Source organism: Pseudomonas sp. GW821-FHT09H03, from assembly GCF_059415945.1.
Genome location: NZ_JBWKOF010000009.1, coordinates 1 through 56371, shown reverse-complemented (window position 1 = coordinate 56371; position 56371 = coordinate 1). Strand labels below are relative to the sequence as shown.

At 57.7% G+C, this 56371-nt stretch carries 60 protein-coding genes and 4 tRNA genes (1 of these 64 cut by a window edge); 7 read left to right on the top strand and 57 right to left on the bottom strand.

Translation table 11 applies throughout. The annotated features are described in order from the left end of the window. Window positions 1-230 carry the 5' portion of an NAD-dependent epimerase/dehydratase family protein gene (locus AC07OG_RS14575; protein WP_495067343.1) on the bottom strand. The gene continues 700 nt to the left of window position 1, outside the view, so the window shows 230 of its 930 coding nt (coding positions 1-230); it begins with the start codon at window positions 228-230; the stop codon falls past the left edge of the window. After that, window positions 223-1107, bottom strand: a complete 885-nt coding sequence (locus tag AC07OG_RS14570; protein WP_218425445.1) for a sugar nucleotide-binding protein — start codon at window positions 1105-1107, stop codon at window positions 223-225. The genes AC07OG_RS14575 and AC07OG_RS14570 overlap by 8 nt, the downstream gene beginning before the upstream one ends. Window positions 1108-1324: 217 nt before the next feature. Here AC07OG_RS14570 and AC07OG_RS14565 point away from each other — a divergent pair, with 217 nt between their 5' ends. Beyond that, window positions 1325-5641, top strand: coding sequence for an Lhr family helicase (locus tag AC07OG_RS14565; protein WP_495067342.1), 4317 nt, complete (start codon window positions 1325-1327; stop codon window positions 5639-5641). A 19-nt stretch (window positions 5642-5660) separates the two neighbouring features. Here the strand turns inward: AC07OG_RS14565 and AC07OG_RS14560 are convergent, their stop codons facing one another. Beyond that, window positions 5661-7787 carry a mechanosensitive ion channel family protein gene (locus AC07OG_RS14560; protein ID WP_495067341.1) on the bottom strand — a complete coding sequence of 709 codons (2127 nt, stop codon included), beginning with the start codon at window positions 7785-7787 and terminating at the stop codon, window positions 5661-5663. A 432-nt stretch (window positions 7788-8219) separates the two neighbouring features. Between AC07OG_RS14560 and AC07OG_RS14555 the strand changes: the two genes are divergently transcribed. The 4 genes from AC07OG_RS14555 to AC07OG_RS14540 are packed head-to-tail and all read left to right on the top strand — an operon-like array spanning window position 8220 to window position 11603. Next, on the top strand, window positions 8220-8546 hold the full coding sequence (locus AC07OG_RS14555; protein WP_495067340.1) for a hypothetical protein: 327 nt from the start codon (window positions 8220-8222) through the stop codon (window positions 8544-8546). Beyond that, a complete protein-coding gene (locus AC07OG_RS14550; RefSeq protein ID WP_495067339.1) occupies window positions 8543-9340 on the top strand; it encodes an endonuclease/exonuclease/phosphatase family protein in 798 nt (265 codons plus the stop codon). The genes AC07OG_RS14555 and AC07OG_RS14550 overlap by 4 nt, the downstream gene beginning before the upstream one ends. Next, window positions 9337-10620 (top strand): cardiolipin synthase ClsB, encoded by a 1284-nt coding sequence (clsB, locus tag AC07OG_RS14545; protein ID WP_495067338.1) that lies wholly within the window; start codon window positions 9337-9339, stop codon window positions 10618-10620. The genes AC07OG_RS14550 and clsB overlap by 4 nt, the downstream gene beginning before the upstream one ends. Beyond that, the gene (locus tag AC07OG_RS14540) at window positions 10617-11603 is read left to right on the top strand and encodes a lysylphosphatidylglycerol synthase domain-containing protein (RefSeq protein ID WP_060543202.1); all 987 of its coding nucleotides are present in this window, start codon (window positions 10617-10619) and stop codon (window positions 11601-11603) included. The genes clsB and AC07OG_RS14540 overlap by 4 nt, the downstream gene beginning before the upstream one ends. 147 nt (window positions 11604-11750) lie before the next feature. Here the strand turns inward: AC07OG_RS14540 and AC07OG_RS14535 are convergent, their stop codons facing one another. From AC07OG_RS14535 to AC07OG_RS14525, 3 genes are all read right to left on the bottom strand, one after another. Continuing rightward, window positions 11751-12509, bottom strand: coding sequence for an alpha/beta hydrolase family protein (locus AC07OG_RS14535; protein ID WP_060543201.1), 759 nt, complete (start codon window positions 12507-12509; stop codon window positions 11751-11753). Beyond that, the gene (locus AC07OG_RS14530) at window positions 12499-13608 is read right to left on the bottom strand and encodes a DUF3182 family protein (RefSeq protein WP_495067337.1); all 1110 of its coding nucleotides are present in this window, start codon (window positions 13606-13608) and stop codon (window positions 12499-12501) included. The genes AC07OG_RS14535 and AC07OG_RS14530 overlap by 11 nt, the downstream gene beginning before the upstream one ends. A gap of 287 nt (window positions 13609-13895) precedes the next feature. Continuing rightward, entirely contained in the window at window positions 13896-14888 is a 993-nt protein-coding gene (locus AC07OG_RS14525) for a GlxA family transcriptional regulator (protein WP_495067336.1), read from the bottom strand. 102 nt (window positions 14889-14990) lie between these two features. Between AC07OG_RS14525 and AC07OG_RS14520 the strand changes: the two genes are divergently transcribed. Continuing rightward, window positions 14991-15539, top strand: coding sequence for a cysteine hydrolase family protein (locus AC07OG_RS14520; protein ID WP_495067335.1), 549 nt, complete (start codon window positions 14991-14993; stop codon window positions 15537-15539). Between the two features lie 106 nt (window positions 15540-15645). Here AC07OG_RS14520 and AC07OG_RS14515 read toward each other — a convergent pair whose 3' ends face one another. Together AC07OG_RS14515 and AC07OG_RS14510 are read right to left on the bottom strand one after the other, a co-directional pair. Then, a complete protein-coding gene (locus tag AC07OG_RS14515; RefSeq protein ID WP_007970128.1) occupies window positions 15646-16161 on the bottom strand; it encodes a single-stranded DNA-binding protein in 516 nt (171 codons plus the stop codon). Window positions 16162-16170: 9 nt separating this feature from the next. After that, window positions 16171-17568: an MFS transporter gene (locus tag AC07OG_RS14510; RefSeq protein ID WP_060543197.1), complete on the bottom strand. Its 1398-nt coding sequence runs from the start codon at window positions 17566-17568 to the stop codon at window positions 16171-16173. A 191-nt stretch (window positions 17569-17759) separates the two neighbouring features. Here AC07OG_RS14510 and uvrA point away from each other — a divergent pair, with 191 nt between their 5' ends. Beyond that, window positions 17760-20594: an excinuclease ABC subunit UvrA gene (gene uvrA, locus AC07OG_RS14505; protein ID WP_495067334.1), complete on the top strand. Its 2835-nt coding sequence runs from the start codon at window positions 17760-17762 to the stop codon at window positions 20592-20594. 185 nt (window positions 20595-20779) lie between these two features. On the opposite strand, the gene bfr is transcribed toward uvrA, so the two are convergent. The 49 genes from bfr to birA form a co-directional block, all read right to left on the bottom strand. After that, on the bottom strand, window positions 20780-21244 hold the full coding sequence (bfr, locus tag AC07OG_RS14500; protein WP_007970123.1) for a bacterioferritin: 465 nt from the start codon (window positions 21242-21244) through the stop codon (window positions 20780-20782). 148 nt (window positions 21245-21392) lie between these two features. Next, the gene (locus tag AC07OG_RS14495) at window positions 21393-22847 is read right to left on the bottom strand and encodes a catalase (RefSeq protein WP_495067333.1); all 1455 of its coding nucleotides are present in this window, start codon (window positions 22845-22847) and stop codon (window positions 21393-21395) included. 237 nt (window positions 22848-23084) lie between these two features. Beyond that, window positions 23085-23471 carry a 50S ribosomal protein L17 gene (gene rplQ / locus AC07OG_RS14490; RefSeq protein ID WP_003176402.1) on the bottom strand — a complete coding sequence of 129 codons (387 nt, stop codon included), beginning with the start codon at window positions 23469-23471 and terminating at the stop codon, window positions 23085-23087. A 42-nt stretch (window positions 23472-23513) separates the two neighbouring features. Then, window positions 23514-24515 carry a DNA-directed RNA polymerase subunit alpha gene (locus AC07OG_RS14485; RefSeq protein ID WP_007970428.1) on the bottom strand — a complete coding sequence of 334 codons (1002 nt, stop codon included), beginning with the start codon at window positions 24513-24515 and terminating at the stop codon, window positions 23514-23516. A 22-nt stretch (window positions 24516-24537) separates the two neighbouring features. Continuing rightward, the gene (gene rpsD, locus AC07OG_RS14480; RefSeq protein WP_003176404.1) at window positions 24538-25158 is read right to left on the bottom strand and encodes a 30S ribosomal protein S4; all 621 of its coding nucleotides are present in this window, start codon (window positions 25156-25158) and stop codon (window positions 24538-24540) included. A gap of 18 nt (window positions 25159-25176) precedes the next feature. Next, window positions 25177-25566, bottom strand: a complete 390-nt coding sequence (gene rpsK, locus AC07OG_RS14475; RefSeq protein WP_002555466.1) for a 30S ribosomal protein S11 — start codon at window positions 25564-25566, stop codon at window positions 25177-25179. Window positions 25567-25596: 30 nt separating this feature from the next. Further along, entirely contained in the window at window positions 25597-25953 is a 357-nt protein-coding gene (gene rpsM, locus AC07OG_RS14470; protein ID WP_009045849.1) for a 30S ribosomal protein S13, read from the bottom strand. 129 nt (window positions 25954-26082) lie between these two features. Further along, window positions 26083-26199, bottom strand: coding sequence for a 50S ribosomal protein L36 (rpmJ, locus tag AC07OG_RS14465; protein WP_002555468.1), 117 nt, complete (start codon window positions 26197-26199; stop codon window positions 26083-26085). A 24-nt stretch (window positions 26200-26223) separates the two neighbouring features. Beyond that, on the bottom strand, window positions 26224-27552 hold the full coding sequence (gene secY, locus AC07OG_RS14460; protein ID WP_007943780.1) for a preprotein translocase subunit SecY: 1329 nt from the start codon (window positions 27550-27552) through the stop codon (window positions 26224-26226). After that, window positions 27553-27990, bottom strand: a complete 438-nt coding sequence (gene rplO, locus AC07OG_RS14455; protein WP_003228720.1) for a 50S ribosomal protein L15 — start codon at window positions 27988-27990, stop codon at window positions 27553-27555. A gap of 3 nt (window positions 27991-27993) precedes the next feature. After that, a complete protein-coding gene (gene rpmD / locus AC07OG_RS14450) occupies window positions 27994-28170 on the bottom strand; it encodes a 50S ribosomal protein L30 (RefSeq protein ID WP_003176408.1) in 177 nt (58 codons plus the stop codon). Window positions 28171-28172: 2 nt separating this feature from the next. Continuing rightward, the gene (rpsE, locus tag AC07OG_RS14445; protein WP_003186035.1) at window positions 28173-28673 is read right to left on the bottom strand and encodes a 30S ribosomal protein S5; all 501 of its coding nucleotides are present in this window, start codon (window positions 28671-28673) and stop codon (window positions 28173-28175) included. 3 nt (window positions 28674-28676) lie between these two features. Beyond that, window positions 28677-29027 (bottom strand): 50S ribosomal protein L18, encoded by a 351-nt coding sequence (rplR, locus tag AC07OG_RS14440; RefSeq protein WP_053162831.1) that lies wholly within the window; start codon window positions 29025-29027, stop codon window positions 28677-28679. 10 nt (window positions 29028-29037) lie between these two features. Next, the gene (gene rplF / locus AC07OG_RS14435; RefSeq protein WP_003176412.1) at window positions 29038-29571 is read right to left on the bottom strand and encodes a 50S ribosomal protein L6; all 534 of its coding nucleotides are present in this window, start codon (window positions 29569-29571) and stop codon (window positions 29038-29040) included. A 12-nt stretch (window positions 29572-29583) separates the two neighbouring features. Then, window positions 29584-29976 carry a 30S ribosomal protein S8 gene (gene rpsH / locus AC07OG_RS14430; protein WP_008065722.1) on the bottom strand — a complete coding sequence of 131 codons (393 nt, stop codon included), beginning with the start codon at window positions 29974-29976 and terminating at the stop codon, window positions 29584-29586. Window positions 29977-30185: 209 nt separating this feature from the next. Beyond that, the gene (rpsN, locus tag AC07OG_RS14425; protein ID WP_003176414.1) at window positions 30186-30491 is read right to left on the bottom strand and encodes a 30S ribosomal protein S14; all 306 of its coding nucleotides are present in this window, start codon (window positions 30489-30491) and stop codon (window positions 30186-30188) included. Window positions 30492-30504: 13 nt separating this feature from the next. After that, window positions 30505-31044, bottom strand: coding sequence for a 50S ribosomal protein L5 (gene rplE, locus AC07OG_RS14420; protein ID WP_003210069.1), 540 nt, complete (start codon window positions 31042-31044; stop codon window positions 30505-30507). 22 nt (window positions 31045-31066) lie between these two features. Then, complete coding sequence (rplX, locus tag AC07OG_RS14415) at window positions 31067-31381, bottom strand: 50S ribosomal protein L24 (protein WP_003176416.1); 315 nt, start codon at window positions 31379-31381, stop codon at window positions 31067-31069. A gap of 11 nt (window positions 31382-31392) precedes the next feature. Next, the gene (rplN, locus tag AC07OG_RS14410) at window positions 31393-31761 is read right to left on the bottom strand and encodes a 50S ribosomal protein L14 (RefSeq protein ID WP_002555479.1); all 369 of its coding nucleotides are present in this window, start codon (window positions 31759-31761) and stop codon (window positions 31393-31395) included. Between the two features lie 23 nt (window positions 31762-31784). After that, window positions 31785-32051, bottom strand: coding sequence for a 30S ribosomal protein S17 (gene rpsQ, locus AC07OG_RS14405; RefSeq protein WP_003176419.1), 267 nt, complete (start codon window positions 32049-32051; stop codon window positions 31785-31787). 2 nt (window positions 32052-32053) lie between these two features. Beyond that, window positions 32054-32245, bottom strand: a complete 192-nt coding sequence (gene rpmC, locus AC07OG_RS14400; protein ID WP_002555481.1) for a 50S ribosomal protein L29 — start codon at window positions 32243-32245, stop codon at window positions 32054-32056. Next, complete coding sequence (gene rplP / locus AC07OG_RS14395; RefSeq protein WP_019409905.1) at window positions 32245-32658, bottom strand: 50S ribosomal protein L16; 414 nt, start codon at window positions 32656-32658, stop codon at window positions 32245-32247. Before rplP ends, rpmC begins: the two co-directional genes overlap by 1 nt. Before the next feature lie 12 nt (window positions 32659-32670). Next, entirely contained in the window at window positions 32671-33357 is a 687-nt protein-coding gene (gene rpsC / locus AC07OG_RS14390; RefSeq protein ID WP_007970424.1) for a 30S ribosomal protein S3, read from the bottom strand. Between the two features lie 13 nt (window positions 33358-33370). Continuing rightward, window positions 33371-33703, bottom strand: a complete 333-nt coding sequence (gene rplV / locus AC07OG_RS14385) for a 50S ribosomal protein L22 (RefSeq protein ID WP_003103908.1) — start codon at window positions 33701-33703, stop codon at window positions 33371-33373. A gap of 11 nt (window positions 33704-33714) precedes the next feature. Continuing rightward, window positions 33715-33990: a 30S ribosomal protein S19 gene (rpsS, locus tag AC07OG_RS14380; RefSeq protein WP_002555486.1), complete on the bottom strand. Its 276-nt coding sequence runs from the start codon at window positions 33988-33990 to the stop codon at window positions 33715-33717. Between the two features lie 16 nt (window positions 33991-34006). Continuing rightward, entirely contained in the window at window positions 34007-34831 is an 825-nt protein-coding gene (gene rplB / locus AC07OG_RS14375) for a 50S ribosomal protein L2 (protein ID WP_060541893.1), read from the bottom strand. Window positions 34832-34845: 14 nt separating this feature from the next. Further along, entirely contained in the window at window positions 34846-35145 is a 300-nt protein-coding gene (gene rplW, locus AC07OG_RS14370; RefSeq protein WP_002555488.1) for a 50S ribosomal protein L23, read from the bottom strand. Further along, entirely contained in the window at window positions 35142-35744 is a 603-nt protein-coding gene (gene rplD / locus AC07OG_RS14365) for a 50S ribosomal protein L4 (RefSeq protein ID WP_003228735.1), read from the bottom strand. The genes rplW and rplD overlap by 4 nt, the downstream gene beginning before the upstream one ends. Window positions 35745-35756: 12 nt before the next feature. Further along, complete coding sequence (rplC, locus tag AC07OG_RS14360) at window positions 35757-36392, bottom strand: 50S ribosomal protein L3 (RefSeq protein ID WP_003186059.1); 636 nt, start codon at window positions 36390-36392, stop codon at window positions 35757-35759. Between the two features lie 80 nt (window positions 36393-36472). Continuing rightward, on the bottom strand, window positions 36473-36784 hold the full coding sequence (gene rpsJ, locus AC07OG_RS14355) for a 30S ribosomal protein S10 (protein ID WP_003186070.1): 312 nt from the start codon (window positions 36782-36784) through the stop codon (window positions 36473-36475). 158 nt (window positions 36785-36942) lie between these two features. Continuing rightward, the gene (tuf, locus tag AC07OG_RS14350; protein ID WP_060541894.1) at window positions 36943-38136 is read right to left on the bottom strand and encodes an elongation factor Tu; all 1194 of its coding nucleotides are present in this window, start codon (window positions 38134-38136) and stop codon (window positions 36943-36945) included. A 31-nt stretch (window positions 38137-38167) separates the two neighbouring features. Continuing rightward, window positions 38168-40273, bottom strand: a complete 2106-nt coding sequence (gene fusA / locus AC07OG_RS14345; RefSeq protein ID WP_060541895.1) for an elongation factor G — start codon at window positions 40271-40273, stop codon at window positions 38168-38170. Window positions 40274-40303: 30 nt separating this feature from the next. Then, the gene (gene rpsG / locus AC07OG_RS14340) at window positions 40304-40774 is read right to left on the bottom strand and encodes a 30S ribosomal protein S7 (protein ID WP_002555493.1); all 471 of its coding nucleotides are present in this window, start codon (window positions 40772-40774) and stop codon (window positions 40304-40306) included. Window positions 40775-40892: 118 nt separating this feature from the next. Further along, window positions 40893-41264, bottom strand: a complete 372-nt coding sequence (gene rpsL / locus AC07OG_RS14335) for a 30S ribosomal protein S12 (RefSeq protein ID WP_002555494.1) — start codon at window positions 41262-41264, stop codon at window positions 40893-40895. Window positions 41265-41480: 216 nt separating this feature from the next. Continuing rightward, window positions 41481-45680 (bottom strand): DNA-directed RNA polymerase subunit beta', encoded by a 4200-nt coding sequence (gene rpoC, locus AC07OG_RS14330; RefSeq protein WP_060541896.1) that lies wholly within the window; start codon window positions 45678-45680, stop codon window positions 41481-41483. A 64-nt stretch (window positions 45681-45744) separates the two neighbouring features. Then, complete coding sequence (gene rpoB, locus AC07OG_RS14325) at window positions 45745-49818, bottom strand: DNA-directed RNA polymerase subunit beta (RefSeq protein ID WP_007984407.1); 4074 nt, start codon at window positions 49816-49818, stop codon at window positions 45745-45747. A 220-nt stretch (window positions 49819-50038) separates the two neighbouring features. Further along, window positions 50039-50404 carry a 50S ribosomal protein L7/L12 gene (gene rplL, locus AC07OG_RS14320; RefSeq protein WP_060541897.1) on the bottom strand — a complete coding sequence of 122 codons (366 nt, stop codon included), beginning with the start codon at window positions 50402-50404 and terminating at the stop codon, window positions 50039-50041. 78 nt (window positions 50405-50482) lie between these two features. Beyond that, entirely contained in the window at window positions 50483-50983 is a 501-nt protein-coding gene (gene rplJ / locus AC07OG_RS14315) for a 50S ribosomal protein L10 (RefSeq protein WP_060541898.1), read from the bottom strand. 198 nt (window positions 50984-51181) lie between these two features. After that, window positions 51182-51877 carry a 50S ribosomal protein L1 gene (gene rplA / locus AC07OG_RS14310; RefSeq protein WP_042561348.1) on the bottom strand — a complete coding sequence of 232 codons (696 nt, stop codon included), beginning with the start codon at window positions 51875-51877 and terminating at the stop codon, window positions 51182-51184. Then, complete coding sequence (gene rplK / locus AC07OG_RS14305; RefSeq protein WP_003176435.1) at window positions 51877-52308, bottom strand: 50S ribosomal protein L11; 432 nt, start codon at window positions 52306-52308, stop codon at window positions 51877-51879. The genes rplA and rplK overlap by 1 nt, the downstream gene beginning before the upstream one ends. Before the next feature lie 117 nt (window positions 52309-52425). After that, complete coding sequence (nusG, locus tag AC07OG_RS14300; protein ID WP_007984405.1) at window positions 52426-52959, bottom strand: transcription termination/antitermination protein NusG; 534 nt, start codon at window positions 52957-52959, stop codon at window positions 52426-52428. Window positions 52960-52968: 9 nt separating this feature from the next. Further along, the gene (gene secE, locus AC07OG_RS14295) at window positions 52969-53337 is read right to left on the bottom strand and encodes a preprotein translocase subunit SecE (protein ID WP_060541899.1); all 369 of its coding nucleotides are present in this window, start codon (window positions 53335-53337) and stop codon (window positions 52969-52971) included. 45 nt (window positions 53338-53382) lie between these two features. After that, window positions 53383-53458, bottom strand: a tRNA-Trp gene (locus tag AC07OG_RS14290). A 171-nt stretch (window positions 53459-53629) separates the two neighbouring features. After that, window positions 53630-53705, bottom strand: a tRNA-Thr gene (locus AC07OG_RS14285). Between the two features lie 26 nt (window positions 53706-53731). Next, window positions 53732-53805, bottom strand: a tRNA-Gly gene (locus AC07OG_RS14280). 23 nt (window positions 53806-53828) lie between these two features. Further along, a tRNA-Tyr gene (locus AC07OG_RS14275) sits at window positions 53829-53913 on the bottom strand. A 142-nt stretch (window positions 53914-54055) separates the two neighbouring features. Continuing rightward, window positions 54056-54496: a hypothetical protein gene (locus AC07OG_RS14270; RefSeq protein ID WP_060541900.1), complete on the bottom strand. Its 441-nt coding sequence runs from the start codon at window positions 54494-54496 to the stop codon at window positions 54056-54058. Window positions 54497-54503: 7 nt separating this feature from the next. Then, window positions 54504-55253 (bottom strand): pantothenate kinase, encoded by a 750-nt coding sequence (locus AC07OG_RS14265; protein ID WP_060541901.1) that lies wholly within the window; start codon window positions 55251-55253, stop codon window positions 54504-54506. Next, window positions 55243-56202 carry a bifunctional biotin--[acetyl-CoA-carboxylase] ligase/biotin operon repressor BirA gene (birA, locus tag AC07OG_RS14260; RefSeq protein WP_495067332.1) on the bottom strand — a complete coding sequence of 320 codons (960 nt, stop codon included), beginning with the start codon at window positions 56200-56202 and terminating at the stop codon, window positions 55243-55245. Before birA ends, AC07OG_RS14265 begins: the two co-directional genes overlap by 11 nt. Between the last annotated feature and the right edge of the window lie 169 nt (window positions 56203-56371).

The following is a 56371-nucleotide window of genomic DNA, read 5'->3' as shown; positions in this document are numbered from 1 at the left end:
AGATGCGCCACGGCGCTGCAACCGGTCATCGCCCGGGCAACCAGGGCGGCATCGGCCACATCGCCGACGATCAATTCGACCCTGGGATTGTCCAGCGGCAGATTGCTGCGCTTGCCCGTGGACAGGTCGTCGAGAATCCGCACTGCATGGCCCTTGGCGAGCAACGCGTCGGTCAAGTGCGAACCAATGAAACCGGCACCACCGGTGATTAAAACGGGACCGTCAGCCATGCCGATAAAACCTGTCCAATAGACCGGGAAGCGCCGCGCGCCATGCGCGTGGCTTGATGCCGAACGTGTGCAGAATCTTCTTGCAGGCCAGTACCGCGTGCTGCGGCTCTTCGGCGGCATCCGGACGCGCGGCGTGGGCCTGGGCGGTGGGTGCCTCAATGGCCAGCGTATGCAGGTTGCGGGCTTCGGTCAGGATTGCCTGCCCCAGCGCCAGCGGCGTGGTCGCCTCGTGCCCGGCGTAATGATAGGTACCCCACAGCGGCGCGGCGCAATCGAGTTGCTTGAGCACGGAAATGATCACCCGGGCGGCGTCATCCACGGGCGTCGGGTTGCCGCGACGATCGTCGGCCAGCAACAGCTCTGCGGGAGTTTCGGCGCGGGCGAGGAATCGGCCCAGGGCGCCGTCGGGGCTGTCGTCGAGCAGCCAGCCGAAACGCAGCAACACATGCTGTGGGCAGGTCGCGCGCACGCTTTGCTCGATCCGCCACAGGGCCTGACCGCGCAGGCCCAGGGGCACCGGTTCGTCTTTTTCGCTGTAGGCAGTGGCGCGGGAGCCGTCGAACACCCGATAGCTCGAAGGCTGGAGCAACACGATATTGTGATGCTTGCACAACTCGGCCAGACGCTCGATCGCCCGCTCCTGCCCGGCCAGACGCTGCTCGCTGACCGCTTCGGCCTGGAACCAGTCGAAGTAGTAGGCGAGGTTGATCAACGCATCCGGTCGGGTGTCGTCGAGCAGTTGCGTCAGGCTCGCGGCATCCCAGCCGTCTTGCGGCGGGCGGGGGGCGAGGAAACCGATATCTTCCTCTGCACCGAGGCGAATCAGCGCCTGCCCAAGGGCATTTCCGCCGCCCAGTAACATAAGGCGCATTCGCATAGAGTCAGCAGGCCCAGTCTGATTGGAACGATGGCTATATCGACACCGCGTACAGGCGATGTCGTTGTCAATTGCCGGAATCGTTGCATTTTGCGGGTTTAGTGCGCAACCGTCATCCGTAAAGTGTAGTTATCCTGCTTTTGCGGTGCCCGTGCCTGCCACTGGAGATCCCAAGCGGTACTTGCATCTTGCGCCCCCCACCCGCATAACTGGCTCCATGAACCTGCCCATCCCTGCAGACAGTGCCCTGAACGGCTTCCACCCCGCCGTCAGCGCCTGGTTCAGTCACACCTTCGCGACGGTCACCGCCGCCCAGGCCCGCGCGTGGCCGTTGATTCGCCAGCGCCGTTCGACGTTGATTGCCGCGCCCACCGGTTCCGGCAAGACCCTCACCGCCTTCCTCGCGGTGATCGACGACCTGGTGCACCGAGGCCTGGAAAGCCCCGACGGCCTGCCCGTCGAAACCCTGGTGGTCTACGTCTCGCCGCTCAAGGCGCTGTCCAACGACATCCAGATCAACCTGCAAGACCCGCTGGCCGGGATTACCGGACAACTGCACGCGATGGGCTTGCCGCCCCTGCAGATCAACACCGCCGTGCGCACCGGCGATACGCCGCAAAAAGAACGCTCGGCGATGCGCAAGAATGCGCCGCATATCCTGGTGACCACCCCCGAATCCCTTTACGTGCTGCTCGGGTCCGACTCGGGCCGGCAGATGCTGAGTTCCACGCGCACGGTGATTGTCGACGAAATCCACGCCATGGCCGCCAGCAAACGCGGCAGTCACCTGGCCCTGAGCCTGGAGCGCCTGCAAGCCCTGTGTGCCGAACCGCTGCTGCGCATCGGCCTGTCGGCCACGCAAAAACCCATCGAGGCCGTCTCGCGGTTTCTTGTGGGGCAGGACCGCCCCTGTGAGATCGTCGACATCGGCCACGCCCGCCCGCGGGATCTGGATATCGAAGTACCGCCCGTGCCGTTGTCGGCGGTGATGTCCAACGATGTCTGGGATCTGGTCTACGATCGCCTCGCCGCTCTCGCCCGGGAACACCGGACCACACTGATTTTCGTCAACACCCGGCGCCTGGCCGAACGCCTGAGTCGGCACCTGAGCGAACGCCTCGGCAAGCACGCCGTGGCCGCCCACCACGGCAGCCTGGCCAAGGAGTTTCGCCTCGACGCCGAACAGCGGCTCAAGCGCGGCGATCTGCAAGTGCTGATTGCCACCGCTTCGCTGGAGTTGGGGATCGACATTGGCGACGTCGACCTGGTTTGCCAGATATCCTCGCCGCGTTCTATCGCCGGTTTCCTGCAACGGGTCGGCCGCTCCGGCCACCAGGTCGGCGGAACGCCCAAGGGCCGCTTGTTCGCCACGACCCGCGACGACCTTATCGAATGCGCGGCACTGCTGGACTGCGTGCGCCGGGGCGAACTCGACACCTTGTTGATCCCTGTGGCACCGCTGGACGTGCTGGCGCAACAAATCATCGCCGAGGTCAGTTGCCAGCAATGGCAGGAACAGGCTCTGCTGCAAATGCTGCGCCGTGCCTCGCCCTACGCCGGGCTCGACGACCAACATTATCAGGCGCTGCTGCAGATGCTCGCCGAGGGCTACAACGGTCGCCAGGGCATCCGCAGCGCTTATCTGCATCGCGACGCCGTGAGCCGCACCCTGCGCGGTCGCCGGGGCGCTAAGCTGACGGCGGTGACCAGTGGCGGCACCATCCCGGACAACGCCGACTACAGCGTGCTGCTGGAGCCCCAAGGGCTGAACATCGGCAGCGTCAACGAAGACTTCGCCGTGGAAAGCATCGCCGGGGATGTCTTCCAGCTGGGCAATACCTCCTATCGAATCCTGCGCGTGGAGACCGGCAAGGTCCGGGTCGAAGATGCCCAAGGGCAGCCGCCGACCATTCCGTTCTGGCTCGGTGAAGCCCCGGGGCGCAGTGCCGAACTGTCGATGGCGGTAGCGCGCTTGCAAGCGCACCTCGACGACCTGCTCGGTGCCACGCCGGGCAACCTGCAACCGGCCCTCGACTGGCTGACCGACACCCTCGGCCTGAACTTCGCCAGTGCCGAACAAATGGTGGAATACCTGGCCCCGGCGCGGCAGACCATGGGGGCCCTGCCTTCCCAGGACACACTGCTGATGGAGCGGTTTTTCGACGAGTCGGGCGGCACGCAACTGATCATCCACACGCCGTTCGGCAGCCGTATCAACCGCGCCTGGGGCCTGGCCCTGCGCAAGCGTTTCTGTCGCACCTTCAACTTCGAATTGCAGGCCGCCGCCAGCGAAGACGCCATCGTGCTGTCACTGTCCACCAGTCACAGTTTTGAACTCGATGATGTCTGGCGCTACCTGCACAGCAACAGCGCCGAACACACCCTGATTCAGGCCGTGCTCGATGCGCCGCTGTTCGGTGTGCGCTGGCGCTGGAATGCCGGCGTGGCCCTGGCCCTGCCGCGTTACAGTGGCGGACGCAAAGTGCCGCCGCAGATCCAGCGGATGAAAAGCGAAGACCTGATCGCCAGCGTGTTTCCCGACCAGATCGCCTGCGTGGAAAACCTCGCGGGGGAACGGGAGATTCCTGACCATCCGCTGGTGGAACAAACCCTCGACGATTGCCTGCACGAGGCCATGGACACTGAAGGCTGGCTCGCGTTGTTGCGGCGTATCGAGGGCGGCGATATCCGCCTGATCAGCCGCGACTTGCCGGCACCTTCACCGCTGGCAGCGGAAATTCTCAGCGCCCGCCCCTACACCTTTCTTGACGATGCACCGCTGGAGGAACGCCGCACACAGGCCGTGCTCAACCGGCGCTGGAGCGACCCGCAATCGACCGATGACCTTGGCAAGCTGGATGCCGACGCCATCACCGCCGTGCGCGAAGAAGCCTGGCCCGCACCCACTGGCGTCGATGAAATGCACGAGGCATTGATGAGCCTGGCGTGCATCACCGATGCCGAGGTCCAGGCCAATGCGCAGTGGCTCGATTGGCTCAACGCCCTGGCCGGAGGTGGACGCGCCAGTCGCCTGCAAATCAACGCCAGCCATTGCGTGTGGCTGGCCGTGGAACGCCTGACTTGCCTGCAGGCGATTTATCCACAGGCGGTTTTATCGCCGCCGCTGCAGGCACTGCCGGGGTTCCACGAAAGCTGGGGCACGGATGAGGCTGTACTCGAAGTAATTCGGGCACGGCTCAGTGCATTCGGCCCGCTACCGCTGAACAGCATCGCCGAGCCACTTGCAATGGCACCATCGCAAGTCACTCAGGCCCTGGCGCAACTGGAACGCGAGGGGTACGTTTTGCGTGGCCGCTTCACCCCTGGCGCCAGTGAGGAGCAATGGTGCGAGCGGCATTTGCTGGCACGGATTCATCGCTATACGGTCAAGCGTCTGCGTCGGGAAATCGAGCCCGTGGCATTGCAGGACTTCATGCGTTTTCTGTTCGACTGGCAGCATGTCTCGACCGCAACCCAAGGCCAGGGCGCAAAGATGCTGCCGGCTATCGCCGCGCAATTCGAAGGCTACCCCGCCGCTGCCTCGGCCTGGGACAGCGACGTCCTGGCAGCGCGCATCAAGGATTACTCGGCGAGCTGGCTGGATGAACTGTGCCGCAGCGGCAAGCTGGTGTGGCTGCGCCTGACCGCAAGCAACAAGGGCGCCAGCACGGCGCTGCGCAGTACGCCGATTGTATTATTGCCACGCAATCAGGTCGGGCTTTGGAGCGGGTTGACCGAACAGACGCCAGCCAGCGAACTGTCACCCAAGGCACAGAAGGTTCACACCGCCCTCAGCCAGCATGGCGCGCTGTTTTTCGATGAGCTGATTCATGAAGCGCACCTGCTGCGTGCCGAGCTGGAAATCGCCCTGCAGGAACTGGTGGGCGCCGGCCTGGTGAACGCCGACAGCTTCGCCGGTCTGCGGGCGCTGATCACCCCGGCCAGCAAACGCCAGAACCGCAGCACTCGTCGCGGGCGCGGAGCGTTTTCCGGGGGCATGGACGATGCCGGGCGTTGGGCCCTGTTGCGACGCGCCACTGCCGCGTCGGTTGTGGATAACCAGCGTCCGGCGGCTACGCCTTCCGACACGCTTGAACACATTGCCATGACCTTGTTGCGCCGCTACGGCGTGGTGTTCTGGCGTCTACTGGAGCGTGAGGCGGACTGGTTGCCAAGCTGGCGTGAGCTGCTGCGTACTTTCCACCGGCTGGAGGCCCGCGGCGAGATTCGTGGCGGGCGGTTTGTCAGCGGCTTGGCGGGTGAGCAGTTCGCCCTGCCAGAGGCGATTGGATTATTGCGCGAAGTGCGCCGCCGGCCGAAGGACGGCAGTCTGATCGCGGTGTGCGGGGTTGATCCGCTGAACCTTGCCGGCACGCTTTTGCCCGGTGCGAAAGTGCCGGCGCTGGCCGGTAATCGGCTGGTGTATCGCGATGGATTGCCGGCGGCTGCCGAGATTGCCGGCCAGCAGCATTTCTGGCTGGAGCTGGATCAGCAGGCCAGTGCCGAGGTGCGCAGCAAGCTGATCCAGCATTGAGGCCAGTGCAGTCGCCACCCTATTGGGAATGCGACCGATCCGGAATCAACACCGCCGAATGCTCCGGCTCAACCGCATGTTCCTCCGGCGCCTCCACTGCATGCCTGGGCACCAGCACCTGCTGTGGATAAGTCTGCGCGAAATGTACCCAGGGGCTGTTATCCACAAGCTTTTTCAACCGCTGGTTGAACGCCCGGCTCACCGCATACTGGCCGCCCGACACCGTGCGAAACTGCGCCGTCAGCACCACTCCGTTCAGGTCCATCTTGTCGACGCCGAACACATCCAGCGGTCCTTGCAGGTTGTACTTGAGAAAGGGGTCGTCGCTGATGGAGTGCCCGGCTTCGCGAATCAGGGCAATGGCCTTGTCGACATCGGTGTCGTAGGTGAATTGCACCGAGAAGAACGCGTAGGCGAACTGCCGCGATTGGTTGGTCACGGCCTTGATCTGGCCGAACGGAACCGAATGCACGAAGCCCTTGCCGTCGCGCAGGCGCAAGGTGCGGATGGTCAGGCCTTCGACGGTGCCGGCGTGGCCGGAGTCGAGCACCACCCAGTCGCCGATGGACAGGGTGTCTTCAATGATGATGAACAGGCCGGTAATCACATCTTGCACCAGTTGCTGGGAACCGAAACCGATCGCCAAGCCGATGACCCCCGCACCGGCGAGGAACGGCGCGACGTTGATGCCCAGGTTGGCCATGGTGGTGATGGCGCAGATCACCACCAGGATGATTTTGATCGCGTTGCGCAACAACGGCAGGATGGTTTTCACCCGCGTACTCGGCTGGCGCGCCGAGCGTTTGTTGGCCGATGGCTTCAGGGCTTCCTGAATCGCCGTGTCGAGCACCACCCAGACCATCCAGGTCACCAGGAAGATCAAACCGATGTGGCTCAGGGAATCACTGATCGCCCGACCCACCGCATTGCTCACCGCAAACTCGAACAGCGAAACGCCCCAGATCCGCCCCAGAATATCGATGAACACGATGGCCATGGCGATCCGCAGCAAGGCATGGGAAAGGTTGAGAAAACGTTCTTTATAGGCGCTGCTGCGACGCGGATCTGACTCATTACGGGATCGGAACAGGTGATGCAGCGTGGTACTGAGAAACACCGTGGCAATCAGCAACACCGTGGTGAACAACGCGCTGCGCAGCACTTGCTGGTTGTCATCGCCAATACCGATCAGGTTGATGATCGAGACCAGCACCATCAACAGGATCGGCCAGTACCAGAGCCCGGAAAAGATCCGCAGGGTTTCGCGCAGCGCCGGTTGGCGGGTGCGCTGGGCCAACGGCAGAATGCGGATCACGTGGGCCACCGGCCGACGCATGCGGATGACCAGCAGGCCGAAGGAAATCGAAGCCGCAAGGCCGGTGAACACCGCAATACTGCTGGTCAGGTTGTTGCCCAGTTGATGGGCAATCTGCGGGCTGGTCAGGGCGTCGCTCAGGGCCACCAGAAAGCCGATGCCGAACAAGGGTCGGGGACTGTGCTGGCGGATGATTTGCACCGCCCGACGCTTGTGCCCGGTGTTGAACAGCACCACCAGGGACATCACCAGCGATGCGGCAAAGATCCCGGCGCTGGTCGCATAGGCAAGACACAGCGCCAGCGCCCGCCCGGCTGAAACCGGTAAAAACTGACTGGCATAAATCGTCAGCGGCAAACTGGCCAATGCTGGAAGGGTGTACGGCAATACATAACCGAGCAAGGCCTGGCCCCGCTCCCGGCTAAGCAGCAGGCGGTGCTCGCAGAGGCGGTGGGCGGCTTGCCGGCCGAGTAGCCAGAGCACGGCGAAAGTGCCGACCCAGACGCAGGTCAGCAGCATAAAGTCCCTGACGACACTCCAGCTCGAGCGGGCCGAGGGCTGATTGACCAGTTCATCCGCTTCGTCGACCGCGCGATCGGCGCGCAGGCGCCAGGCGTCGAGCAGATTTTCGTTGAGGTCGAGCTTGTGCTGCACCTCGTCGATGCTTGAACTGATGGCGCCGAGCAGCCCACCTTGCACCAGCGGTTGAGGGTGTGCCTGTGGTGCTGCGGTGCTAGCGCCCGGCAGCCCCGGTATGGCTGCCGCTTCCAGCTCCTCGCTGCCCAGGAACACTAACGCCCCCAGTAGTATCACGGTCTTGAGCTTGATCAAGGCAACCGCTCCTTTGGCTGTGACTATAAGCAACTGATCGGGAAACGGCGGGCAAGTTCGGACATTGCCCACAGCGGCCCTATCGTTCGGGGCAGACATTACCACGCATCGCCCGCAAGCGATCGTCACTGGCATCGATGGCCTCTGCAGCAGCGGGCCTTGTGGCGAGGGGCCTTTGTGGCGAGGGGGCTTGCCCCCGTTGGGGTGCGAAGCGCCCCTCCCATATCCAAAAAATCGGGTGCTAACTGACCACAGAGTATCCAGATATTGGGGACGGCTGCGCAGTCCAACGGGGCGATGCTGTGTTCCGCCAAGCCCCCTCGCCACAAACCTTGTTCCTACCGTTGGAGCAGTACCGTCCGTAGCACCATCGAAACTTTCGCCACCACCCGACAGTCCTTCAAAAACAGGGCCAGTCCCACCGGAGGCGGCATGACGGCAATTCATATGGGTATTTCAGGTTGGCGCTATATGCCTTGGCGGGGCGACTACTACCCGAAGGGTTTGACCCACAAGCGCGAATTGCTATTCGCCTCGCGGGCGGGCATCAGCCTTTGGCCGTTTGCGCGCGATCTCAAATTCAATACTGAACAAAGTGATCGTTGTTTCGAGCCACTCTCCCGGGGCGCCGATCAGGCCGCCGCCCTCGCCCGCCAGCACGAAGCAAAGGTAAACGACTACACCTCACTTCAAGCATGTACGCCCATGTTTCACGCCGTGGAAATCTGCCACGAAAACTTTGAGGGCGTGTTGTCATGAGTATTCCCGAACCTGTCGGCATGACTGACACTCAGCCTCCGAGCAACACCGAGGTCCGCCGATTCACGGTACTGACGGTCAATACCCACAAAGGCTTCACCGCGCTCAACCGCCGCTTCATCCTCCCGGAGTTGCGTGAAGCGGTGCGTGGTGTGGCTGCCGACGTGGTGTTTTTGCAGGAAGTCCACGGCACCCACGAACACCACCCCAAGCGCTATGACAATTGGCCGGCGATACCGCAGTATGAATTCCTCGCCGACACCCTCTGGCCGCAATTCGCCTATGGACGTAACGCGGTTTATCCGGCGGGCGATCACGGCAACGCGCTGTTGTCGAAATTCCAGATTATTCGCCACGACAACCTCGACGTTTCCATCAGTGGCCACGAGAACCGCGGACTGCTGCATTGCGTATTGCGCCTGCCCGGGGATGGCCGGGAAGTGCATGCCATTTGCGTGCATCTGGGGCTGCGCGAAACCCATCGTAACGCCCAGCTCAAGTTGCTGGCGCAACGCCTGGATGCTTTGCACGAGGAGACGCCAGTGATCGTCGCCGGTGACTTCAATGACTGGCGCCAGCGCGCCGATGCGCTGCTCAAACCCTGCGGATTGCGCGAAGTCTTTGCCGAACACCATGGCAAACCGGCGCGCAGCTTTCCCGCACGAATGCCGACATTACGTCTGGATCGCATCTACGTACGCAACCTCAAGGCCAGCCGCCCGCAAGTGCTGACCACCCGGCCATGGTCACATCTTTCCGATCACGTTCCGCTCTCGGTGGAGATTGAGCTATGAGCAGCCAGCCAATGGAAAAAACCACGATGCAGCACATCCCTGCTCCGCCGCTGCAAATGCCGACAGCAGTCGATGTCGAGTACGGCTGGCAAGGCAGTAACCGGGTTGAACTGCTGGAAAACGGCGAAGAGTATTTTCCCCGGGTGTTCGAAGCGCTGCGTCAGGCCCAGAGTGAAATCCTTCTGGAAACCTTCATTGTGTTCGAGGACAAGGTCGGCAACGAACTGCAGCAGATCCTGATCGAAGCCGCGCAACGGGGCGTACGCACCACGGTCAGCCTCGATGGCTTTGGCTGCGGCGAACTCAGTAGTGGCTATCTCTCGGCCTTGAGCGCGGCCGGCGTGCATTTGCAGATGTTCGACCCGGCTCCGAAACGCCTGGGCATCCGCACCAATTGGTTCCGCCGCCTGCACCGCAAGATCGTAGTGGTGGACGGCACCATCGCGTTCATTGGCGGAATCAACTTTTCCGCCGACCATCTGGCCGATTTCGGTCCCGAGGCCAAGCAGGATTATTCCGTTGAAGTGCAAGGCCCGGCGGTGGCCGACATTCATCACTTTGCCCTGCTGCAATGCGGTCGTCCGGTGCGGGCCAAATACTGGTGGCAACGGCGCAGGCAGCGGCGCTCGGAATTGGCCTTCACTGAGCATGATGGACAGGTACGGCTGGTGTTTCGCGACAACGGCGAACACCCCACCGATATCGAAGAGGTCTACCGCCAGGTACTGCGGCTGGCGCAACGGCGCGTGGTGATTGCCAACGCCTATTTTTTTCCGGGTTACCGGCTGTTGCGCGAGATCCGCAACGCCGCACGCCGTGGCGTCGATGTGCGGCTGATCCTGCAGGGCCAGCCGGACATGCTGGTGGCCAAACTCGCGGCGCGCATGACCTACGACTACTTGCTCAAGTCCGGGGTGAAAATCTACGAGTACTGCGACCGTCCGCTACACGGCAAGGTTGCGTTGGTAGACGAAGACTGGAGCACCGTCGGCTCGAGTAATCTCGACCCATTGAGCTTGTCGATGAACCTGGAAGCCAACGTGCTGATCCGGGACCGCAGCTTCAATCGGCTGTTGTTCGAGCGACTCGAAGACCTCAGCGATCACCACTGCAAAATAATGTCACCCGAGATCGCACCGCGTGGGCGGGTATGGCACATGACCGTAGGCTTTCTGGTGTTCCACTGCCTGCGCCACTTTCCGGCCTGGGCCGGCTGGCTGCCGGCGCATAAACCGCGCCTCAAACCTGTTCCACGCCCCGATGGGAGCGCACATCAATGAACCGCGCCGACACCCACTCGGCGAGCCAGACCAAGACACCGGGCAAGTCCCGCTGGAGTCGCTGGAAGCGGCCGCTGACGATGTTGTTTTTCCTGTTGCTGATCGTGCTGTTCACCATGCTCGCCCAGCGCATCGAATGGAACGAAGTGTTCGACACACTGGCCGATTTCAAGGTGCGCACCTTGATCATCGCGTCGGGACTGACGCTGGTGAGTTTCCTGGTGTACGCCTGCTTCGATCTGATCGGCCGCACCTACATCCGTCAGGACCTGACCTGGAAGCAGATCCTGCCTGTAGGTGTCATCAGCTATGCGTTCAATCTGAACTTGAGTGCCTGGGTCGGCGGCATTGCCATGCGCTATCGACTGTATTCACGGCTGGGGGTCAGCAAGAGCAACATCGCCAAGATCCTCGGTCTGAGCCTGGCGACCAACTGGTTCGGTTACATGACCATTGCCGGGGTGGTATTCAGTAGCGGCCTGGTACACATGCCTCCTGGCTGGAAACTCAGCACCGGTGCGCTGCAGGGCGTGGGTGCGCTGCTGCTGTTGGTGAGTGCCGGGTATCTGGCGGCCTGCCGCTTTGCCAAGCGCCGGGAGTGGGCAATCCGCGGGATCGAAATCGACCTGCCGTCCCTGCGCATGGCGGTGTTGCAACTGGGTCTGGGGGCCCTCAACTGGTCGCTGATGGCCGCGGTGATTTTCACCCTGCTGCCGAGCAAGCTGGATTATCCACTGGTACTGGGGGTGCTGTTGATCAGCGCCATCGCCGGCGTCATCACTCATATACCGGCCGGGCTCGGGGTGCTGGAGGCGGTGTTCGTTGCGCTGCTGCAGCACCAGGCTTCCCGGGGCAGCCTGGTGGCGGGGTTACTGGCGTACCGGGCGATTTATTTCATCTTGCCGTTGTTGATCACTTTGGTGATGTATCTGGTGGTGGAAGCCAAGGCCAAGGCGTTACGGATCGAGAAGAAACCTGGGTGATTCGGGGTGTTCTTGGGGTGTTCTTGATGGCCCCTTCGCGGGCAAGCCCGCTCCCACAGGGTTAATGGGTGTACATGAAATTGTGGCGACCCGGAATCACTGTGGGAGCGTACTTGCTCGCGAAGGCGTCCGAAGGTTCACCCCCATTCAATGGGACTGAATAATGCTCAACCGTTCCCCCACCACCATCTCGGTAATCCAGTCCACCAGGATCGAGGTGTAGGCCTGTTGCGAAACCGGGTCGCTCAGCGAGTGGTCGGCGCCATCAATGATGCGATGGGTCAGCGAGTGGGTCTGCTGGCACGCCGCGCGATAACTCATGATCGTCGCATGGGGCACATAGTCGTCAGTCTCGGACTCCACCAACAGCACATCCCCGGTAAATTCCGCGCAGGCATGCAACGCACGATTGCTGTCAGCGCGCACGAGGGTGCTGCGATAGTCGCGCAGATCCAGCTTGTCCAGATCACGCTTGGGCGTATGCCATTTATCGTCGCGGTACAACGCCGGCACCCGCAGCGCCAGCCAACGCACCGGTCTGAGCGATGTGAGGATCGCGGCCAGATAACCACCGTAACTGGTGCCGACGACGGCAATCGCCGAGGTGTCCAGCGCCGGATGCGCCAACAGGCGATCGTAGGCTGCCAGCAAGTCCCGCAGGTTGTCTTCACGGGTGACCCTGGATAGCGGAATACCGCTGCCGCCGGTATGCCCACGCAGGTCGAACGTCAGGCACACGCAGCCCAGCCCGGCAATGCCTTTGGCCCGCTCCAGGTCGCGCTCCTGACTGCCGCCCCAGCCATGCACAAAGAGCACGCCGGGGACTTTCGATTTGGGACTGAGAAACGTCCCGCTCATTTGTTCATTGTCGATGTCGATCTGTATGGGTTCGCTTCTAGCCGTCATAAGATTTAACCGTTACGTACTTGAGGAGAAAATCACTGCTCTCTGCCGGACCGCGATACACCTCGATAGCGTTTGCCAGCAACGGTTGATCGATATAGGTCTCGACTGAGGACACACGAATCGCGCGCATTCCCGGGTCGTTGACGAAGCTCTGCAAGGCCGCCACTTCGGCACTGCTCGCGCCGCCCAGCCGCCAGGACTGTTCGAGCACGCCACTGCGCTGCTTGCCGCTGCTGTCCAGGCCCTGGGCGATATCGTAGTTGCGCCGCGAAGCGTAGAAACCCGGATAAGCTTCATCCGCTGCACTGTCGAACACCTGAGCCTGGCGGATCGCCAGACGCACGTCTTCCGGTAATTCAAGCTTGAGCAGATCGTCGTAAGCCCCCTGCACCACCAGCAGGTCGGAACCGCCATACACCGGCTCGCCATTACCGTCTTCGGTCAAGTATTGCTCACCACAGTAACTGAGCACCTTTTCGCCGACGAAACTCTGGCCGACGCTGTGGGTGATGACCTCCTGAAGGTCCTGTTCCAGCACCACACCTTCACTGAACAGGGCTTTGGCCTCGGGCCGGCCGAGAACGGCATCGAACTCCTCCAGGCTCCTGATCACTTCCTGACCTCGCCCGGCGCAGGCATGTATCGGCTTGAGGCGAATCGGGCCGGTGTACAGCAGATGCTCTGCCGCCGGCCGTGCATCGTCGAAGGCAAACACGCTGAGACCATCGAGCACTACGCTGCGCACCCGCGCGGAAAACTGTGGCTCCCACCCCTGCGGTGCATGCGCGTGGCGATTGAGTAAACCGTGGCTGATGGCTTTGGTGCAGATGAAGTCGTGGTCGACATAGCCGCCCCACAGATCCTGCGGCCCCTTGACTCCCAGCTCCCGTGCCGCAGCGGCGCCGACCAGAGTCTGGGTCGGCAACAGGTAAAGATCCCGCCCGCTGTGCTGCTCCATGTCGTAACTACCGCCGTACTTGAGCCCTAGTACCTGCGCCAGCCAGCGGGCCAAAGCGCGATTGGTTTCGACTTCGTGTAGCGGCGCATCGGGCAGCACCGAATGGGCAACTACCAATTTTTTGCGGTTCGCTGGGGTCATGCATCCCCCTTCAATTGGCGCTTGATGGATGTAAATGGAGGGGTGCAGAGATCAGGCCAAGGCGGTGGGCAAAACAACAGTTGGCAAATCAGACAGTTGCGTCACTGGTGATGGCATGTTGCCTGTCTTATTCTGCACGACAGGACTTGAGGCTCTGGCATTTTGCACGATCCAAACAGGGCATAGCCCCCCTGTGGGAGCTGGCCTGCCGGCGATGGCGGCGTGTCAGTCGCCACTGATGTTGGGTGTGCCGGCCACGCTCGCTCACAGGTTTTGCGGTGTAATGATCAGCGCGTTGCAGCACTTGGCGTCACCCCGAACCGCGTCCGGTAATCACTCGGCGCCAGCCCGGTAATCTTCTTGAATGTCGAGCGAAACGCCCCGGGGTCCTGATAGCCAACGGTCCAGGCAATGTGGTCGATGGTGCCGTTGGTGAATTCAAGCATTTCCCGCGCTTTGCCAACGCGCAGGTGCTGGCAGTATTCGGTGGGCTTGAGCCCGGTGGCAGCACGGAACCGCCGCAGGAAAGTGCGCTCCTCCAGCCCCGCCCGGTCGGCCATCGCCGTCAGCGAAACATCGGTCGCCCCACTGCTTTGCAGCCAGTGTTGCACCTTGAGGATCGAGGCGTCGCCATGGCTGAGAATCGGCGCAAAGTTACTGCCGCACTCGCTGGCACTGTCGCTGTGCTCCACCACCAGGAAACGCGCGGTAGCGGTGGCAATACTCGGCCCAAGCAGGCGATCGACCAGCCGTAAACCCAATTCGGACCAGGCCATCAGTCCGGCAGTGGTGATCAGGTCGCCATCGTCGACAATCGGCGTATCGGCCTTGAGCTTGATCGCCGGGTAACGCTCGGCGAAGGCTTTTGCCGAGGTCCAGTGGGTGGTGGCGCTGCGACCATCGAGCAGTCCGCTTTCGGCCAACAGAATCGAGCCGACGCACACCCCGCCCAGGGTTGCACCGCTGGCATGTTGCTGGCGTAACCAGCGGATCAATCCCTGGGGCGCCTGGCCTTCGGAAAATCCGGCGATAGAGGGCGGAATCAGCACCGCTACCAGGTTGCGGTCCGGGCCGGGCAGGCTGTCATAGACTCGCACCGGCGCCTGCTCAGCCTCCACCTGCCAATGGCTGACTCGCAACACCGGCAACTGCGCGGCCTGATGCTCGGCAGCAATGCGGTTGGCCACGCCGAACAAGTCGGTCAATCCATGCACCGCCGCCATCTGCGCACCGGGGTAGATCAGCACAGCCAGTTCGGCGATTGCCCTTTGTGCGTCCATTGTCAGTTTTCCCCCTCTTATTGTCGGTGCGGCCAATCCCGCAATGGCCTGCCGGAGCCAATACTTCATTCCACACCAAACACACACTTCGAGGAAACAGTCATGGCCAAGCAAGCGCTCATCGTAGTCGATATCCAGAACGACTACTTCCCCCAAGGCAAGTGGTCGCTGGTCGGTGCCGACGCCGCCGCAGACAACGCCGTACGACTGCTCAAGGCCTTCCGCGACGCTGGCGATGCGGTGGTGCATATCCGCCATGAATTCACCTCCGAGGAGGCGCCGTTTTTCACTCCGAACTCTGAAGGCGCGAAGCTGCACCCCAAAGTCCTCAACCGCGCCGACGAACCGGTGGTGCTCAAGCACTTCGTCAACTCGTTCCGCGAAACCGAGCTGAAATCGATCCTCGACGAACAAGGCATCACGGAGTTGGTGGTGGTCGGCAGCATGAGCCACATGTGCGTCGATGGCATCACCCGTGCCGCGGCGGACTTTGGCTACACGGTGACGGTGATTCACGATGCCTGTGCGACCCGTGACCTGGAATTCAATGGCGTGACGGCTCCAGCAGCGCACGTGCACGCGGCGTTCATGGCAGCCTTGGCTTTTGCTTACGCCAGCGTAGTGTCCACCGACGAATTCCTCGCGGCCTGAGTTTCATCTCACACAGTTTCGCCACAAACAAAAAACCCGCACTTCTGATCGAAGTGCGGGTTTGGTATTTCAGCTTGCCACTTGTAGCTGGAGGCTAACGGCTGCTTTAGAACGGAATATCGTCATCAAAGCTGTCGAAATCCGGAGCCGGTTGCGGAGCAGCCTGTTGAGGGGCTGGACGCTGTGGCTGCTGTTGCGGCGCAGGACGTGGAGCCTGCTGGCGCGGAGCGGATTGCTGGTAGTTGTTACCGCCACCCTGGCCTTGCTGGTCGCCCTGTGGACGGCCGCCCAACAGTTGCATGGTGCCCTGCATGTCGACCACGATTTCGGTGGTGTAACGCTTGATACCGTCTTTTTCCCACTCGCGGGTCTGCAGTTTGCCTTCGATGTACACCTGCGAACCTTTACGCAGGTATTCGCCGGCGATCTCTGCAACCTTGCCGAACATCGACACACGGTGCCATTCGGTCTTTTCGACTTTCTGGCCGGTTTGCTTGTCGGTCCACTGCTCGCTGGTCGCCAGACTCAGGTTGGTCACGGCATTACCGTTAGGCAGGTAGCGAACTTCGGGATCCTGGCCGCAAGTGCCGACCAATATGACTTTGTTAACCCCACGGGCCATAACGTTCTCCTAGGCTACGCACGCTGCCCCGGCCGGGTTGTTCACCAGGCTTTCAAGGGTGGTGCGATCCAATAGTTCGGTGTCCAATTTGATGTAAATGGCCGCTTCGTCTGCGACGATCACTGCATCTGTTACCCCTACGACCGCCTTCAGGCGCTCGACCAGACCCGCTTCACGGATCGCCTCAGGCGATAACGGCAAGCGCAGGCTTGTGACGTAGGGAGGTTCGCGCATGGTAACAGCAAAGACCAGCCAGATGGCAGCCAGACCGGCGCATCCGAGGAACACAACCGACAGACCGCCATGCTGGTACATCCAGCCGCCGAGAATGCCACCCAGTGCCGAGCCGAGGAACTGGCTGGTGGAATAAACCCCCATCGCCGTGCCCTTACCGCCCGCCGGTGAAACCTTGCTGATCAGCGATGGCAATGAAGCTTCCAGCAGATTGAACGCGGTGAAAAATACCACCGTCCCGACTACCAGAGCCCGCAAGCTATCGCCGAACTGCCAGAAGAATAGCTCAGTGAGCATCAACGTCACGACGGCGCCGAGTAATACTCGTTTCATTTTGCGTCGCTTCTCGCCGTAGATAATGAACGGGATCATGGCGAAGAACGAAATCAGCAGCGCAGTGAGGTAGACCCACCAGTGCTGTTCCTTGGGCAGGCCGGCTTTTTCGACCAGGGCCAGCGGCAAGGCGACGAAGCTCGACATCAACATGGCGTGCAACACAAAAATGCCCAGGTCCAGGCGCAGCAGATCCGGATGCTTGAGCGTCGGGATCAGCGCCTGACGGGCGACACCGGACTCACGATGCTGTAACGGCCCGGTGGAGCGCGGCACCATGAACATCACGATCAGGATGCCCAGTAGCGCCATGCCGCCCGTGGCGAGGAACAGCCCGGACAGGCCGAAGGCATGGGTCACCAGCGGGCCGACCACCATCGCAACGGCGAACGAAAGACCAATCGTCATGCCGATCATGGCCATGGCCTTGGTCCGGTGCTGCTCGCGGGTCAGGTCTGAGAGCAAGGCCATGACCGCGGCGGAAATCGCCCCGGCGCCTTGCAGGATGCGTCCGGCGATCACGCCCCAGATCGAATCGGCGTTGGCCGCCAGCACACTGCCGAGGGCAAAGATGATCAGCCCCAGGTAGATCACCGGGCGTCGACCGATACGGTCGGAAATGAAGCCGAACGGGATCTGGAAAAGCGCCTGGGTCAGGCCATAAGCGCCAATCGCCAGCCCGATCAGGGCCGGCGTCGCTCCCGCCAGGTCCATGCCATAGGTCGCCAGTACCGGCAACACCATGAACATGCCCAGCATACGGAAGGCGAACACCAGGGCCAGACCGCTTGCTGCGCGGTTCTCGCTACCACTCATGCGTTCGCTGTGGGGATCGTGCATGGAAAAACCTCATGTGAACCGGCGGCGATTCTACCAGTCCCATCGATTGACAGGATATATCGCGACGCTTTGCCGCGCATTGCTGACAGACTCTTCATGTAAGCCGGCATATCCCTGATTTGATAGTGTGCATCCATCCAGTATTTGGCCGTATACTCTTACGTTTTCGACGCCCGCCGAGCGAGGCCACCTTGGACAAGATCCTGATTCGTGGGGCTCGAACCCACAACCTGAAGAACATCGACCTGACCCTGCCCCGGGACAAGCTGATCGTCATCACCGGCCTGTCCGGCTCCGGCAAGTCGTCCCTGGCGTTCGACACCCTGTACGCCGAAGGTCAGCGTCGCTACGTCGAATCGCTGTCGGCCTACGCCCGCCAGTTCCTGTCGATGATGGAAAAACCCGACGTCGACACGATCGAAGGCCTGTCGCCAGCGATTTCCATCGAACAGAAGTCGACCTCGCACAACCCGCGCTCGACGGTCGGCACCATCACCGAAATCTACGACTACCTGCGGCTGTTGTATGCCCGCGTCGGTATCCCGCGCTGCCCGGATCACGATATCCCGCTGGAAGCGCAAACCGTCAGCCAGATGGTCGACCTGGTCCTTGCCGAGCCCGAGGGCAGCAAGCTTATGCTGCTGGCGCCAGTGATCCGCGAGCGTAAAGGCGAGCATCTATCGGTCTTCGAAGAGCTGCGTGCCCAGGGCTTCGTACGCGCCCGGATCAACGGCAAGCTCTATGAGCTGGACGAAGCGCCCAAACTCGACAAGCAGAAGAAGCACACAATCGATGTCGTGGTCGACCGTTTCAAGGTCCGCGCCGATATGCAGCAGCGCCTTGCCGAGTCGTTCGAAACTGCCTTGAAGCTGGCGGACGGCATCGCTCTGGTGGCGCCGATGGACGATGAGCCGGGTGAAGAGATGATCTTCTCGGCGCGTTTCGCCTGCCCGATCTGCGGCCACGCCATCAGCGAGCTGGAACCCAAGCTGTTTTCCTTCAACAACCCGGCCGGCGCCTGCCCGACCTGCGACGGCCTGGGTGTGAAACAGTTTTTCGACATCAAGCGTCTGGTCAACGGCGAACTGACTCTCGCCGAAGGTGCGATTCGTGGCTGGGACCGGCGCAACGTTTACTATTTCCAGATGCTCGGCTCGCTGGCCTCACACTACAAATTCAGCCTGGAAGTTCCTTTCAACGAGCTGCCCGCCGATCAGCAGAAATTCATCCTGCATGGCAGCGGCTCGCAGAACGTCGACTTCAAATACCTGAACGACCGTGGCGACATCGTCAAGCGCTCACACCCGTTCGAAGGCATCGTGCCGAACCTGGAACGACGCTACCGCGAGACCGAGTCCGCCTCGGTTCGCGAAGAGCTGGCCAAATTCCTCAGCACCCAGTCATGCCCGGACTGCCGTGGCACCCGCTTGCGGCGTGAAGCGCGGCACGTGTGGGTGGGTGAAAAAACCTTGCCGGCAGTGACAAACCTGCCGATCGGCGATGCCTGCGACTACTTCGGCGGGCTCAAGCTCACCGGCCGGCGCGGCGAAATTGCCGACAAGATCCTCAAGGAAATCCGTGAGCGCCTGCAATTCCTGGTCAACGTCGGCCTCGATTATCTGTCGCTGGACCGCAGTGCCGACACCCTGTCCGGCGGAGAGGCGCAGCGTATTCGCCTGGCCAGCCAGATCGGCGCCGGCCTGGTGGGGGTCCTGTACATCCTCGATGAGCCCTCGATCGGCCTGCACCAGCGCGATAACGATCGCCTGCTCGGCACCCTCAAGCACCTGCGGGATATCGGCAACACGGTGATCGTGGTCGAGCACGACGAAGACGCGATTCGCCTGGCCGACTACGTGGTGGATATCGGCCCGGGTGCCGGGGTTCATGGCGGACATATCGTCGCCGAAGGTACGCCGGCCGAGGTCATGGCCCACCCGGATTCGCTGACCGGCAAGTACCTGTCGGGGCGGGTGAAAATTGAAGTACCGGCCAAACGCACGCCACGTAACAAAAAGCTGTCGCTGTCACTCAAGGGCGCTCGCGGCAACAACTTGCGCAACGTCGACCTGGAAATTCCGATCGGCCTGCTGACCTGCGTGACCGGTGTGTCCGGTTCGGGCAAGTCGACCCTGATCAACAACACGCTTTTCCCCTTGAGCGCCACGGCCCTTAACGGAGCCACGACACTTGAGGCAGCGGCTCACGACAGCATCAAAGGCTTGGAGCACCTGGACAAGGTCGTCGACATCGACCAGAGCCCTATCGGCCGTACACCGCGTTCCAACCCGGCGACCTATACCGGGCTGTTCACGCCGATCCGCGAGCTGTTCGCCGGCGTGCCGGAATCCCGCTCTCGGGGCTACGGACCAGGGCGTTTCTCCTTCAACGTCAAGGGCGGACGCTGTGAGGCCTGCCAGGGTGACGGCCTGATCAAGGTGGAAATGCACTTCCTTCCGGACATCTACGTCCCCTGCGATGTGTGCAAGAGCAAGCGCTACAACCGCGAAACCCTCGAGATCAAGTACAAGGGCAAGAGCATCCACGAGACCCTCGAGATGACCATCGAGGAAGCGCGGGTGTTCTTTGATGCGGTGCCGGCCCTGGCGCGTAAGCTGCAAACGCTGATGGACGTCGGCCTGTCGTACATCAAGCTGGGGCAATCGGCGACCACCTTGTCCGGTGGTGAAGCCCAGCGGGTGAAGCTTTCCCGCGAGTTGTCCAAGCGTGATACCGGCAAGACCCTGTACATCCTCGATGAGCCGACCACCGGCCTGCACTTCGCGGACATACAACAACTGCTCGACGTGTTGCATCGCCTGCGCGACCACGGCAACACCGTGGTGGTGATCGAACACAACCTGGACGTGATCAAGACGGCCGACTGGCTGGTGGACCTGGGTCCTGAGGGTGGCTCCAAGGGCGGGCAGATCATTGCCGTCGGTACGCCTGAGGAAGTCGCCGAAATGAAGCAATCCCACACCGGCTACTACCTCAAGCCGCTGCTGGAACGCGATCGCGCCTGATCGCCGGGCATGAAAAAGCCCCTGTCACTTCGTCAGTGACAGGGGCTTTTTTTGTTCCTGTAGGAGCGAGCATGCTCGCGATGGTCGTTAACGATAACGCGGGCATCTTGAGTCACCGCGGCGCCCTCAGGTTTCTCGCGAGCATGCTCGCTCCTACAGAAAAGTGCGGGGCTTCACTTACGCAATCATGCGTGGGATTGCAGGTAATTCTCGAGACCGATCAGCTTGATCAGACCCAACTGTTTCTCCAGCCAGTAAGTGTGATCTTCTTCGGTGTCATGCAACTGAACCCGCAGCATCTCGCGGCTGACATAGTCCTTGTGCTGCTCGCAAAGCTTGATGCCTTTGCACAGCGCGGCCCGTACTTTGTATTCCAGGCGCAAATCCGCTTCGAGCATCTCTGTCACCGTGGTGCCGACATCGAGATCATCCGGGCGCATGCGTGGGGTGCCTTCGAGCATCAGAATCCGGCGCATCAGTGCATCGGCGTGCCCGGCCTCTTCTTCCATCTCGTGGTTGATACGTTCGTAGAGCTTGGTGAAACCCCAGTCCTCATACATCCGCGAATGAACGAAATATTGATCACGCGCGGCCAGTTCGCCGGTCAGCAACGTGTTGAGGTAATCGATTACGTCTGGGTGGCCTTGCATCGCCCTACATCTCCCTGCTTGAAAGTTATAGTTTGAACCAAGCTGGCCGTAACGTCACTCGACAGACGCAATAAAAGCGAAGATATTCTGAGAAAAGCAGCTTAAATAACGCAAAAACCGCCCAAACAAGGGCGGTTCTGCTTCTCATTTAGACTTCGTTAAGCTGTACGTTGAGCAGCGTTGCGATTGCTTCTCCATACGCCGGATCAGCTTTGTAGAAATGCTGCAGTTGCCGATCAACCACGTCACTGGAGACGCCCGCCATCGCACCGGCAATATTACTGACCAGCAGGGTTTTCTGCTGCTCGTTCATCAGGCGGAACAACGCGCCTGCGTGGCTGTAGTAGTCAGTGTCTTCGCGATGATCGTGACGATCGGCCGCGCCGCTCAGGCCCAATGCCGGTTCAGCGTAGCGAAGTGCCTGCTTCGGCGACTCCACATAACTGTTGGGCTCGTAGTTCGGCGCCGCACCACCATTGTTGCCTAAGGCCATCGAGCCATCGCGCTGGTAGGTATTGACCGGACTGCGTGGGGCGTTTACTGGCAACTGCTGATGATTGGTGCCTACACGATAGCGATGGGCATCGGCGTAAGCGAATACTCGCCCTTGCAGCATGCGATCCGGCGAAAGACCAACACCAGGCACCATGTTGCTTGGACCGAACGCCGCTTGCTCCACCTCGGCGAAATAATTCTGCGGGTTGCGGTTCAGCTCCAGTTCCCCCACTTCAATCAGCGGAAACTCTTTCTGCGACCAGGTTTTGGTCACGTCGAACGGGTTCTCGTAGTGCGCCGCAGCCTGAGCCTCGGTCATGACCTGAATGCACACGCTCCATTTCGGGAAATCGCCGCGCTCAATGGCATTGAACAGGTCGCGCTGGGCGTAATCTGGATCGGTACCCGCCAGGCGAGCCGCTTCGGCCGGTGCGAGGTTCTTGATGCCCTGCTTGGTTTTGTAGTGCCACTTGACCCAGTACCGCTCACCGAGAGCGCTTATCAGGCTATAGGTATGACTGCCGAAGCCGTGCATGTGACGGTAGCCATCCGGGATGCCGCGGTCGGAAAACAGGATGGTGACCTGGTGCAGCGCCTCAGGCGAATGGGACCAGAAGTCCCACATCATCTGGGCACTTTTCAAGTTGCTCTGCGGCAGGCGTTTCTGGGTGTGGATAAAGTCGGGAAACTTCAGCGGGTCGCGAATGAAGAATACCGGTGTGTTGTTGCCGACGATGTCCCAGTTGCCTTCCTCGGTGTAGAACTTCAAGGCAAAACCCCGTGGATCGCGCTCGGTATCAGCCGAGCCACGCTCGCCACCCACCGTGGAGAATCGCAGGAACGTCGGGGTTTGCTTGCCAACAGACTCAAACAGCTTGGCGCTGGTGTACTGAGTGATGTCGCGAGTCACGGTGAAGGTGCCGTAGGCGCCCGAGCCCTTCGCGTGTACCCGGCGCTCAGGAATGTTTTCGCGGTTGAAGTGGGCAAGCTTCTCGATCAGGTGAAAGTCGTCGAGCAGCAGCGGACCACGAGGGCCGGCGGAGCGGGAATTCTGGTTGTCGGCAACAGGAGCGCCGCTGGCGGTGGTAAGCGTTTTGTTCTGGCTCATACGATCTTCCTTCATCTGTCGGTCTTGAACTGCCGGCTATCGGCTGAGAAGGAGTATTGATCATCAATATGACAGCTACAAATTCATTAACTTGCAGCAGTCGATAGTAAAATACTAATGAACACTCCCATCACATAGTGACGTTGCGGACAAAGGAGGCGCTTGTATAAATGACGCGTTTCTTACAGACACAAAAAACCGGGCACTAGGCCCGGTTCTTTGTTTCAGACTGACGTCTTACTCGGCAGATACAGCTTCGCCGGCAGTAGCACGATCAACCAACTCGACGTACGCCATAGGCGCGTTGTCGCCAGCGCGGAAACCGCACTTGAGGATGCGCAGGTAGCCACCCTCACGGGTAGCGTAACGCTTGCCCAGGTCGTTGAAGAGCTTACCAACGATAGCTTTCGAACGGGTACGGTCGAAAGCCAGACGGCGGTTAGCCAGGCTGTCTGTCTTGGCCAAAGTGATCAGCGGCTCGGCAACGCGGCGCAGTTCTTTAGCTTTCGGCAGTGTAGTTTTGATCAGCTCGTGCTCGAACAGCGACACCGCCATGTTTTGGAACATGGCCTTGCGGTGCGAGCTGGTGCGGCTCAGGTGACGACCACTTTTACGATGACGCATGGTTCATTCCTTACCAAACACTACGTTCGGTGATTACGACGATCAGGCAGTCGCCTTGTCGTCCTTCTTAAGACTTGCAGGCGGCCAGTTGTCGAGGCGCATGCCGAGGGACAGACCGCGGGAGGCCAGAACGTCCTTGATTTCAGTCAAGGATTTCTTGCCCAGGTTCGGAGTCTTCAACAGCTCTACTTCGGTACGCTGAATCAGGTCGCCGATGTAGTAGATGTTTTCCGCCTTAAGGCAGTTAGCCGAACGTACAGTCAGTTCCAGATCGTCAACCGGGCGAAGCAGGATCGGATCGATCTCGTCTTCCTGCTCGACAACCACTGGCTCACTGTCACCTTTGAGGTCGACGAACGCAGCCAACTGCTGTTGCAGAATGGTTGCAGCGCGGCGAATAGCCTCTTCAGGATCCAGAGTACCGTTGGTTTCCAGATCAATAACCAGCTTGTCCAGGTTAGTACGCTGCTCGACACGGGCGTTTTCCACCACGTATGCGATACGGCGAACCGGGCTGAACGAAGAGTCAAGCTGCAAGCGACCGATGCTGCGGCTTTCGTCTTCATCGCTCTGACGCGAGTCGGCCGGTTCATAACCACGACCACGAGCTACTACGAGCTTCATGTTCAGGGCGCCGTTAGACGCCAGGTTAGCGATTACGTGATCGGGGTTAACGATCTCGACATCATGATCCAGCTGAATATCGGCAGCGGTAACCACCCCCGAACCCTTCTTCGACAAGGTCAGCGTAACTTCGTCACGACCGTGCAGCTTGATAGCCAGACCTTTAAGGTTCAACAGGATTTCAATTACGTCTTCCTGTACACCTTCGATGGCGCTGTACTCGTGGAGCACACCGTCAATCTCGGCCTCGACTACTGCACAGCCGGGCATTGAGGACAACAGGATGCGGCGCAGCGCGTTGCCCAGGGTATGGCCAAAGCCACGCTCGAGAGGCTCGAGAGTGATCTTGGCGCGGGTTGGACTGACAACCTGCACATCAATGTGGCGGGGTGTCAGGAACTCATTTACCGAAATCTGCATGGATGCACCTATTTTCTAGCCCTTACTTGGAGTAGAGCTCGACAATCAGGCTTTCGTTGATGTCGGCGGACAGATCACTGCGAGCTGGAACGTTCTTGAAAACGCCCGACTTCTTCTCAGTGTCTACTTCTACCCATTCTACGCGGCCACGTTGGGCACACAGATCGAGAGCTTGGACAATGCGAAGTTGATTTTTTGCTTTCTCGCGAACAGCAACCACGTCACCAGCACGAACCTGGTAAGACGGAACGTTAACGGTCTGACCGTTTACGCTGATCGACTTGTGCGATACCAGCTGACGGGATTCGGCACGAGTCGAACCGAAGCCCATACGGTATACCACGTTGTCCAGACGGCATTCGAGCAGTTGCAGCAGGTTTTCACCGGTTGCACCTTTCTTGCCAGCTGCTTCTTTGTAGTAGCCGCTGAATTGACGCTCGAGAACGCCGTAGATACGACGGACCTTCTGCTTTTCACGCAGTTGGGTGCCGTAGTCGGACTGGCGACCGCGGCGTTGGCCGTGGATACCAGGTGCTGCTTCAATGTTGCACTTCGATTCGATCGCGCGCACGCCGCTCTTCAGGAAGAGATCGGTGCCTTCGCGACGAGCGAGTTTGCATTTTGGACCAATGTAACGAGCCATTCTTTACAATCTCCTGGATTACACGCGGCGCTTCTTCGGCGGACGGCACCCGTTGTGCGGGATTGGCGTCACGTCGGTGATGCTGGCGATCTTATAGCCACAGCCGTTCAATGCACGGACAGCAGACTCACGACCTGGACCTGGACCTTTGACGTTAACGTCGAGGTTTTTCAGGCCATATTCCAGCGCAGCTTGACCAGCACGTTCAGCAGCTACTTGAGCAGCAAACGGGGTGGACTTGCGGGAACCGCGGAAACCCGAACCACCGGAGGTAGCCCAAGAAAGCGCGTTACCTTGACGGTCGGTGATGGTCACGATGGTGTTGTTAAAAGAAGCATGGATGTGGGCGATGCCATCAACCACTGTCTTTTTAACTTTTTTACGAGGACGAGCAGCAGGTTTTGCCATGATTAATTTCCTGTCGATTCGCGTGGGCGATTACTTGCGGATCGGCTTACGCGGACCTTTACGGGTACGCGCGTTAGTCTTGGTACGCTGACCGCGTACTGGAAGACCACGACGATGACGCAGACCACGGTAGCAACCGAGGTCCATCAAACGCTTGATTTTCATGTTGATTTCGCGACGCAGGTCACCTTCAGTGGTGAACTTCGCCACTTCGCCACGCAACTGCTCAATCTGCTCGTCGCTCAGATCTTTGATCTTTGCGGCTGGGTTTACCCCAGTCTCTGCGCAAATTTTCTGCGCAGTAGTGCGACCAACACCATAGATGTAGGTCAGCGAGATAACAGTGTGCTTGTTATCTGGAATGTTAACGCCTGCAATACGGGCCATTCAGTGGGACTCCAATTGACAGCTACCTACGCCCCGGAAGCCAAGAAATAGGGCGCGAGATAATATCGCTGTAATAACAAATAATCAACCCGGTAGCGCACTAGCTACCGGGCTTCAAGCAGATCACACTCAGCCTTGGCGCTGTTTGTGACGCGGTTCCGCGCTGCAAATTACTCGAACAACACCTTCGCGGCGAATAATCTTGCAGTTACGGCACAGCTTTTTCACCGATGCACGAACTTTCATCACCAACTCCTCGAACCTTATGGGTCAGCGCAGCATGCCGCTGCCGTAACCCTTCAGGTTGGCTTTCTTCATCAGGGATTCGTACTGGTGCGAAACGAGGTGCGATTGTACTTGGGACATGAAGTCCATCACAACCACGACGACGATCAGCAACGAGGTCCCGCCAAGGTAGAACGGAACGTTGGCTGCAACCACCAGGAACTGGGGCAACAGGCAGACGGCCGTCATGTAAAGAGCACCGAACAGGGTCAAGCGGGTCAGAACGCCATCAATATAGCGTGCCGACTGCTCACCTGGACGGATGCCCGGAATAAAGGCACCGGACTTCTTCAGGTTTTCCGCTACGTCTTTCGGATTGAACATCAACGCCGTATAGAAGAAGCAGAAGAAAATAATCCCTGCACTAAACAGCAGAATATTCAACGGCTGACCAGGAGCGATCGACTGCGAGATGTCCTGCAACCAGCCCATACCTTCAGACTGACCGAACCAGGCACCCAGCGAAGCCGGGAACAGCAAAATGCTGCTCGCGAAAATGGCCGGAATAACACCGGCCATGTTCACTTTCAGCGGCAAGTGGCTAGTCTGCGCAGCGAAGACCTTGCGGCCCTGCTGACGCTTGGCGTAGTGAACAGCGATACGACGCTGACCACGCTCAATGAACACCACGAAACCGATGATCGCTACTGCCAGCAAACCGATGGCAACCAGGGCGAAGATGTTGATATCACCCTGACGAGCAGACTCGAAAGACTGCCCGATCGCTCTCGGAAGACCGGCGACGATACCCGAAAAAATCAACATCGAGATACCGTTGCCAACACCACGCTCAGTAATCTGCTCACCCAGCCACATCATGAACATCGCACCAGCCACAAAAGTGGTTACCGCGACGAAATGGAAGCTAAAGTCACCAGTGAACGAAACGCCCTGCCCCGCCAGACCAATGGACATGCCAATAGCCTGGACAAGAGCAAGAGCGACAGTGAGGTAGCGGGTGTACTGGCTAATCTTGCGACGGCCAGCTTCACCTTCCTTCTTCAACTGCTCCAGCTGCGGGCTGACGGCGGTCATCAGCTGCATGATGATCGATGCCGAAATGTACGGCATGATCCCCAGTGCAAAGATGCTCATCCGCTCCAGCGCGCCGCCGGAAAACATGTTGAACAAGCTAAGAATGGTCCCCTCATTCTGTCGAAACAGGTCCGCGAGTCGGTCCGGGTTGATACCTGGAACCGGGATGTGTGCGCCTATTCGGTAGACGATAATCGCCAGGAACAGAAAACGCAGACGAGCCCAGAGTTCAGACATACCGCCTTTGCCGAGCGCAGAGAGAGCACCTTGCTTAGCCATTTATTCCTCGAACTTGCCGCCAGCTGCTTCGATAGCCGCACGCGCACCTTTGGTGGCGCCGATTCCCTTTCCGATGGTAACAGCGCGAGTCACTTCGCCGGACAGCATGATTTTCACACGCTGAACGTTGACGTTGATCACGTTGGCATCTTTCAGAGACTGCACGGTGACGATGTCGCCTTCCACTTTAGCCAGCTCGGACAGACGCACTTCTGCGCGGTCCATGGCTTTCAGGGAAACGAAACCGAACTTCGGCAGGCGACGATGCAGCGGCTGTTGACCGCCTTCAAAGCCTGGAGCAATGGTGCCACCGGAGCGGGAGGTCTGACCTTTGTGACCACGGCCACCAGTCTTACCCAAACCACTACCGATACCACGGCCCGGACGATGCTTTTCGCGACGGGAACCCGGCGCTGGACTCAGATCATTGAGTTTCATCGATTAACCCTCGACACGCAGCATGTAGTAAGCCTTGTTGATCATCCCGCGATTCTCGGGAGTATCCTGGACTTCTACAGTGTGACCGATGCGACGCAGACCCAGACCCTTAACGCACAGTTTGTGGTTAGGGATGCGGCCGGTCATGCTTTTGATCAGCGTTACTTTAACGGTAGCCATGATCAGAAGATCTCCTTGACGCTTTTGCCACGCTTGGCGGCAATGGATTCAGGAGACTGCATTGCTTTCAAACCCTTGAAAGTGGCGTGAACCACGTTTACCGGGTTAGTCGAGCCGTAGCACTTGGCCAGAACGTTCTGAACGCCAGCAACTTCGAGAACGGCACGCATAGCGCCGCCAGCGATGATACCGGTACCTTCAGAAGCAGGCTGCATGTACACCTTCGAAGCGCCGTGAGCGGACTTCATTGCGTACTGCAGAGTGGTGCCGTTCAGATCAACCTGGATCATGTTGCGGCGAGCAGCTTCCATTGCCTTCTGGATCGCAGCAGGCACTTCACGCGACTTGCCACGGCCGAAGCCAACACGGCCCTTACCATCACCAACCACGGTCAACGCGGTGAAAGTGAAGATACGGCCGCCTTTAACGGTTTTGGCTACGCGGTTAACTTGAACCAGCTTCTCGATGTAGCCTTCGTCGCGCTTTTGGTCGTTATTTGACATAACTTAGAACTCCAGCCCAGCTTCACGAGCAGCATCAGCCAGCGCTTTAACGCGGCCGTGGTACTTGAAGCCAGAGCGGTCGAAAGCCACCTGCGAGACGCCAGCGGCCTTAGCACGCGTAGCGACCAGCTGGCCAACCTTAGTGGCCGCGTCGATGTTGCCAGTGGCACCATCACGCAGTTCTTTATCCAAAGTCGAGGCGCTTGCCAGGACTTTGCTGCCGTCGGCCGAAATGACCTGGGCGTAGATGTGCTGCGAAGAGCGGAACACGCAGAGACGCACGACTTCGAGTTCGTGCATTTTCAGGCGTGCTTTGCGAGCGCGACGCAGTCGAGTAACTTTTTTGTCGGTCATTTGCTATGCCCTACTTCTTCTTGGCTTCTTTACGACGGACGACTTCGTCCGCGTAGCGCACACCTTTGCCTTTGTACGGCTCTGGTGGACGGAAGTCGCGGATCTCGGCGGCCACTTGACCTACCAGCTGCTTGTCGATGCCCTTGATCAGGATATCGGTCTGGCTAGGAGTCTCAGCGGTGATGCCTTCCGGCAGTTCGTAATCCACTGGGTGCGAGAAGCCAAGAGCCAGGTTCAGCACTGTGCCTTTTGCTTGCGCTTTGTAACCAACACCGACCAGCTGGAGCTTGCGCTCGAAGCCTTGGCTTACGCCTTGGACCATGTTGTTAACCAACGCACGAGTGGTACCAGCCATTGCGCGAGTCTGTTGATCGCCATTGCGAGCAGCAAAACGCAGCTCACCGGCTTCTTCAACGATCTCAACGGACGAATGGATGTTCAGTTCGAGAGTGCCCTTGGCACCCTTCACCGAAAGCTGTTGGCCTGCGAATTTTACTTCGACACCGGCTGGCAGCTTAACGGGGTTCTTAGCGACGCGAGACATGCTTATCCCCCCTTAGAACACAGTGCAAAGAACTTCGCCGCCGACACCGGCAGCGCGCGCAGCACGATCAGTCATCACACCTTTGTTGGTGGAGACGATAGACACACCGAGACCGCCACGAACTTTTGGCAGATCATCGACGGACTTGTACTGACGCAGGCCTGGACGGCTAACGCGCTTCACTTCTTCGATAACCGGACGGCCTTCGAAGTACTTCAGCTCGATGGACAGCAGTGGTTTTGTTTCGCTGCTGATCTGATAACCCGCAATGTAACCTTCGTCCTTCAGGACTTTGGCAACAGCTACCTTCAACGTGGAAGATGGCATGCTTACGACGGACTTTTCAGCCATCTGGGCATTACGGATACGAGTTAGCATGTCCGCTAACGGGTCCTGCATACTCATGGGCTAGACGCTCCTAATACAAAAAAATTAGCCTTGCGGCTATTACGTGTCGCCGAGAATCTCCGGTCATGAAAAACACGGGCTCAGGCGAGCCGGGTATTCTAGACACACCCCGGAAATGAATCAAGCCCCAAAAGGGGCTTGATCCAGATTCAAGGCCACCGGTGGTCAGGTTCTTGCGAACCTTCGCACCGAGACTCTGAAAGTACTTACCAGCTGGCTTTAACCAGACCTGGTACGTCACCACGCATTGCCGCTTCACGCAGTTTGTTACGGCCGAGGCCGAACTTGCGGTAAACGCCGTGTGGACGACCGGTCAGGCGGCAGCGGTTACGCATGCGCGAAGCGCTTGCGTCACGTGGCTGCTTCTGCAGAGCTACTGTAGCTTCCCAACGCGCTTCTGGACTTGCGTTCAGATCAACGATGATAGCTTTCAGTGCTGCACGCTTCTTGGCGTACTTGGCAACCGTGAGCTGACGCTTCAGCTCGCGGTTTTTCATGCTCATCTTGGCCATGGTCCTACTCCAATCAGTTGCGGAACGGGAATTTGAACGCACGCAGCAGAGCGCGGCCTTCATCATCGTTCTTGGCAGTGGTGGTCAGGGTGATGTCCAGACCGCGGAGAGCATCGATCTTGTCGTAGTCGATTTCCGGGAAGATGATCTGCTCTTTCACGCCCATGCTGTAGTTGCCACGACCATCGAAGGACTTGGCATTCAGGCCGCGGAAGTCGCGAACCCGAGGCAGGGAGATCGACAGCAGACGATCCAGGAACTCGTACATACGCTCACGGCGCAGGGTCACTTTGACGCCGATCGGCCAACCTTCACGGACTTTAAAGCCAGCGATGGATTTGCGAGCGTAGGTCACAACGACTTTCTGGCCGGTGATCTTTTCCAGGTCAGCAACAGCGTGCTCGATGACTTTTTTGTCGCCGATCGCTTCGCCCAGACCCATGTTCAGGGTGATTTTGGTAACGCGCGGAACTTCCATCACGTTCGAAAGCTTAAGTTCTTCCTTAAGTTTCGGAGCAATTTCCTTCCGGTAAATCTCTTTTAGTCGTGCCATGGTCTCATCTACCTAGCAGTGTTCAAGCATCAACCGCTTTTTGGGTCGACTTGAAGACACGAATTTTCTTGCCGTCTTCTACTTTGAAACCAACGCGGTCAGCCTTGTTGGTTTCGCCGTTGAAAATGGCGACGTTAGAAGCATCCAGCGGAGCTTCTTTTTCGACGATACCGCCCTGCACGCCCGACATCGGGTTAGGCTTGGTATGACGCTTGACCAGGTTCAGACCACCAATAACCAAACGGTTGTTAGCGAGAACCTTAAGCACCTTACCGCGCTTACCTTTGTCTTTGCCGGCGATCACGATGATCTCGTCGTCACGACGAATCTTTTGCATGTCGGATCTCCTTACAGCACTTCTGGGGCGAGCGAGACGATCTTCATGAACTTCTCAGTACGAAGTTCACGGGTCACTGGCCCAAAGATACGGGTGCCGATCGGCTCTTGCTTGTTGTTCAGAAGAACAGCAGCGTTGCCATCAAAGCGGATAATGGAGCCATCAGCACGACGTACGCCGTGACGAGTGCGGACTACAACAGCAGTCATCACTTGGCCTTTTTTCACTTTACCGCGAGGAATTGCTTCCTTGACGGTAACCTTGATGATGTCACCGATACCAGCGTAACGACGATGGGAGCCACCCAGCACCTTGATGCACATAACGCGGCGAGCGCCGCTGTTATCGGCCACATCGAGCATGGATTGAGTCTGAATCATATAATTTCTCCGACCCCTAGTCCTTAGACTTCCACAGCGCGTTCGAGAACATCAACCAGCGCCCAAGACTTGGTCTTGGCCAAAGGACGAGTTTCACGAATAGTGACTTTGTCGCCGATGTGGCACTGATTGGTTTCGTCGTGCGCGTGCAGCTTAGTCGAACGCTTAACGTATTTACCGTAGATCGGGTGCTTAACGCGACGCTCGATCAGAACGGTGATGGTTTTGTCCATCTTGTCGCTGACAACACGGCCAGTCAGCGTACGGACAGTTTTTTCGGCTTCAGCCATGATTACTTACCTGCCTGCTGGTTGAGCACAGTCTTCACGCGAGCGATGTCACGCTTAACTTGCGAGAGCAGATGAGACTGCCCCAACTGGCCAGTTGCTTTCTGCATACGCAGATTGAACTGGTCGCGCAGCAAGCCGAGCAGTTGCTCGTTCAGCTGCTGTGCGGATTTTTCACGAAGTTCATTCGCTTTCATCACATCACCGTCCGTTTAACAAAGGAGGTGGCGAGCGGCAGCTTTGCAGCAGCCAGGGCGAAAGCCTCACGCGCCAGCTCTTCAGAAACACCCTCGATTTCATACAGGACTTTGCCTGGCTGAATCTGGGCAACCCAGTATTCCACGTTACCCTTACCTTTACCCATACGAACCTCGAGAGGCTTCTTGGAGATCGGCTTGTCCGGGAATACACGGATCCAGATCTTGCCGCCACGCTTAACGTGACGGGTCAGAGCACGACGCGCTGACTCGATCTGACGAGCGGTGAGACGACCACGAGCAACAGACTTCAGCGCATATTCGCCGAAGCTGACTTTGCTACCGCGCAGTGCCAGACCACGGTTGTGGCCGGTCATCTGCTTGCGGAACTTCGTACGCTTTGGTTGCAACATTTGGCGTACCCCTTACTTAGCAGCTTTTTTACGAGGCGCTGGTGCTTGTGGTTTCAGTTCTTCTTGGCGACCACCAATTACTTCGCCTTTGAAGATCCAAACCTTTACACCGATCACACCGTAAGTGGTGTGAGCTTCGTAGTTGGCATAGTCGATGTCGGCACGCAGGGTGTGCAGTGGCACACGACCTTCGCGATACCATTCAGTACGTGCGATTTCAGCACCGCCGAGACGACCGCTCACTTGGATTTTGATGCCTTTGGCACCAATGCGCATGGCGTTCTGTACAGCGCGCTTCATAGCGCGACGGAACATTACGCGACGCTCCAGCTGCTGAGCTACGCTCTGCGCAACCAGCATACCGTCGAGCTCCGGCTTGCGGATCTCTTCGATATTGATGTGCACAGGCACACCCATTTGCTTGGTCAGGTCCTGACGCAGTTTCTCAACATCTTCACCTTTCTTCCCGATAACGATACCAGGACGAGCGGTGTGGATGGTGATGCGTGCAGTTTGGGCCGGACGATGGATATCGATACGGCTTACGGACGCGCTTTTTAGTTTGTCTTGGAGGTACTCACGCACATTCAGATCTGCGAGCAAATAGTCCGCATAAGTCCGACCGTCTGCGTACCAGACGGAGGTGTGCTCCTTGACGATTCCCAGGCGAATGCCAATGGGATGTACTTTCTGACCCATCTCTTCGACTCCGTTACTTGTCAGCAACCTTGACAGTGATATGGCAAGACCGCTTGACGATGCGATCAGCACGGCCTTTGGCACGTGGCATGATGCGCTTCAGCGAACGCCCTTCGTTGACGAAAACAGTGCTGACCTTCAGGTCATCAACGTCTGCGCCTTCGTTATGCTCGGCGTTGGCTACGGCCGACTCCAGCACTTTCTTCATGATCTCGGCGGCTTTCTTACTGCTGAAAGCCAACAGGTTGAGCGCTTCGCCCACCTTCTTCCCGCGGATCTGGTCGGCGACCAAGCGGGCTTTCTGGGCGGAGATTCGAGCGCCCGACAACTTAGCGGCTACTTCCATTTCCTAACCCCTTAACGCTTGGCTTTCTTGTCTGCCACGTGCCCGCGATAAGTGCGGGTACCGGCGAACTCGCCCAGTTTGTGGCCGACCATGTCTTCGTTCACGAGAACTGGGACGTGCTGACGACCGTTGTGTACTGCGATGGTCAGACCGACCATTTGTGGCAGGATCATCGAACGACGCGACCAGGTTTTCACCGGTTTGCGATCGTTCTTTTCCGCCGCCACTTCGATCTTCTTCAGTAGGTGAAGATCGATAAAAGGACCTTTTTTCAGAGAACGTGGCACTGTCGTATCCCTCTATTTACTTGCGACGACGGACGATCATTTTGTCGGTACGCTTATTACCACGAGTCTTCGCGCCCTTAGTCGGGAAGCCCCATGGCGATACCGGATGACGACCACCAGAGGTACGACCTTCACCACCACCATGTGGGTGGTCAACCGGGTTCATGGCAACACCACGAACGGTTGGGCGAACGCCACGCCAGCGTTTGGCACCAGCTTTACCCAGCGAACGCAGGCTGTGCTCGGAGTTCGAGACTTCGCCCAGGGTCGCACGGCATTCAGCCAGGACTTTACGCATTTCACCGGAACGCAGACGCAGGGTCACGTATACGCCTTCACGAGCGATCAGCTGAGCCGAAGCACCAGCGGAACGAGCGATCTGAGCGCCTTTACCCGGCTTCAATTCGATACCGTGAATCGTGCTACCCACTGGAATGTTGCGCAGTTGCAGGGAGTTGCCTGGCTTGATTGGAGCCAGAGCACCTGCGATCAGCTGGTCGCCAGCACTCACGCCTTTAGGGGCGATGATGTAGCGGCGCTCGCCGTCTGCGTAGCACAGCAGTGCGATGTGAGCAGTACGGTTTGGATCGTATTCAATGCGCTCGACAGTGGCGGAGATGCCATCTTTGTCGTTGCGACGGAAGTCGACCATACGGTAATGCTGCTTATGACCACCACCGATGTGACGAGTGGTAATACGGCCATTGTTGTTACGACCACCAGACTTCGATTTTTTCTCGAGCAGCGGTGCGTGAGGAGCGCCTTTATGCAGCTCCTTGTTGACCACCTTGACCACAAAACGGCGGCCAGGGGAAGTCGGTTTGCATTTAACGATTGCCATGATGCACCCCTTCCTTACTCAGCACTGCTGCTGAAATCGAGATCTTGGCCTGGCTGAAGGGAGATAACTGCCTTCTTCCAGTCATTACGCTTGCCCAGACCGCGAGCTGTGCGCTTGCTCTTACCCAGAACGTTCAGGGTAGTAACACGCTCAACTTTCACGCTGAACAGGCTTTCGACGGCCTTCTTGATTTCCAGCTTGGTTGCGTCAGTTGCAACCTTGAAAACGAACTGGCCTTTCTTGTCTGCCAGAACCGTAGCCTTCTCGGAAACGTGCGGGCCAAGCAGAACTTTAAATACGCGTTCCTGGTTCATCCCAGCAGCTCCTCGAATTTCTTCACGGCCGACACGGTGATCAACACCTTGTCGTATGCGATCAGACTAACTGGATCGGAACCTTGCACGTCACGTACATCAACGTGTGGCAGGTTACGAGCAGCCAGGTACAGGTTCTGATCAACAGCGTCGGACACGATCAGAACGTCGGTCAGGCTCATGTTGTTCAGCTTGCCCAGCAGGTCTTTGGTTTTCGGCGTTTCAACGGCGAAATCCTGAACCACGACCAGACGATCAGTACGCACCAGCTCAGCAAGGATGGAACGCATTGCTGCGCGATACATCTTCTTGTTCAGCTTCTGGGAGTGATCCTGAGGACGAGCTGCGAAAGTGGTACCGCCGCCACGCCAGATTGGGCTACGGATAGTACCGGCACGAGCACGGCCAGTACCTTTCTGACGCCATGGGCGCTTACCGCCACCACGAACGTCGGAACGGGTCTTTTGCTGCTTGGAACCCTGACGACCGCCAGCCATGTAGGCTACGACTGCTTGGTGAACCAGCGTCTCGTTGAATTCGCCGCCAAATGTCAGTTCGGAAACTTCGATCGCTTGAGCGTCATTTACATTTAATTGCATGTCAGCTTCCCCTTAACCGCGAGCCTTGGCTGCTGGACGTACAACCAAGTTGCCGCCAGTAGCGCCAGGAACAGCGCCCTTGACCAACAACAGATTGCGTTCAGCGTCCACGCGCACTACTTCGAGGGACTGCACGGTCACGCGCTCAGCGCCCATATGACCGGACATTTTTTTGCCCTTGAATACACGACCAGGAGTCTGGCACTGGCCGATAGAGCCTGGAACGCGGTGGGATACGGAGTTACCGTGGGTGTTATCTTGCCCGCGGAAATTCCAACGCTTGATCGTACCCTGGAAGCCTTTACCCTTGGACTGACCGGTTACATCAACCAGTTGACCAGCGGCGAAGATTTCAGCGTTGATCAGATCGCCGGCCTGGTACTCGCCTTCTTCAAGGCGGAATTCCATTACGGTACGACCAGCGGCAACGTTCGCTTTAGCGAAGTGGCCAGCCTGAGCTGCTGTTACACGCGAAGCACGACGCTCGCCGACAGTGACTTGCACTGCACGATAGCCATCGGTCTCTTCAGTTTTGAACTGGGTGACGCGATTCGGCTCGATCTCAATGACCGTGACCGGAATGGAGACACCTTCTTCGGTGAAAATACGGGTCATACCGCATTTACGACCGACTACACCAATAGTCATGTTGTAAACCTCATGAGTGTACGGGGCTTTCACCCGCTATGGCCGCCCATTTCAGAGCGTTACACGACTAAGACCGAGTCTTAGCCGAGGCTGATCTGCACTTCCACACCGGCCGCAAGATCAAGCTTCATAAGAGCATCAACGGTTTTATCCGTTGGCTGGACGATGTCCAGAACGCGCTTATGAGTACGGATCTCGTACTGGTCACGCGCGTCTTTGTTGACGTGCGGGGAGACCAGAACGGTGAACCGCTCTTTACGGGTAGGCAGTGGAATTGGACCACGCACTTGAGCACCAGTACGTTTCGCGGTTTCCACGATTTCCTGGGTTGATTGGTCGATCAGGCGATGGTCGAAAGCCTTCAACCTGATACGGATTTGCTGATTTTGCATTGGATTTCAGACTCCGGCTGCTATTCCCACCGGGCGCAATACGCCCGTTAAAAGGAGGCGCAATTCTATAGACGCCCCAGATGGGTGTCAACCCAATAAAAAAGGCCCCCGCTGAGCGGGGGCCTTTTCAAAACATCAAAGCTATCTCGGTGAAGAGATTACTCGATGATTTTAGCTACAACGCCAGCACCAACGGTACGGCCGCCTTCACGGATAGCGAAGCGCAGACCGTCTTCCATTGCGATGGTTTTGATCAGGGTAACAGTCATCTGAATGTTGTCACCTGGCATTACCATTTCAACGCCTTCTGGCAGCTCGCAGTTACCAGTCACGTCAGTAGTACGGAAGTAGAACTGTGGACGGTAGCCTTTGAAGAACGGAGTGTGACGACCGCCTTCTTCCTTGCTCAGAACGTAAACTTCTGCGGTGAACTTGGTGTGCGGCTTAACCGAACCTGGCTTAACCAGAACCTGGCCACGCTCAACGTCGTCACGCTTGGTACCACGCAGCAGAACGCCGCAGTTCTCGCCAGCACGACCTTGGTCGAGCAGCTTGCGGAACATTTCAACACCGGTGCAGGTGGTGGTGGTGGTGTCACGCAGACCAACGATTTCCAGTGGGTCTTGAACGTTTACAACGCCACGCTCGATACGACCGGTAACAACGGTACCGCGACCGGAGATCGAGAACACGTCTTCGATTGGCATCAGGAACGGCTTGTCGATAGCGCGCTCTGGCTCTGGGATGTAGCTGTCCAGAGTTTCAACCAGCTTCTTGACGGCAGTGGTGCCCATCTCGTTGTCGTCCAGGCCTTCCAGAGCCATACGAGCCGAACCGATGATGATTGGAGTGTCATCGCCCGGGAAGTCGTAGGTGGACAGCAGGTCGCGAACTTCCATCTCAACCAGTTCCAGCAGCTCAGCGTCGTCTACCAGGTCGGCCTTGTTCAGGAAAACCACGATGTACGGAACGCCTACCTGACGGGACAGCAGGATGTGCTCACGGGTTTGTGGCATCGGACCATCAGCGGCCGAGCAAACCAGGATAGCGCCGTCCATTTGAGCAGCACCGGTGATCATGTTCTTCACATAGTCAGCGTGACCTGGGCAGTCAACGTGAGCGTAGTGACGGATCTTCGAGTTGTACTCAACGTGCGCGGTGTTGATGGTGATACCGCGAGCTTTTTCTTCTGGTGCGCTGTCGATCTTGTCGAAGTCAACACGAGCCGAACCGAAAACTTCGGAGCAGACGCGAGTCAGAGCAGCGGTCAGAGTGGTTTTACCGTGGTCAACGTGACCGATGGTGCCAACGTTGACGTGCGGAAGGGAACGATCAAATTTTTCTTTAGCCACGACAATTAACTCCTAGCCTAAAGGGGCTGAATCAGCCTTGTTTTTTGGTAACAGTTTCGACGATGTGCGACGGAGCTGTATTGTATTTTTTGAATTCCATAGAGTAGCTTGCGCGACCCTGGGACATCGAACGAACGTCGGTCGCATAACCGAACATCTCGCCCAACGGAACTTCAGCACGGATAACCTTACCGGAAACCGTATCTTCCATACCCAGAATCATGCCGCGACGACGGTTAAGGTCGCCCATCACGTCACCCATATAGTCTTCAGGCGTAACAACCTCTACCGCCATGATCGGCTCAAGCAGCTCACCACCGCCCTTCTGGGCCAGTTGCTTGGTCGCCATGGAAGCAGCCACCTTAAACGCCATCTCGTTCGAGTCGACGTCGTGGTAGGAACCATCAAACACGGTAGCCTTCAGGCCGATCAGCGGATAGCCGGCAACAACGCCGTTCTTCATCTGCTCTTCGATACCCTTCTGGATAGCCGGGATGTATTCCTTAGGAACCACACCACCCACTACTTCGTTCACGAATTGCAGACCTTCCTGACCTTCGTCAGCAGGAGCAAAACGGATCCAGCAATGGCCGAACTGGCCACGACCGCCGGACTGACGAACGAACTTGCCTTCGATTTCGCAGTTCTTCGTGATGCGCTCACGATACGAAACCTGAGGCTTACCGATGTTGGCTTCGACGTTGAACTCACGGCGCATCCGGTCAACCAGGATGTCCAGGTGCAGCTCGCCCATGCCAGAGATGATCGTTTGACCAGTCTCTTCATCAGTCTTGACGCGGAAAGACGGGTCTTCCTGAGCAAGCTTGCCCAGAGCGATACCCATTTTTTCCTGGTCATCCTTGGTCTTAGGCTCTACGGCAACCGAGATAACCGGCTCCGGGAAGTCCATGCGAACCAGGATGATTGGCTTGTCAGCGTTGCAGAGGGTTTCACCAGTGGTGACGTCCTTCATGCCGATCAGGGCCGCGATGTCGCCAGCGCGTACTTCCTTGATCTCTTCACGGGCGTTTGCGTGCATTTGCACCATACGACCCACGCGCTCTTTCTTGCCTTTAACCGAGTTGATCACGCCGTCGCCGGAGGCCAATACGCCCGAGTAAACGCGGACGAAGGTCAAGGTACCCACGAATGGGTCGGTAGCGATCTTGAACGCCAGAGCCGAGAACGGCTCGTTGTCGTCCGCGTGACGCTCCATTTCTTCTTCCTCGTTATCAGGGTTGGAACCCTTGATAGCAGGAATGTCGACAGGAGCCGGCAGGTAGTCGATAACGGCGTCGAGAACCAGGGGAACGCCCTTGTTCTTGAAGGAAGAACCGCAAACAGCCAGGACGATTTCGCCAGCGATAGTACGCTGACGCAGAGCGGCCTTGATTTCCTCGATGGTGAGTTCTTCACCTTCCAGGTACTTGTTCATCAGCTCTTCGCTGGCTTCGGCAGCAGCCTCAACCATGTTGCTGCGCCACTCTTCAGCCAGTTCCTGCAGTTCAGCAGGGATAGCTTCGCGACGTGGAGTCATGCCCTTGTCAGCATCGTTCCAGTAAACCGCTTCCATGGTCATCAGATCGATCTGACCCTGGAAGTTGTCTTCGGAACCGATAGCCAACTGGATTGGCACTGGAGTGTGGCCCAGACGCTGCTTGATCTGAGCGATCACGCGCAGGAAGTTAGCACCGGCACGGTCCATCTTGTTCACGTAAACAATACGTGGAACGCCGTACTTGTTGGCTTGACGCCATACGGTTTCGGACTGCGGCTCAACGCCGGAAGTACCACAGAACACAACGACAGCGCCGTCGAGTACACGCAGGGAACGTTCAACTTCAATGGTGAAGTCTACGTGGCCCGGGGTATCGATGACGTTGAAGCGGTATTGGTCTTTGTGCTGCTTGGCGGAACCCTGCCAGAAGGCGGTAATGGCAGCAGAAGTAATGGTAATACCACGCTCCTGCTCCTGCACCATCCAGTCAGTGGTCGCAGCGCCATCATGCACTTCGCCCATCTTGTGGCTTTTGCCAGTGTAAAAAAGGACGCGCTCGGTGGTGGTGGTTTTACCAGCATCCACGTGAGCAACGATACCAATGTTACGGTAGCGGTTAATCGGTGTAGTACGAGCCATAAAGCCCTCGCAAAATTAGTGACGCTAAAATTAGAAGCGGTAGTGCGAGAAAGCCTTGTTGGCTTCAGCCATACGGTGCACGTCTTCACGCTTCTTAACTGCAGCACCTTTACCTTCGGCGGCGTCCAGCAGTTCGCCAGCCAAACGCAGAGCCATAGACTTCTCGCCGCGCTTGCGGGCGAAGTCTACCAACCAGCGCATTGCCAGAGCGTTACGACGGGACGGACGAACTTCAACCGGAACCTGGTAAGTAGCACCGCCTACACGGCGCGACTTTACTTCGACCAGCGGAGCGATGGCGTCGAGAGCTTTCTCGAAGATTTCCAGGGGGTCGCTGTTCTTGCGTTCTTTAACCTTTTCCAGCGCGCCATAAACGATACGCTCGGCAACGGCTTTCTTGCCGCTTTCCATCACGTGGTTCATGAACTTGGCCAGGATTTGGCTTCCGTATTTTGGATCGTCAAGCACTTCGCGCTTGGCTGCTACGCGTCTTCTTGGCATGGATAAGCCCTCAAACGGTCTTCAGGTTCGCTCGGAATCGGTGCCCTTGCGGGACGCCTCCGACCTTACTCTTATCGACTCAGAAAAATAGAAAATCAGTTTTTACAAAAAGCCGCTACTACTTAGGCTTCTTGGTACCGTACTTCGAACGACCCTGGTTACGACCTTTAACGCCGGAAGTATCCAGAGAACCGCGTACGGTGTGGTAACGAACACCTGGCAAGTCTTTTACACGACCGCCGCGGATCAGTACCACGCTGTGCTCTTGCAGGTTGTGGCCTTCACCGCCGATGTACGAGGAAACCTCGAAACCGTTGGTCAGGCGCACACGGCATACTTTACGCAGTGCCGAGTTAGGTTTTTTCGGCGTGGTGGTGTACACACGGGTGCACACGCCACGGCGTTGCGGGCAGTTCTGCAGCGCAGGCACGTCGGATTTCTCGACGATACGCTTACGCGGCTGACGTACCAGCTGGTTGATAGTTGCCATCTACTAGCTCCACTGTTGTCTTGCGACGCTATTGTCTTGCAAGAAAAGCAAAATGGCAGGAACGAATTCCCGCCAAATTTAGGGGTACAAGAGTCTAAAGAGGATCTTGTCCCCAGTCAAGGCAAGGCCCCGACCTCCCCGCTCATCCAACCTCGACAAATTGTCTCGATTCGATGAACGGTGCGACCGGGGCCCCACGCTCATTTACCGCAGAACTCAGTTACCGCTCGAGTTCAGCGCTTCGGTCAGTGCAGCTTCCACTTCACTGGCGCTTACGCGCAACGGTTTGTCTGCATCACGACGACGCTTACGCTCGCTGTGATAAGCCAGGCCGGTACCAGCCGGGATCAGACGACCCACGACCACGTTTTCTTTCAGGCCGCGCAGGTAGTCGCGCTTGCCGGTTACCGCCGCTTCGGTCAGTACACGAGTGGTTTCCTGGAAGGAAGCCGCCGAGATGAACGATTCGGTGGACAACGACGCCTTGGTGATACCCAGCAGAACGCGAGTGAACTTGGAGACAAACTTGTCTTCGCCGCTCAGACGCTCGTTCTCTACCAGAACGTGAGTCAATTCCATCTGGTCGCCCTTGATGAAACTGGAATCGCCGGATTCAGCGATTTCAACTTTACGCAGCATCTGACGCAGGATGGTCTCGATGTGCTTGTCGTTGATCTTCACGCCTTGCAGACGGTAAACGTCCTGGATCTCGTTGACGATATACTTGGCCAGCGCACTCACACCCAGCAGACGCAGGATGTCGTGTGGATCGCTTGGACCGTCGGAGATAACTTCGCCGCGGTTTACCTGTTCGCCTTCGAACACGTTCAGGTGACGCCACTTCGGAATCAGCTCTTCGTACGGATCACTACCGTCGTTCGGGGTGATAACCAGACGGCGCTTGCCTTTGGTCTCTTTACCGAACGCGATGGTGCCGCTGACTTCAGCCAGAATCGACGCTTCTTTCGGACGACGAGCTTCGAACAAGTCGGCAACACGCGGCAGACCACCGGTGATGTCACGGGTCTTCGAAGTTTCTTGCGGGATACGAGCGATAACATCACCGATCGCGATCTTCGCACCGTCCGCTACACCGACCAGGGCGTTGGCTGGCAGGAAGTACTGAGCGATAACGTCAGTGCCTGGCAGCAACAGATCCTTGCCGTTGTCGTCGACCATCTTCACGGCAGGACGGATGTCCTTGCCAGCAGCTGGACGATCTTTGGCGTCGAGTACTTCAATGTTGGTCATACCGGTCAATTCGTCAGTCTGACGCTTGATCGTGATGCCTTCTTCCATGCCCACGTAGGTCACGGTACCTTTCATTTCGGTAACGATCGGGTGAGTGTGCGGATCCCACTTGGCCACGATTGCGCCAGCGTCGACCTTGTCACCTTCTTTAACCGAAATCACGGCACCGTACGGCAGCTTGTAACGCTCGCGCTCACGACCGAAGTCATCAGCGATGGCCAGCTCACCGGAACGGGACACAGCAACCAGGTGACCATCCACTCGCTCAACGTGCTTCAAATTGTGCAGACGGACGGTGCCGCCATTCTTCACCTGAACGCTGTCGGCTGCGGAGGTCCGGCTTGCCGCACCACCGATGTGGAACGTACGCATCGTCAGCTGGGTACCCGGCTCACCGATCGACTGTGCAGCGATTACGCCGACAGCTTCACCGATGTTCACCTGGTGACCGCGAGCCAAGTCACGGCCGTAGCACTTGGCGCAAATGCCGTAGCGGGTTTCGCAGCTGATCGGCGAGCGAACAATCACTTCGTCGATGCTGTTGAGTTCGATGAACTCGACCCACTTCTCGTCTACCAGGGTGCCAGCAGGAACGATGATGTCCTCGGTACCTGGCTTGAATACGTCACGGGCGATAACACGACCCAATACGCGTTCACCCAACGGCTCTACAACGTCACCGCCTTCAATGTGCGGTGTCATCAACAGACCGTGTTCGGTGCCGCAATCGATCTCGGTTACAACCAGATCTTGCGCCACGTCTACCAGACGACGAGTCAGGTAACCGGAGTTCGCAGTTTTCAACGCGGTATCCGCCAGACCCTTACGAGCACCGTGAGTAGAGATGAAGTACTGAAGTACGCTCAAACCTTCACGGAAGTTCGCAGTAATCGGCGTTTCAATGATGGAACCGTCCGGCTTGGCCATCAGGCCACGCATACCGGCCAGCTGACGAATCTGTGCTGCGGAACCCCGCGCACCAGAGTCAGCCATCATGTACATCGAGTTGAAGGATTCCTGGTCGACTTCGACGCCATGACGGTCGATGACTTTCTCTTTCGAGAGGTTGGCCATCATCGCCTTGGAGACTTCGTCGTTCGCTTTCGACCAAAGGTCGATCACTTTGTTGTACTTCTCGCCCTGGGTTACCAGGCCGGAGGCGTACTGACTTTCGATCTCTTTCACTTCGTCGGTGGCAGCACCGATGATGCGGGCTTTTTCATCCGGGATAACGAAGTCGTTAACACCGATGGAAACGCCGGAAATGGTCGAGTAAGCGAAACCGGTGTACATCAACTGGTCAGCGAAGATCACGGTCTCTTTCAAACCAACCACGCGGTAGCACTGGTTGATCAGCTTGGAGATCGCCTTTTTCTTCATTGGCAGGTTGACGACGTCGTACGACAGACCTTTTGGCACAACCTGATACAGCAACGCACGGCCGACAGTAGTGTCGACGATACGAGTGCCGCTCACGCTGCCACCGTCACGGTCGTTGACGGTTTCGTTGATCCGCACTTTGACCTTGGCGTGCAGTGCGGCTTCGCCGGCACGGAACACACGGTCAACTTCCTGCAGATCCGCGAACACACGACCTTCGCCCTTGGCGTTGATCGCTTCACGAGTCATGTAGTACAGACCCAATACAACGTCCTGCGACGGAACGATGATTGGCTCACCGTTGGCTGGCGACAGAATGTTGTTGGTCGACATCATCAACGCACGCGCTTCGAGCTGGGCTTCCAGCGTCAGCGGTACGTGCACGGCCATTTGGTCGCCGTCGAAGTCGGCGTTGTACGCGGCGCAGACCAGAGGGTGCAGCTGGATAGCCTTACCTTCGATCAGTACCGGTTCAAACGCCTGGATACCCAGACGGTGAAGGGTCGGTGCACGGTTGAGAAGAACCGGGTGTTCGCGAATCACTTCAGCGAGAACGTCCCAAACTTCCGGCAGCTCGCGCTCGACCATCTTCTTGGCTGCTTTGATGGTGGTCGCGAGACCACGCATTTCCAGCTTGCCGAAAATGAACGGCTTGAACAGCTCGAGAGCCATTTTCTTCGGCAGACCGCACTGGTGCAGACGCAGGGTTGGACCTACGGTAATTACCGAACGACCGGAGTAGTCAACACGCTTACCGAGCAAGTTCTGACGGAAACGACCTTGCTTACCCTTGATCATGTCAGCCAGGGATTTCAGAGGACGCTTGTTGGAACCGGTGATAGCGCGGCCACGACGACCGTTGTCGAGCAGTGCGTCGACGGCTTCCTGCAACATACGCTTTTCGTTGCGCACGATGATGTCCGGAGCGGACAGATCCAGCAGGCGCTTCAAACGGTTGTTACGGTTGATCACTCGACGATACAGATCGTTGAGGTCGGAAGTCGCGAAGCGACCGCCATCCAGCGGGACCAGTGGACGCAGATCTGGCGGCAGAACCGGCAGAACGGTCAGCACCATCCACTCTGGCAGGTTGCCGGAACCCTGGAAGGCTTCCATCAACTTCAGACGCTTGGACAGCTTCTTGATCTTGGTTTCGGAGTTGGTTTGCGGAATCTCTTCACGCAGACGGCCAATCTCGTGTTCCAGGTCGATAGCGTGCAGCAGTTCACGGACAGCTTCAGCACCCATGCGGGCGTCGAAGTCATCACCGAACTCTTCCAGCGCTTCGAAGTACTGCTCGTCGTTCAGCAGCTGACCTTTTTCAAGGGTGGTCATGCCTGGATCGATAACGACATAGCTCTCGAAGTAGAGAACACGCTCGATATCACGCAGGGTCATGTCCATCAGCAAGCCGATACGCGACGGCAGCGATTTCAGGAACCAGATGTGGGCAACTGGCGAGGCCAGTTCGATGTGCGCCATGCGCTCACGACGAACTTTGGCCAGCGCGACTTCAACGCCGCACTTCTCGCAGATCACACCACGGTGCTTCAAGCGCTTGTACTTACCGCACAGGCACTCGTAATCCTTTACCGGGCCAAAGATCTTGGCGCAGAACAGGCCGTCACGCTCAGGTTTGAACGTACGGTAGTTGATGGTTTCCGGCTTTTTAACTTCACCGAACGACCACGAACGGATCATCTCAGGCGATGCCAACCCAATACGGATGGCGTCGAACTCTTCGACTTGACCCTGGTTTTTCAGCAAATTCAGTAGGTCTTTCAAGGCCTTTCCTCCTGGCGGAGCAGAGAGCGGGCAATCCTGCCCCGCTCTCGATTCGCGTCACGTGTTATTCGGTTTCCAGATCGATATCGATGCCGAGGGAACGAATTTCCTTGATCAACACGTTGAAGGACTCGGGCATGCCCGGCTCCATACGGTGATCGCCATCCACGATGTTTTTGTACATCTTGGTACGGCCGTTCACATCGTCCGACTTCACTGTGAGCATTTCTTGCAGAGTGTAAGCGGCACCGTATGCTTCCAGTGCCCAGACCTCCATCTCCCCGAAACGCTGACCACCGAACTGCGCCTTACCACCCAGCGGCTGCTGGGTAACCAGGCTGTACGAACCGGTAGAACGAGCGTGCATCTTGTCGTCTACCAAGTGGTTCAGCTTCAGCATGTACATGTAGCCAACGGTAACCGGGCGCTCGAACTTGTTGCCGGTACGGCCGTCGGTCAGCTGCATCTGGCCGCTTTCTGGCAGGTCTGCCAGTTTCAGCATGGCCTTGATTTCGCTTTCCTTGGCACCGTCGAACACTGGAGTGGCCATTGGAACGCCGCCACGCAGGTTTTGAGCCAGATCCAGGATTTCCTGGTCGGAGAAGTCATCGAGGCTTTCCTGACGACCGCCGATCTCGTTATAGATCTCGTGCAGGAATTTACGCAGCTCGGCAACTTTACGCTGCTCTTCAACCATGCGGTTGATCTTCTCGCCCAGGCCCTTGGCCGCGAGGCCCAGGTGGGTTTCAAGGATCTGACCGACGTTCATACGCGAAGGTACGCCCAACGGGTTGAGGACGACGTCGACCGGGGTGCCATTGGCATCGTGCGGCATGTCTTCAACCGGCATGATCACGGAGACCACACCTTTGTTACCGTGACGACCGGCCATCTTGTCGCCCGGCTGGATGCGACGACGGATTGCCAGGTATACCTTGACGATTTTCAGCACGCCTGGAGCCAGGTCATCGCCCTGCTGCAGTTTGCGCTTCTTGTCTTCGAACTTGTCGTCCAGCAGACGGCGGCGATCAACGATGTAGGCCTGGGCCTTCTCGAGCTGCTCGTTCAGAGCGTCTTCAGCCATGCGCAGTTTGAACCACTGGCCGTGCTCAAGACCGTCGAGTACTTCGTCGGTGATGTCCTGGCCTTTCTTCAGACCGGCGCCGCCTTCGGCTTTGTGGCCGACCAGAGCGGAACGCAGACGTTCGAAAGTAGCACCTTCAACGATACGGAACTCTTCGTTGAGGTCCTTGCGGATCTCGTCCAGCTGGGACTTCTCGATCGACAGTGCACGAGCATCACGCTCAACGCCGTCGCGGGTGAAGACCTGTACGTCGATGACAGTACCCTTGGTACCGGTAGGTACGCGCAGGGAAGTATCTTTAACGTCGCTGGCTTTCTCACCGAAGATCGCACGCAGCAGTTTTTCTTCCGGAGTCAGTTGGGTCTCGCCTTTCGGAGTGACCTTACCAACCAGGATGTCGCCTGCGCCTACTTCAGCACCTACATAAACGATACCGGCTTCGTCCAGCTTGTTCAGTGCAGCTTCACCCACGTTCGGGATGTCCGCAGTGATTTCCTCTGGGCCAAGCTTGGTGTCACGGGCCACACAGGTCAGTTCCTGGATGTGGATCGTGGTGAAACGGTCTTCTTGAACAACGCGTTCCGACAGGCAGATGGAGTCTTCGAAGTTGAAGCCGTTCCATGCCATGAAGGCGATGCGCATGTTCTGACCCAGCGCCAGTTCACCCATGTCGGTGGACGGGCCGTCGGCCATGATGTCGCTACGCTGGACCCGATCACCTTTACGCACCAGCGGACGCTGGTTGATGCAGGTGTTCTGGTTGGAGCGGGTGTATTTGGTCAGGTTGTAGATGTCGACACCGGCTTCACCGGTTTCAACTTCGTCATCAGCAACACGAACCACAATACGGCTGGCGTCGACAGAGTCGATCACGCCGCCACGACGAGCCACGACGCAAACGCCGGAGTCACGGGCTACGTTACGCTCCATGCCGGTACCTACCAGCGGCTTGTCAGCGCGCAGGGTTGGTACAGCTTGACGCTGCATGTTCGAACCCATCAACGCACGGTTGGCGTCGTCGTGCTCGAGGAACGGAATCAGCGACGCTGCGACCGAAACTACCTGCTTCGGCGAGACGTCCATCAAGGTGACGTCTTCCGGCGCCTTGACGGTGAATTCGTTCAAGTGACGAACAGCTACCAGCTCGTCGATCAGGACTTTCTTGTCGTTCATCGTGGCCGAAGCCTGAGCGATCACGTGATCAGCTTCTTCGATGGCAGACAGGAATACGATCTCGTCGGTGACCAGAGCGTCTTTCACCACACGGTACGGGCTCTCGAGGAAGCCGTACTGGTTGGTGCGCGCATAAGCCGCCAGGGAGTTGATCAGACCGATGTTCGGACCTTCCGGCGTTTCGATCGGGCAAACACGACCGTAGTGAGTCGGGTGTACGTCACGAACTTCAAAGCCGGCGCGCTCACGAGTCAGACCGCCAGGGCCGAGTGCAGAGACACGACGCTTGTGGGTGATCTCGGACAGCGGGTTGTTCTGGTCCATGAACTGGGACAGCTGGCTGGAACCGAAGAACTCTTTCACCGCTGCAGCCACTGGCTTGGCGTTGATCAGGTCTTGCGGCATCAGGCCTTCGCTTTCAGCCATCGACAGACGCTCTTTGACCGCACGCTCAACACGTACCAGGCCAACGCGGAACTGGTTCTCGGCCATTTCGCCTACGCAGCGAACACGACGGTTACCCAGGTGGTCGATGTCATCGACGATGCCTTTACCGTTACGGATGTCGACCAGAGTCTTCAGTACCGCGACGATGTCTTCCTTGCACAGCACGCCCGAACCTTCGATCTCGGTACGACCGATACGACGGTTGAACTTCATCCGGCCGACCGCAGACAGGTCATAGCGCTCAGGGCTGAAGAACAGGTTGTTGAACAGGGTCTCGGCAGCGTCTTTGGTTGGCGGCTCGCCTGGACGCATCATGCGATAGATCTCGACCAGCGCTTCCAATTGGTTGCTGGTGGAATCGATCTTCAATGTGTCGGAGACGAACGGACCGCAGTCGATATCGTTGGTGTACAGAGTTTCGATGCGAACAACTTGAGCCTTGGCGATTTTGGCCAGGATCTCGGTGTTCAGCTCGGTGTTGCACTCTGCCAGGATTTCGCCGGTTGCCGGGTGCACGATGACCTTGGCGGTTGTGCGACCCAGGACGTAGTCCAGAGGCACATCCAGCTCTTTGATCCCGGCCTTTTCCAGCTGGTTGATGTGGCGAGCGGTGATACGACGACCCTGCTCGACAATAACCTTGCCTTTGTCATCCTGGATATCGAGGACAGCGATTTCACCGCGCAGGCGCTGAGGCACCAGCTCCAGGCTCAGGGTCTCGCCCTTCACGTGGAATACGTTGGTGGTGTAGAACGCGTCCAGCACTTCTTCAGTGGTATAGCCGAGCGCACGCAGCAGTACCGATGCAGGCAGCTTGCGACGACGGTCGATACGCACGAACACGCAGTCTTTCGGGTCGAACTCGAAGTCCAGCCACGAACCGCGGTAAGGAATGATGCGCGCGGAGTACAGCAGTTTACCGGAGCTGTGCGTCTTGCCACGGTCGTGGTCGAAGAACACGCCCGGGGAACGGTGCAGCTGGGAAACGATTACACGCTCGGTACCGTTGATTACGAAGGTACCGTTTTCAGTCATCAGTGGGATTTCGCCCATGTAGACTTCTTGCTCTTTGATGTCCTTGATCGCTTTGTTCGACGATTCTTTGTCGAAAATGATCAGGCGCACTTTTACCCGCAAAGGTACGGCGTAAGTTACACCGCGCAATACGCATTCTTTGACATCAAATGCCGGTTCGCCCAGGCGATAACCGACGTACTCCAGCGCAGCATTGCCGGAGTAGCTGATGATCGGGAAAACGGATTTGAAGGCCGCATGCAGGCCCACGTCGCGGAACTGATCTTTAGTCGCTCCCGCTTGCAAGAATTCACGATACGAATCCAGCTGGATGGCCAGGAGGTACGGCACATCCATGACGTCCGGCAACTTGCTAAAGTCCTTGCGGATACGTTTTTTCTCAGTATATGAGTAAGCCATCAGCGTTCCCCAGCTTGGTCACCTGCTTGTTTGGCCCCTCCCGACGGGAGCAGCCAGAAAATCGTGCAAACCCCATGGTTTGCGCCACCGCATCGGGTGGTTACAGCTCGTTACCGGCACCGACCCAGTCGGCTGCCAATAACGGAAAAAGGCCGGTGGCAAGAGCCACCAGCCATCAGCCTGTCGCTTAACGCTCGGGCTGGAAACGCAAAGTCGATGCTTACTTCAGCTCGACTTTAGCGCCTGCTTCTTCCAGAGCTGCTTTGGCTTTGTCAGCTGCGTCTTTGGCAACAGCTTCCAGAACCATGGCAGGAGCGCCGTCAACTACAGCCTTGGCTTCTTTCAGGCCCAGACCGGTCAGTTCACGTACTGCCTTGATCACGTTTACTTTCTTCTCGCCAGCTTCGGTCAGCATGACGTTGAATTCGGTTTGCTCTTCAGCAACGGCAGCAGCAACAGCTGGACCAGCCGAAGCAGCAGCAGCGGAAACGCCGAATTTTTCTTCGAAAGCTTTGATCAGCTCAACAACCTGCAGAACCGACATTTCAGCTACGGCGTTGAGGATATCTTCTTGGGAGATAGACATTACTGTATTTCCTGAATTGGGGGACGGCCTACGCGGCCATCGAAATAAACAAAAATACGCGAGAGAAAGTGCTCAGCCTTAGGCTGCGGCAGCTTCTTTTTGCTCGCGAACTGCAGCCAGAGTACGAGCCAGCTTGCTGGTAGCGCCTTGAATCACGCTCATCAGCTGCGAAATGGCTTCGTCGCGGGTCGGCAGTGTTGCCAGTACGTCGATTTGGTTAGCTGCGAGGAACTTGCCCTCGAACGCAGCTGCCTTGATCTCGAACTTGTCCTGACTCTTGGCGAACTCTTTGAACAAACGGGCAGCAGCGCCTGGATGATCCTTGGAGAACGCGATCAGAGTCGGGCCGGTGAACACGTCGTTGAGGACACTGTATTCAGTGTCAGCAACAGCGCGCTTGAGCAGGGTGTTACGTACAACACGTACGTATACGCCAGCTTCACGAGCCTCTTTACGGAGTCCGGTCATTGCGCCTACTGTCACACCACGGGCATCAGCCACGACAGCGGACAGAGCGACTTTGGCAGCCTCGTTGACTTCAGCGACGATGGCCTTCTTGTCTTCGAGATTAATTGCCACGGGTTTAACTCCTGCTTGTTACCGTTTCATCTGGCCGGAGCCGGATGTCGTTTTGGTGTCTGATTCGGTAAGGAACCGGGAGCACCATCTGCGTAGGCTTGTGGTTTAAGACTTGCGCCGCCTACGGTCTTGGATAGCCCCCGCCAGGCAGGGACCCCAATTTTTCAATTGGCGCAATCGCTTGCGCCAACCTGTGTCTTACGCGTCGAGCGAGCTTTGATCGATGATCAGACCTGGGCCCATAGTGGTGCTCAGGGTAACGCGCTTGACGTAAATGCCTTTCGAGGAAGCTGGCTTGATACGCTTCAGATCAGCGATCAGGGCTTCAACGTTTTCCTTCAGCTTGACGGCGTCGAAGCCCATCTTGCCAACGGAAGTGTGGATGATGCCGTTTTTGTCGGTGCGATAACGAACCTGACCAGCCTTGGCGTTTTTAACCGCGGTAGCTACGTCTGGAGTCACGGTACCAACTTTAGGGTTAGGCATCAGACCACGTGGACCGAGGATCTGACCCAACTGACCTACAACGCGCATTGCATCCGGGGATGCGATAACTACGTCATAGTTCAGGTCGCCGCCTTTCATTTCGGCAGCCAGGTCGTCCATGCCTACACGGTCAGCGCCGGCAGCCAGAGCGGCCTCAGCAGCTGGACCCTGGGTGAACACAGCAACGCGAACGGTCTTGCCAGTGCCGTGAGGCAGCACAGTAGCGCTACGAACGACCTGGTCGGATTTACGCGGGTCAACACCCAGGTTTACAGCTACGTCGAACGACTCGCTGAACTTGACAGTCGACAGCTCAGCCAGCAGGGCAGCGGCGTCTACAATGTTGTAGGCCTTGCCTGCTTCGATTTTGCCGGCGATAGCCTTTTGACGCTTGGTCAGCTTAGCCATTACACACCCTCCACGTTAAGGCCCATGCTACGAGCAGAACCGGCGATGGTACGCACGGCTGCATCCATATCAGCTGCAGTCAGATCCGCGTTTTTGGTTTTCGCGATTTCTTCCAGCTGAGCACGAGTCACGGTGCCAACCTTAACGGTGTTCGGACGAGCGGAACCGCTGGTCAGACCGGCCGCCTTCTTCAGCAGAACCGAAGCAGGGGTGGATTTGGTTTCGAAAGTGAAGCTACGGTCGCTGTAGACAGTGATGATCACTGGAGTCGGCAGACCTGGCTCAAGACCCTGGGTACGGGCGTTGAAAGCCTTGCAGAATTCCATGATGTTCACGCCGTGTTGACCCAGAGCAGGACCAACAGGTGGGCTTGGGTTAGCCTGAGCGGCCTTCACTTGCAGCTTGATGTAAGCGGTAATCTTCTTGGCCATGAGGCACTCCAATTACGGGTTCAAACGCCTCGAAAGGCTCCCCGGTTACTTGCGCGTTTATCCCAGTGACGACAAAACCCCACAGCCTATGGCTGCGGGGTTGGGATTTTTGCTCAGCTAGACCTTTTCGACCTGGCTGAACTCTAGCTCTACCGGAGTAGAGCGACCGAAAATGAGCACAGCCACCTGGATGCGGCTCTTTTCGTAGTTAACTTCTTCAACAACACCGGTAAAGTCAGCGAACGGACCGTCATTGACACGCACCGACTCACCCGGCTCGAACAACGTCTTCGGCTTCGGCTTGTCGCTACCATCAGCAACGCGACGCAGAATCGCTTCTGCTTCTTTATCGGTGATTGGCGCAGGCTTGTCAGCGGTACCGCCGATGAAACCCATCACCCGAGGCGTGTCCTTGACCAAGTGCCAAGTACCCTCGTTCATATCCATCTGCACCAGCACGTAGCCAGGGAAGAATTTGCGTTCGCTTTTGCGCTTCTGGCCATTGCGCATCTCAACCACTTCTTCAGTGGGGACCAGAATCTCGCCGAAGCCATCTTCCATGCCAGCCAGCTTTACGCGCTCGATGAGCGAGCGCATTACATGCTTCTCGTAACCGGAGTAAGCATGCACAACATACCAACGCTTAGCCACGGGACACCCTTAGCCGACAATCAAGGAAACAAGCCAGCCGAGCAGGGAATCAAGCCCCCACAACAGCAACGCCATAACCAGAACAACAGCCACAACGATCAACGTGGTCTGCGTGGTTTCTTGGCGAGTTGGCCAAACGACTTTACGAATCTCGGTGCGCGCTTCCTTTACAAGAACAAAGAAAGACTTGCCCTTCACTGTCTGCAGGCCTACAAAGGCAGCTACAGCAGCAATCACGAGCAAAGCGAGCACACGGTACAGAATCGGCGAAGCAGAGAAGTACTGATTGCCAACAACGCCAACAGCCACCAAAGCAACTACTACTAGCCACTTGAGCAGATCGAAGCGAGAACCTTGAGCTTCAGCTTTAGGAGTCATCTATGAAGATCCTGTGAAAAGAAAGCCAGACACACCGAGTGAATCTGGCAGGTCAGGAGGGAATCGAACCCCCAACCTACGGTTTTGGAGACCGTCGCTCTGCCAATTGAGCTACTGACCTAAAACAAAATCAGGCCGACCATTATGCAGACCTGAAAAAGACTTTACAACCACTTACTCAATGACCTTGAGCACTCCGCCAGAACCAGGGACTCAGATCACCCCACGAACAACGAAGAACATCCCAGGCCATTAAAACAAAGGCAGATATTTTCATATCTGCCTTGTTATATGGAGCTCTTGAGCGGATTTGAACCGCTGACCTCACCCTTACCAAGGGTGTGCTCTACCAACTGAGCTACAAGAGCGTAACACTGTGCAAAACCTGCAAACTTGGAGCGGGTAGCGGGAATCGAACCCGCATCATCAGCTTGGAAGGCTGAGGTTCTACCACTAAACTATACCCGCGAGGCTTGCAGCTCTCGCTAAAATGGTGGAGGGGGAAGGATTCGAACCTTCGAAGTCGTAGACGTCAGATTTACAGTCTGATCCCTTTGGCCGCTCGGGAACCCCTCCTAAGCGAGCCGGCATTCTACATCATGCCAGCCTTCTGTCAAGCACTTTTCTCAATAAAAACTTGAGGTTAGCTGCGTTGACCCGCTTCACACCGCTTACCGTTTCCGGTGTTCGCTGTGGAGCGGGCGCCATTCTATGCAAACTATTCGAAGGGCGCAACCCCCTCGCAAGGCATTATTTTATGTTTTAACTCATTGAATTCTTTGGAAAGGTTTTGCAGCTGCAGCTCATCCAGCCAGCGCCTGCTTTCGGGGGCGATTCGCACCCAATAACCGGCCGTTTCAGCCCCACTCCGAGGTAGCGACTGGAACTTGACTTCCATCCCGCTCAACCGCCGCTCAACGGCTTGCGCCGCATCCAGACGAACATAGCCCCCCAGATAAAGGCAGCTTGCGTCAGGCAACACAGGCTTGGTTTTTTCCCTGGATGTATCAGCCGCCTCACTCAACAGGCGAATATCCTGCTGAGACCCTTTATACAAGCTCAAAGACGTCACATCCTTGGCGCGCAGAGGGGCCTCCTGTTGATTCCAGATGTAATAGAACCCGTTGAGAACAAGCAGCAGCAGAAACAACCAACGCATAGAAACCTCAGGACAAGGGACAGGCCATAGCCAAACCGACAAACACCAGGTCCGGCACCACCTTGGCACGAGGCACGATCTCGGAAACGAGGTCTGCATCCCCACCGGTGAGGAATACGCTGAAATCCTCACCCCAATAGCTGTGGGCAAGTTCAAGCTGGGTTAGCACGAAACCGCGCAGCATCAACAGGCAGCCACGCTCGACAGCCTCAACAGTGGTACGACCGGGAACCAGACTCTCCAGGGCCTGTTCGGCTGCCAGATCGCCATAACGGATTTTCCGCGTATGAGTGCGCAGCTGATTGCGCATCAATGGCATGCCCGGGCATATGAAACCACCGAGATGCACTCCATCCGCCGCAACGAAATCAGCAGTAACAGCCGTACCGAAGTCGAGCACAAGAGAAGCGCCCCCAGCCAGGTGAAAACCGCCGAGCATTGCCAGCCAGCGATCAAGGCCCAGCCGCTCGAATTCTTCATAGCCATTACGGACACCCGACATCTCGCGGGCCGGTGTCGCGCACACCGCAGATACTCCGAACGCCTCAGCCAACAGACTCGTCAACGCACTGGTCTCATCGGCGGTCCTGACACTAACCAGGCGGCAGAAGGCAAGGGCTAGCCCACTGATAGCCCTTACGCCCTCCAGTAGAGCCAGATCCGAATCAACCACGCCCTCGCCTAACACCTGACGGGCATTGGTAGCGAGCACACGCCACTTGATGAAACTATTTCCGCAGTCGAGCTCAAGAATCATCACGCAACCTCAGGCTCAGCTCGCCACCACTGAAAACTTTCTCCACACCACCCACCTGCAGGCGCAAAGCACCCTGGCTATCGATACCCAGTACCTTGCCATCTATTTGGTTGGCACCCGCAATCAAAGACACGTCTCGCCCTTGCCACAGATGATTTTGCTCCCACTCCGCCTGGATAGCTGAAAAGCCACCGGCCTGATGTCGAGCAAGGTACTTCTCAAGCGTAACCCCCAATGCGGCGACCAGGACATTGCGATCAAACACCTTGCCGGACTCAAGCCGCATGGACGTCCACTGCTGATCAACCTCATCGGTTGCCTGCATATTCACATTTATCCCGATACCGAGAACAACGTGACACACGTCAGCAGGATCCCCCACTAGCTCCAGGAGTATGCCGGCGATCTTTTTCCGCCCCACCAGGACGTCGTTAGGCCACTTCAATCCAGCTCCCGCGATACCCAGGTCACGCAAGGTCTGCAGTGCGGCGAGCCCAACCACAAGACTCAGGCCTTCCAGTTGACGCATACCACCATCGATACGCAGGACAAGGCTGTAATAGACGTTCTCCGCGAAAGGACTTACCCATTTTCGACCGCGTCGACCGCGACCCGCAGTCTGCCGCTCAGCCAGCACCAGAAACGGCGCGGCCCGCCCTTGCTCGATGGCCCGCAGCGCCTGGGCATTGGTAGAGTCAATTGAGTCGAAAGTCAGGACAGGCCAGACGCAGGAAGGCGCTCGCGCATTTATTGCCGCAGGATCAAGCAGCGCCAACGGCGTGGCCAACTGATAGCCGCGCCCGCGGACCTTATGAATAGACAAACCCAATTCGGCCTCCAGATGCTGAAGCTGCTTCCACACAGCACTGCGACTGACACCCAAGGCTGCGCCCAGGGCCTGGCCCGAATGGAATCGGCCATCTTTAAGAAGCTCTAACAACGTCAGCATGCAACTCTCGCCTCACAATGAGGCCCGCATAATAGCCACGCACCGAGCCATTGCATAGAAATCCCGACAAGCAAACTTTCTCGCGGCCAAATACAAAACCCCTACCTGCATACGCAGATAGGGGTTTCGGAATTTAATCTTGACGATGACCTACTCTCACATGGGGAAA

Coding starts and splice junctions, on each gene's coding strand:
- AC07OG_RS14570 (WP_218425445.1), bottom strand. CDS start 1,107: ATGCGAATGCGCCTTATGTTACTGGGCGGCGGAAATGCCCTTGGGCAG.
- AC07OG_RS14565 (WP_495067342.1), top strand. CDS start 1,325: ATGAACCTGCCCATCCCTGCAGACAGTGCCCTGAACGGCTTCCACCCC.
- AC07OG_RS14555 (WP_495067340.1), top strand. CDS start 8,220: ATGACGGCAATTCATATGGGTATTTCAGGTTGGCGCTATATGCCTTGG.
- AC07OG_RS14550 (WP_495067339.1), top strand. CDS start 8,543: ATGAGTATTCCCGAACCTGTCGGCATGACTGACACTCAGCCTCCGAGC.
- clsB (WP_495067338.1), top strand. CDS start 9,337: ATGAGCAGCCAGCCAATGGAAAAAACCACGATGCAGCACATCCCTGCT.
- AC07OG_RS14540 (WP_060543202.1), top strand. CDS start 10,617: ATGAACCGCGCCGACACCCACTCGGCGAGCCAGACCAAGACACCGGGC.
- AC07OG_RS14535 (WP_060543201.1), bottom strand. CDS start 12,509: ATGACGGCTAGAAGCGAACCCATACAGATCGACATCGACAATGAACAA.
- AC07OG_RS14530 (WP_495067337.1), bottom strand. CDS start 13,608: ATGACCCCAGCGAACCGCAAAAAATTGGTAGTTGCCCATTCGGTGCTG.
- AC07OG_RS14525 (WP_495067336.1), bottom strand. CDS start 14,888: ATGGACGCACAAAGGGCAATCGCCGAACTGGCTGTGCTGATCTACCCC.
- AC07OG_RS14520 (WP_495067335.1), top strand. CDS start 14,991: ATGGCCAAGCAAGCGCTCATCGTAGTCGATATCCAGAACGACTACTTC.
- AC07OG_RS14515 (WP_007970128.1), bottom strand. CDS start 16,161: ATGGCCCGTGGGGTTAACAAAGTCATATTGGTCGGCACTTGCGGCCAG.
- AC07OG_RS14510 (WP_060543197.1), bottom strand. CDS start 17,568: ATGCACGATCCCCACAGCGAACGCATGAGTGGTAGCGAGAACCGCGCA.
- bfr (WP_007970123.1), bottom strand. CDS start 21,244: ATGCAAGGCCACCCAGACGTAATCGATTACCTCAACACGTTGCTGACC.
- AC07OG_RS14495 (WP_495067333.1), bottom strand. CDS start 22,847: ATGAGCCAGAACAAAACGCTTACCACCGCCAGCGGCGCTCCTGTTGCC.
- rplQ (WP_003176402.1), bottom strand. CDS start 23,471: ATGCGTCATCGTAAAAGTGGTCGTCACCTGAGCCGCACCAGCTCGCAC.
- AC07OG_RS14485 (WP_007970428.1), bottom strand. CDS start 24,515: ATGCAGATTTCGGTAAATGAGTTCCTGACACCCCGCCACATTGATGTG.
- rpsD (WP_003176404.1), bottom strand. CDS start 25,158: ATGGCTCGTTACATTGGTCCAAAATGCAAACTCGCTCGTCGCGAAGGC.
- rpsK (WP_002555466.1), bottom strand. CDS start 25,566: ATGGCAAAACCTGCTGCTCGTCCTCGTAAAAAAGTTAAAAAGACAGTG.
- rpsM (WP_009045849.1), bottom strand. CDS start 25,953: ATGGCCCGTATTGCAGGCGTTAACATTCCAGATAACAAGCACACTGTT.
- rpmJ (WP_002555468.1), bottom strand. CDS start 26,199: ATGAAAGTTCGTGCATCGGTGAAAAAGCTGTGCCGTAACTGCAAGATT.
- secY (WP_007943780.1), bottom strand. CDS start 27,552: ATGGCTAAGCAAGGTGCTCTCTCTGCGCTCGGCAAAGGCGGTATGTCT.
- rplO (WP_003228720.1), bottom strand. CDS start 27,990: ATGAAACTCAATGATCTGAGTCCAGCGCCGGGTTCCCGTCGCGAAAAG.
- rpmD (WP_003176408.1), bottom strand. CDS start 28,170: ATGGCTACCGTTAAAGTAACGCTGATCAAAAGCATGACCGGCCGCATC.
- rpsE (WP_003186035.1), bottom strand. CDS start 28,673: ATGTCAAATAACGACCAAAAGCGCGACGAAGGCTACATCGAGAAGCTG.
- rplR (WP_053162831.1), bottom strand. CDS start 29,027: ATGACCGACAAAAAAGTTACTCGACTGCGTCGCGCTCGCAAAGCACGC.
- rplF (WP_003176412.1), bottom strand. CDS start 29,571: ATGTCTCGCGTCGCTAAGAACCCCGTTAAGCTGCCAGCCGGTGTCGAA.
- rpsH (WP_008065722.1), bottom strand. CDS start 29,976: ATGAGTATGCAGGACCCGTTAGCGGACATGCTAACTCGTATCCGTAAT.
- rpsN (WP_003176414.1), bottom strand. CDS start 30,491: ATGGCCAAGATGAGCATGAAAAACCGCGAGCTGAAGCGTCAGCTCACG.
- rplE (WP_003210069.1), bottom strand. CDS start 31,044: ATGGCACGACTAAAAGAGATTTACCGGAAGGAAATTGCTCCGAAACTT.
- rplX (WP_003176416.1), bottom strand. CDS start 31,381: ATGCAAAAGATTCGTCGTGACGACGAGATCATCGTGATCGCCGGCAAA.
- rplN (WP_002555479.1), bottom strand. CDS start 31,761: ATGATTCAGACTCAATCCATGCTCGATGTGGCCGATAACAGCGGCGCT.
- rpsQ (WP_003176419.1), bottom strand. CDS start 32,051: ATGGCTGAAGCCGAAAAAACTGTCCGTACGCTGACTGGCCGTGTTGTC.
- rpmC (WP_002555481.1), bottom strand. CDS start 32,245: ATGAAAGCGAATGAACTTCGTGAAAAATCCGCACAGCAGCTGAACGAG.
- rplP (WP_019409905.1), bottom strand. CDS start 32,658: ATGTTGCAACCAAAGCGTACGAAGTTCCGCAAGCAGATGACCGGCCAC.
- rpsC (WP_007970424.1), bottom strand. CDS start 33,357: ATGGGTCAGAAAGTACATCCCATTGGCATTCGCCTGGGAATCGTCAAG.
- rplV (WP_003103908.1), bottom strand. CDS start 33,703: ATGGAAGTAGCCGCTAAGTTGTCGGGCGCTCGAATCTCCGCCCAGAAA.
- rplB (WP_060541893.1), bottom strand. CDS start 34,831: ATGGCAATCGTTAAATGCAAACCGACTTCCCCTGGCCGCCGTTTTGTG.
- rplW (WP_002555488.1), bottom strand. CDS start 35,145: ATGAACCAGGAACGCGTATTTAAAGTTCTGCTTGGCCCGCACGTTTCC.
- rplD (WP_003228735.1), bottom strand. CDS start 35,744: ATGCAATTAAATGTAAATGACGCTCAAGCGATCGAAGTTTCCGAACTG.
- rplC (WP_003186059.1), bottom strand. CDS start 36,392: ATGACTATTGGTGTAGTCGGTCGTAAATGCGGTATGACCCGTATTTTC.
- rpsJ (WP_003186070.1), bottom strand. CDS start 36,784: ATGCAAAATCAGCAAATCCGTATCAGGTTGAAGGCTTTCGACCATCGC.
- fusA (WP_060541895.1), bottom strand. CDS start 40,273: ATGGCTCGTACTACACCGATTAACCGCTACCGTAACATTGGTATCGTT.
- rpsG (WP_002555493.1), bottom strand. CDS start 40,774: ATGCCAAGAAGACGCGTAGCAGCCAAGCGCGAAGTGCTTGACGATCCA.
- rpsL (WP_002555494.1), bottom strand. CDS start 41,264: ATGGCAACTATCAACCAGCTGGTACGTCAGCCGCGTAAGCGTATCGTC.
- rpoB (WP_007984407.1), bottom strand. CDS start 49,818: ATGGCTTACTCATATACTGAGAAAAAACGTATCCGCAAGGACTTTAGC.
- rplL (WP_060541897.1), bottom strand. CDS start 50,404: ATGTCTATCTCCCAAGAAGATATCCTCAACGCCGTAGCTGAAATGTCG.
- rplA (WP_042561348.1), bottom strand. CDS start 51,877: ATGGCTAAGCTGACCAAGCGTCAAAAGGCTATCGCCGGCAAAATCGAA.
- rplK (WP_003176435.1), bottom strand. CDS start 52,308: ATGGCCAAGAAGATTACCGCTTACATCAAGCTGCAAGTGAAGGCCGCT.
- secE (WP_060541899.1), bottom strand. CDS start 53,337: ATGACTCCTAAAGCTGAAGCTCAAGGTTCTCGCTTCGATCTGCTCAAG.
- AC07OG_RS14270 (WP_060541900.1), bottom strand. CDS start 54,496: ATGCGTTGGTTGTTTCTGCTGCTGCTTGTTCTCAACGGGTTCTATTAC.
- AC07OG_RS14265 (WP_060541901.1), bottom strand. CDS start 55,253: ATGATTCTTGAGCTCGACTGCGGAAATAGTTTCATCAAGTGGCGTGTG.
- birA (WP_495067332.1), bottom strand. CDS start 56,202: ATGCTGACGTTGTTAGAGCTTCTTAAAGATGGCCGATTCCATTCGGGC.